Annotated in this window: 48 protein-coding genes and 1 tRNA gene (1 of these 49 running past the window's edge); 33 read left to right on the top strand and 16 right to left on the bottom strand. The window is 43.1% G+C overall.

The features are described 5' to 3' along the window. Both FC26_RS03800 and FC26_RS03795 read right to left on the bottom strand, forming a co-directional pair. Positions 1-397, bottom strand: the 5' end (the start) of a protein-coding gene (locus FC26_RS03800; protein WP_083483741.1) for a glycoside hydrolase family 30 protein. 1,136 nt of this gene lie to the left of the window's left edge; 397 of the gene's 1,533 nt are visible here — the first part of the coding sequence; its start codon is at positions 395-397; the stop codon falls past the left edge of the window. Between the two features lie 293 nt (positions 398-690). Beyond that, a complete protein-coding gene (locus tag FC26_RS03795; RefSeq protein WP_057777948.1) occupies positions 691-1,650 on the bottom strand; it encodes an NAD(P)-dependent oxidoreductase in 960 nt (319 codons plus the stop codon). A gap of 459 nt (positions 1,651-2,109) precedes the next feature. Between FC26_RS03795 and FC26_RS03790 the strand changes: the two genes are divergently transcribed. The 5 genes from FC26_RS03790 to FC26_RS03770 all read left to right on the top strand — a co-directional run bounded on the left by FC26_RS03790 (position 2,110) and on the right by FC26_RS03770 (position 10,150). After that, entirely contained in the window at positions 2,110-3,537 is a 1,428-nt protein-coding gene (locus FC26_RS03790) for an MFS transporter (protein ID WP_057777947.1), read from the top strand. Between the two features lie 169 nt (positions 3,538-3,706). Further along, positions 3,707-6,202, top strand: a complete 2,496-nt coding sequence (locus tag FC26_RS03785; protein ID WP_057777945.1) for a glycoside hydrolase family 31 protein — start codon at positions 3,707-3,709, stop codon at positions 6,200-6,202. 64 nt (positions 6,203-6,266) lie between these two features. After that, complete coding sequence (gene uxaC, locus FC26_RS03780; protein WP_057777944.1) at positions 6,267-7,694, top strand: glucuronate isomerase; 1,428 nt, start codon at positions 6,267-6,269, stop codon at positions 7,692-7,694. Between the two features lie 161 nt (positions 7,695-7,855). Beyond that, on the top strand, positions 7,856-9,100 hold the full coding sequence (locus FC26_RS03775; RefSeq protein ID WP_057777942.1) for a glycoside hydrolase family 28 protein: 1,245 nt from the start codon (positions 7,856-7,858) through the stop codon (positions 9,098-9,100). Between the two features lie 18 nt (positions 9,101-9,118). After that, a complete protein-coding gene (locus tag FC26_RS03770; RefSeq protein WP_057777940.1) occupies positions 9,119-10,150 on the top strand; it encodes a lactonase family protein in 1,032 nt (343 codons plus the stop codon). 75 nt (positions 10,151-10,225) lie between these two features. Here the strand turns inward: FC26_RS03770 and uidA are convergent, their stop codons facing one another. After that, on the bottom strand, positions 10,226-12,037 hold the full coding sequence (uidA, locus tag FC26_RS03765) for a beta-glucuronidase (protein ID WP_057777938.1): 1,812 nt from the start codon (positions 12,035-12,037) through the stop codon (positions 10,226-10,228). A gap of 122 nt (positions 12,038-12,159) precedes the next feature. Between uidA and FC26_RS03760 the strand changes: the two genes are divergently transcribed. Beyond that, on the top strand, positions 12,160-13,293 hold the full coding sequence (locus tag FC26_RS03760) for a helix-turn-helix transcriptional regulator (protein ID WP_057777936.1): 1,134 nt from the start codon (positions 12,160-12,162) through the stop codon (positions 13,291-13,293). A gap of 261 nt (positions 13,294-13,554) precedes the next feature. Next, entirely contained in the window at positions 13,555-14,700 is a 1,146-nt protein-coding gene (locus FC26_RS03755) for a helix-turn-helix domain-containing protein (RefSeq protein WP_083483740.1), read from the top strand. A 107-nt stretch (positions 14,701-14,807) separates the two neighbouring features. Here FC26_RS03755 and FC26_RS03750 read toward each other — a convergent pair whose 3' ends face one another. Continuing rightward, entirely contained in the window at positions 14,808-16,160 is a 1,353-nt protein-coding gene (locus tag FC26_RS03750) for an MATE family efflux transporter (RefSeq protein WP_057777932.1), read from the bottom strand. A gap of 86 nt (positions 16,161-16,246) precedes the next feature. Beyond that, a complete protein-coding gene (gntK, locus tag FC26_RS03745; RefSeq protein ID WP_057777930.1) occupies positions 16,247-17,788 on the bottom strand; it encodes a gluconokinase in 1,542 nt (513 codons plus the stop codon). 243 nt (positions 17,789-18,031) lie between these two features. Between gntK and FC26_RS03740 the strand changes: the two genes are divergently transcribed. From FC26_RS03740 to FC26_RS03730, 3 genes are all read left to right on the top strand, one after another. Next, the gene (locus FC26_RS03740; RefSeq protein WP_057777928.1) at positions 18,032-18,727 is read left to right on the top strand and encodes a GntR family transcriptional regulator; all 696 of its coding nucleotides are present in this window, start codon (positions 18,032-18,034) and stop codon (positions 18,725-18,727) included. Positions 18,728-18,880: 153 nt separating this feature from the next. Beyond that, positions 18,881-20,527, top strand: a complete 1,647-nt coding sequence (locus FC26_RS03735; RefSeq protein WP_057777926.1) for a mannitol dehydrogenase family protein — start codon at positions 18,881-18,883, stop codon at positions 20,525-20,527. 29 nt (positions 20,528-20,556) lie between these two features. Beyond that, entirely contained in the window at positions 20,557-21,549 is a 993-nt protein-coding gene (locus FC26_RS03730; RefSeq protein WP_057777925.1) for a D-isomer specific 2-hydroxyacid dehydrogenase family protein, read from the top strand. Positions 21,550-21,703: 154 nt separating this feature from the next. On the opposite strand, the gene FC26_RS03725 is transcribed toward FC26_RS03730, so the two are convergent. Beyond that, positions 21,704-22,546 (bottom strand): MurR/RpiR family transcriptional regulator, encoded by an 843-nt coding sequence (locus FC26_RS03725; protein WP_057777923.1) that lies wholly within the window; start codon positions 22,544-22,546, stop codon positions 21,704-21,706. A 159-nt stretch (positions 22,547-22,705) separates the two neighbouring features. Between FC26_RS03725 and gnd the strand changes: the two genes are divergently transcribed. Together gnd and FC26_RS03715 are read left to right on the top strand one after the other, a co-directional pair. Next, positions 22,706-23,614 (top strand): phosphogluconate dehydrogenase (NAD(+)-dependent, decarboxylating), encoded by a 909-nt coding sequence (gnd, locus tag FC26_RS03720; RefSeq protein WP_057777921.1) that lies wholly within the window; start codon positions 22,706-22,708, stop codon positions 23,612-23,614. A gap of 64 nt (positions 23,615-23,678) precedes the next feature. Then, entirely contained in the window at positions 23,679-24,026 is a 348-nt protein-coding gene (locus FC26_RS03715) for a cupin domain-containing protein (RefSeq protein WP_057777919.1), read from the top strand. Positions 24,027-24,083: 57 nt separating this feature from the next. Here FC26_RS03715 and FC26_RS03710 read toward each other — a convergent pair whose 3' ends face one another. The 3 genes from FC26_RS03710 to FC26_RS03700 all read right to left on the bottom strand — a co-directional run bounded on the left by FC26_RS03710 (position 24,084) and on the right by FC26_RS03700 (position 26,822). Then, positions 24,084-24,848 (bottom strand): NADPH-dependent oxidoreductase, encoded by a 765-nt coding sequence (locus FC26_RS03710; RefSeq protein ID WP_057777917.1) that lies wholly within the window; start codon positions 24,846-24,848, stop codon positions 24,084-24,086. A gap of 22 nt (positions 24,849-24,870) precedes the next feature. Then, entirely contained in the window at positions 24,871-25,347 is a 477-nt protein-coding gene (gene nrdI / locus FC26_RS03705; protein WP_057777915.1) for a class Ib ribonucleoside-diphosphate reductase assembly flavoprotein NrdI, read from the bottom strand. Positions 25,348-25,442: 95 nt separating this feature from the next. Next, a complete protein-coding gene (locus FC26_RS03700) occupies positions 25,443-26,822 on the bottom strand; it encodes a hemolysin family protein (RefSeq protein WP_057777913.1) in 1,380 nt (459 codons plus the stop codon). 276 nt (positions 26,823-27,098) lie between these two features. Here FC26_RS03700 and FC26_RS03695 point away from each other — a divergent pair, with 276 nt between their 5' ends. From FC26_RS03695 to FC26_RS03615, 17 genes are all read left to right on the top strand, one after another. Continuing rightward, complete coding sequence (locus FC26_RS03695; protein WP_057777911.1) at positions 27,099-27,572, top strand: RrF2 family transcriptional regulator; 474 nt, start codon at positions 27,099-27,101, stop codon at positions 27,570-27,572. Positions 27,573-27,768: 196 nt separating this feature from the next. Next, the gene (locus FC26_RS03690; RefSeq protein ID WP_057777909.1) at positions 27,769-28,854 is read left to right on the top strand and encodes a PTS sugar transporter subunit IIC; all 1,086 of its coding nucleotides are present in this window, start codon (positions 27,769-27,771) and stop codon (positions 28,852-28,854) included. Positions 28,855-28,962: 108 nt separating this feature from the next. Then, positions 28,963-29,832: an ATP-binding cassette domain-containing protein gene (locus FC26_RS03685; RefSeq protein WP_057777907.1), complete on the top strand. Its 870-nt coding sequence runs from the start codon at positions 28,963-28,965 to the stop codon at positions 29,830-29,832. Between the two features lie 11 nt (positions 29,833-29,843). Then, positions 29,844-30,374, top strand: a complete 531-nt coding sequence (locus FC26_RS03680; protein ID WP_157061031.1) for an NAD(P)H-binding protein — start codon at positions 29,844-29,846, stop codon at positions 30,372-30,374. A gap of 58 nt (positions 30,375-30,432) precedes the next feature. Continuing rightward, positions 30,433-31,254: a glutamate 5-kinase gene (gene proB / locus FC26_RS03675; protein ID WP_057777903.1), complete on the top strand. Its 822-nt coding sequence runs from the start codon at positions 30,433-30,435 to the stop codon at positions 31,252-31,254. Next, complete coding sequence (locus FC26_RS03670; protein WP_057777901.1) at positions 31,255-32,499, top strand: glutamate-5-semialdehyde dehydrogenase; 1,245 nt, start codon at positions 31,255-31,257, stop codon at positions 32,497-32,499. Between the two features lie 66 nt (positions 32,500-32,565). Next, positions 32,566-32,638: transfer RNA gene (locus FC26_RS03665), tRNA-Thr, on the top strand. A gap of 442 nt (positions 32,639-33,080) precedes the next feature. Then, entirely contained in the window at positions 33,081-33,986 is a 906-nt protein-coding gene (locus FC26_RS03660) for an ABC transporter ATP-binding protein (RefSeq protein ID WP_057777900.1), read from the top strand. Between the two features lie 16 nt (positions 33,987-34,002). Next, a complete protein-coding gene (locus tag FC26_RS03655) occupies positions 34,003-34,899 on the top strand; it encodes an ABC transporter ATP-binding protein (RefSeq protein ID WP_057777898.1) in 897 nt (298 codons plus the stop codon). Between the two features lie 33 nt (positions 34,900-34,932). Next, entirely contained in the window at positions 34,933-35,652 is a 720-nt protein-coding gene (locus FC26_RS03650; protein WP_235809462.1) for a hypothetical protein, read from the top strand. A gap of 142 nt (positions 35,653-35,794) precedes the next feature. Next, positions 35,795-36,469 (top strand): hypothetical protein, encoded by a 675-nt coding sequence (locus FC26_RS03645; protein ID WP_057777895.1) that lies wholly within the window; start codon positions 35,795-35,797, stop codon positions 36,467-36,469. A gap of 20 nt (positions 36,470-36,489) precedes the next feature. After that, a complete protein-coding gene (locus FC26_RS03640) occupies positions 36,490-37,701 on the top strand; it encodes a sensor histidine kinase (protein WP_057777894.1) in 1,212 nt (403 codons plus the stop codon). Then, on the top strand, positions 37,698-38,318 hold the full coding sequence (locus FC26_RS03635) for a response regulator transcription factor (RefSeq protein WP_057777892.1): 621 nt from the start codon (positions 37,698-37,700) through the stop codon (positions 38,316-38,318). The genes FC26_RS03640 and FC26_RS03635 overlap by 4 nt, the downstream gene beginning before the upstream one ends. Positions 38,319-38,661: 343 nt before the next feature. Further along, the gene (locus FC26_RS03630; protein ID WP_057777890.1) at positions 38,662-39,924 is read left to right on the top strand and encodes an MFS transporter; all 1,263 of its coding nucleotides are present in this window, start codon (positions 38,662-38,664) and stop codon (positions 39,922-39,924) included. A 31-nt stretch (positions 39,925-39,955) separates the two neighbouring features. Next, complete coding sequence (locus tag FC26_RS03625) at positions 39,956-41,224, top strand: MFS transporter (protein WP_057777888.1); 1,269 nt, start codon at positions 39,956-39,958, stop codon at positions 41,222-41,224. A gap of 30 nt (positions 41,225-41,254) precedes the next feature. Further along, positions 41,255-43,885, top strand: coding sequence for an alpha-L-rhamnosidase (locus tag FC26_RS03620; RefSeq protein ID WP_235809461.1), 2,631 nt, complete (start codon positions 41,255-41,257; stop codon positions 43,883-43,885). Positions 43,886-43,950: 65 nt separating this feature from the next. Then, on the top strand, positions 43,951-45,051 hold the full coding sequence (locus FC26_RS03615) for an AraC family transcriptional regulator (protein ID WP_057777884.1): 1,101 nt from the start codon (positions 43,951-43,953) through the stop codon (positions 45,049-45,051). Positions 45,052-45,464: 413 nt separating this feature from the next. Here the strand turns inward: FC26_RS03615 and FC26_RS03610 are convergent, their stop codons facing one another. Beyond that, positions 45,465-46,223, bottom strand: coding sequence for an NADP-dependent (R)-specific alcohol dehydrogenase (locus tag FC26_RS03610; protein WP_057777882.1), 759 nt, complete (start codon positions 46,221-46,223; stop codon positions 45,465-45,467). Between the two features lie 423 nt (positions 46,224-46,646). Here FC26_RS03610 and FC26_RS03605 point away from each other — a divergent pair, with 423 nt between their 5' ends. The 3 genes from FC26_RS03605 (at position 46,647) to adhE (ending at position 50,672) form a co-directional block, all read left to right on the top strand. Next, positions 46,647-47,183, top strand: a complete 537-nt coding sequence (locus tag FC26_RS03605; RefSeq protein ID WP_057777879.1) for a type 2 periplasmic-binding domain-containing protein — start codon at positions 46,647-46,649, stop codon at positions 47,181-47,183. Positions 47,184-47,270: 87 nt separating this feature from the next. Next, positions 47,271-47,777 (top strand): DUF1836 domain-containing protein, encoded by a 507-nt coding sequence (locus tag FC26_RS03600; protein WP_057777877.1) that lies wholly within the window; start codon positions 47,271-47,273, stop codon positions 47,775-47,777. Positions 47,778-48,062: 285 nt separating this feature from the next. Further along, positions 48,063-50,672: a bifunctional acetaldehyde-CoA/alcohol dehydrogenase gene (gene adhE, locus FC26_RS03595; RefSeq protein WP_057777875.1), complete on the top strand. Its 2,610-nt coding sequence runs from the start codon at positions 48,063-48,065 to the stop codon at positions 50,670-50,672. Between the two features lie 235 nt (positions 50,673-50,907). Here the strand turns inward: adhE and FC26_RS03590 are convergent, their stop codons facing one another. The 6 genes from FC26_RS03590 to FC26_RS03565 form a co-directional block, all read right to left on the bottom strand. Continuing rightward, complete coding sequence (locus FC26_RS03590) at positions 50,908-51,141, bottom strand: hypothetical protein (protein ID WP_057777873.1); 234 nt, start codon at positions 51,139-51,141, stop codon at positions 50,908-50,910. 29 nt (positions 51,142-51,170) lie between these two features. Next, complete coding sequence (locus FC26_RS03585; RefSeq protein WP_057777871.1) at positions 51,171-51,812, bottom strand: hypothetical protein; 642 nt, start codon at positions 51,810-51,812, stop codon at positions 51,171-51,173. Beyond that, entirely contained in the window at positions 51,781-52,896 is a 1,116-nt protein-coding gene (locus tag FC26_RS03580; RefSeq protein ID WP_157061029.1) for an ABC transporter permease, read from the bottom strand. Before FC26_RS03580 ends, FC26_RS03585 begins: the two co-directional genes overlap by 32 nt. Next, the gene (locus tag FC26_RS03575; RefSeq protein ID WP_057777869.1) at positions 52,893-53,768 is read right to left on the bottom strand and encodes an ABC transporter ATP-binding protein; all 876 of its coding nucleotides are present in this window, start codon (positions 53,766-53,768) and stop codon (positions 52,893-52,895) included. The genes FC26_RS03580 and FC26_RS03575 overlap by 4 nt, the downstream gene beginning before the upstream one ends. Positions 53,769-53,844: 76 nt before the next feature. Next, positions 53,845-54,963 (bottom strand): sensor histidine kinase, encoded by a 1,119-nt coding sequence (locus FC26_RS03570; protein WP_057777867.1) that lies wholly within the window; start codon positions 54,961-54,963, stop codon positions 53,845-53,847. Next, complete coding sequence (locus FC26_RS03565; protein ID WP_057777865.1) at positions 54,951-55,631, bottom strand: response regulator transcription factor; 681 nt, start codon at positions 55,629-55,631, stop codon at positions 54,951-54,953. Before FC26_RS03565 ends, FC26_RS03570 begins: the two co-directional genes overlap by 13 nt. A gap of 345 nt (positions 55,632-55,976) precedes the next feature. Here FC26_RS03565 and FC26_RS03560 point away from each other — a divergent pair, with 345 nt between their 5' ends. Beyond that, a complete protein-coding gene (locus FC26_RS03560; RefSeq protein ID WP_057777862.1) occupies positions 55,977-57,581 on the top strand; it encodes a xylulokinase in 1,605 nt (534 codons plus the stop codon). The last annotated feature ends 90 nt before the right edge of the window (positions 57,582-57,671 follow it).

Below are 57,671 nucleotides of genomic sequence, written 5' to 3'. Positions count from 1 at the left end.
CACCGGGCGTTCCTTCACCAATCGAAAAGTGTTCTAATTTATTGTCGTGTTCACCATAGGGGACATCATCGTAGGTGTAGTAGTCCTGACTTTGAAAATCACAGGATCCTAACGGCACCCGGATACTTGAAAAACCACCTTGAGATGGATCAAACAGTTCCGTGAGCAGTGCATGACGTTGCGCGGCACTCTGATTTTCCCACAGGAGTTTTGCGGCGGAGTCGGTAATCGCAGCACCGGCGCCAAGCCAATCCTGTTGTTTAACCGTCGGATCGATGATGATTTTTGTGGCCTCACCCGGATCGTCGACGACCGCTGGAATTGTGAGCGGTGTGCGGCGTTGCGTGAGATCCCCAGAAGTGACGGTCCAAAATTCGTGTTGATAAGTCTTAAACAAATGAGTCAGCCCCTTTTTTGATTCTGGATTTCATCAAGGTAATGAGTAATGATCGTTACACAAGGTGATATACCAGTTAATTCATGAATCCGCTTTCAATATAGCATAAAAATCGAATTCGTCAAATAGTGTGCGATCGTTGGACAGTTATAAGCAAAAGTAAATTGGTAAGTAACCCGCATTTTGCCGACGTAATTAAGTTAGTTGTTAATTTAAACTAATTCTATTTAATAAGATCATAAAAATAGTCGTTAAACGTATCTACAAAAATACGGTTAACGACTATTTTTAGATTAATATCCCTTAGTTAGATCAACTTGGTTTGTTTTAAAGGTCCCATCGGTTAAGTACTGCTTCAAGTTAGGTAAAAACAGTGCTGCTTGGGCTTTCTTGAAGTGGGTAATGACGCCGGTATTGTGGGGCGTAATGAGCGTATTTGGTAAGTGCCAAAAAGGACTGTCGGCAGGCAAGGGTTCGGTTTCAAAGACGTCCAATGCTGCGTGTTGAATGAGACCACTGTTAATCCCATCAATGACGCTGGTGGAATCTACAACTGGTCCGCGACCGACATTGACAAATAAGAAGAGGTGCGCAAATTGGTCGAATAACTCATGATTGAAAAAGTGATGGGTGGTGTCAGTCAGCGGCATCACGTTTACGACGACATCGGCTTGCCAGACGCGACTATCCAAGCTTTGAATGCTAATGGTATCGTCAAAGTATTCAGCAGGATGGCCGGTTGTGTTGACCCCAATCGTGTAACCCCCAAAGGACTTTAGTAACCGTGCGATTTGTTGGCCAATGTGACCGGTCCCAAAAATGACGTATTTAAAGTCATCAATCACGTGGGGTGTTTGATCATCGTGATGAGCCCAATGCTGTTTTTGTTGGTTGTGGCTTGCAATGTCCAATCTACGGACAAAATAGAGGATTGAAGCGAGAACGGACTGACTAATTGCTTGGGCATGAATACCGGCCGCATTAGTCAGCTTAATCCCCCGTTGTGCAAAGGTGGCCAGGGGGAGTGAGTCAACCCCGGCAGAGATGGCATGAACCCATTCTAACTGGGACTGAGGCGCGGCAAGCAGTTGCTCACCGATGGCGGCCTTCCAGCCATACATGATGTTGATAGCGCTGGGCGCAACTCGGTGGTTGAGGTCATCAAGCTCGACCAGATTAACCCCCGTTGCTGCAAATTGCGCGCGCTGAGCATCCTTAATAGGTGAAACGATAAGTAAATTTTTCGTAGACAATCACATCACATCCTCGATTAAATTGGCTTTATTTTAAATGAAATGACCGAGAAAAGCCACCTAAAGCGCCCAATTTAACGGTTATTTACGCGAGTGAGCAAAAAAGTGTAAAAAAACTTTTTTTCCAAATAGGACATGCTAGAAACCGCTTGCAGCAACGCTTGAGCCTGTCTCAACAGTTTTTGAACAAAAAATGTTACCGTGTGCATTTTTAGAACGCGTTGACAACGCTTTCAAAACGAATTATTATCCTAGTGTACTGAATATCTGATATACCACTTGACGGGTATTTGAAGTTTGAATTCTAGTGCAAACCAGTAAGACGAGACGGTATGGTTGTTTTTGACAAATGGAGGAGATTCAATGAAATAATCCGATCTGGGGTTCGTTATTTTATGGATTCATAGTTTGTTGCAATTTTTCAGATTATATTTTTATAAATCATAGGAAGTGAAGAATATGGATAAATTACAAAAAACGATAACAGTTAAAGCTGCACCGTTTGGCATTAAAGATAAGATCGGTTACATGTTCGGGGATATTGGGAATAACTTCTCATTTAACGTGGTTAACTCGTTCTTAATGATTTTCTATACGAACGTTCTTGGTTTGACCGGGGCCCAAGTCGGGATCCTGTTCATTATTGCCCGGTTCGTTGATGCGTTCGCTGATATTACTGTTGGTCGTTTAGTTGATAACAGTAAGTTACACAAAATTGGCCGGTTCAAGCCTTGGATGAACCGGATGCGTTACCCACTCTTGATTTCATTGGTTCTGTTATTCGTGCCAATCGTTTCAAGTTGGGCCTTACCATTCCGGTTAGTATGGGTTTTCGCAACCTATCTTGCATGGGGGATTTTCTACTCATCAGTTAACATCCCTTACGGCTCAATGGCCTCAGCTATTAGTTCAGATCCTAACGACAAGACGTCATTATCAACGTTCCGTGCCATGGGTTCTGCTTTAGGGAGTGCGATTACTAGTTACATCATCCCAATGTTCATCTACATCGGCGCTTCACAAAAGATTTCAGGAAGCCGCTTCTTCTGGGTGGTTGTTGCCTGCGCCGTCTTGGGCTGGATTTGCTACCAATTGACCACACACATGACCACAGAACGTGTGCGGACTGAAAAGAGCGAACCTGTTCCTTTGGGTCGCGTGGTTAAAGGCCTGTTCGAAAACCGTGCCCTTTTGATCTTGGTTTTAGTTGATATCGTGATCGTTATTAACCAAAACTTGTCAGGAACATTGATTTCATACTTGTTCAACGATTACTTCATGAACAAGACTGCTATGTCAATCGCCTTGATCTTTAACTTTGCTACCGTTATTTTATTAGCACCATTCAGTAACTTCTTAACTCGTCGTTTTGGTCGTAAGGAAACCTCTATCGTTGCCTTAATCATCGGGGCCTTAATCTACGGAACTTTGATGATTGTGCACACCCATAGTGCTGGTTTCTACCTAGTTATGTTATTCTTTGGTTCACTTGGTGCCGGAATGTTCAACCTGATGGTTTGGGCCTTCATCACCGATGTTATTGATAACCACGAAGTGATCACTGGGGTCCGTGAAGATGGGATCGTTTATGGTGTGAACTCATTCGCTCGTAAGGTTGCCCAAGCAATCGCCGGTGGATTTGGTGGTTTCATGTTAACCTTTATTGGTTACCAATCATCAACTGGTGGTGGTGCCGTTCAAACGACTGCCGTTGTTGACAAGATCTACATGTTAGCTACTGGTGTTCCAACTGTATGTTTGGCTGCCGCTGCCTTGATCTTGCTCTTCTTCTACCCATTGAGCAAAAAGCGTGTGAACGAAAACGCTGCTAAGCTTGAAAAACTGCACAATGCCAATGCTGCTGAAGAAGCTTCAGAAGAAAAATAATAACTAAAAAATGAATGAAAAAACCGATCGGTATTTATTATCTAAGGTTTCTTCACGTCAAAAAGCGTGATTCAACAAATTAGGTAAGGTGCTCGTTTTACTGAAGGTTTTCGGTAAACGGGCACTTCACTTTTACCAGACCACTCACACACAGAAAGTAGGGAAATCCATGAAGTTAAGTACAAAATTGTTAGAGATTGTTGATCATGACGATTTCTTGGAATTAAAAACCAACGGTGCGCAGTTTAGAGTCTATCTGTTGGATGAAAACATCATTAGAATGCGCGGCACGTTTGATGATGAATTTGCCCCAGAAGAGTCTTACGCACTGGCGAAAACGGCTTGGGATGACCAGACTGACGAGTTATTAGGCGATGAAAGAACCCGGGTTCAAGCATTACCAACGCACTTGCAAACCACGGATTTCGGTTACGCGGTTTCGACCGGCAAGTACACGTTGAACATTTACACAGAACCATTCATGTTCGAAATTGTCGATCAAAATGGGAATGTGGTGCATAAAGACTTGGCAAAACGCGCCTTTGCACAAGATGAATTAGGACGTTCCTTCCATTATAGTGCGATGGGTGATCATAATTACTTCTACGGCTTTGGTGAAAAGTCCGGTGAATTAAATAAGTACAAGCGCCGCATGCGGATGCATAATACCGATTCACTCGGTTGGAACGCCGCTAAGTCGGATCCGCTCTACAAAATGATTCCGTTTTATATTGATTTAAATGGTGACAACAATGTTGCTAGTGGCCTATTTTACAATAACTCGTATGATTCCGTCTTTGATATGGATAGCGAGCATAGTAACTATTGGTTGCGCTACAGCTACTTCCAGTGTGACGGTGGCGATTTAGACGTCTTCTTTATCGGTGGTCCCACGATTAAAGATGTTGTGGAACACTACACCGACCTCACTGGTAAGAGTGCAATGACGCCCCTGGCTTCGTTGGGGTACATGGGATCGACGATGTACTATACCGAACTGGACGAACATGCTGACGATGCGATCCTAGATTTCGTGGATACCTGCAAAAAGTATGGCATTCCATGCGATGGCTTCTTCCTTTCCTCTGGTTATACCAGCGGTCAGGACGGCAAGCGTTACGTCTTTAACTGGAATAAGACGCGTTTCCCGGATCCAAAGCAGTTTGTGGCAGAGCTAAAGAAACGTGGTGTCCTACTGTCACCGAACATCAAGCCCGGCCTGTTAACAACTAATCCTCTGACCGATGATTTTGAAGCACACGACGCCTTTGTTAAGACGCCAGATGGTAGTGCCTCACAACTTGATCAGTACTGGGGTGGCCCCGCGCACTTCGTTGACTTTACTAGTGAAGCCGGTCGTCAGGAATGGGCCGATCATATGACGGAATCGTTATTGTCGATTGGAATTACATCATTGTGGAACGATAACAATGAATATGAAATTAACGATAACGAGGCCCAGGTCGACGCCGAAGGACTCAAGAAGAAGATTGGCGCCGTAAAACCAATTATGTCGACCATGATGGCGAAAACGGCCAAGGATGCTTTGCACAACTATGACCCTAATATTCGGCCGTACCTCACTAACCGAGCAGGGTTTGCCGGGATTCAACGATACGCGCAGACCTGGGCTGGAGATAACGGGACGAGTTGGACGAACGTGAAATATAATGTGCCGACGATCCTTGGAATGGGCCTTTCGGGGGTTGCCAACCAAGGATGCGACATCGGTGGATTTGATGGTCCCGCGCCTGAACCAGAACTCTTTGTTCGCTGGGTTCAAAATGGGGTCTTCCAACCGCGGTTCTCGATTCATTCCTCGAATACGGATAACACAGTTACGGAACCATGGATGTATCCTGAATACACAAAATACATTCGTGAAGCGATTAAATTACGGTATACCTTAATTCCATACTTCTACTCACTGTTGTTTGAAGCTTCGACGAAGGGCTCACCGATTATGCGGCCACTCGTTTACGAGTTCCAAGATGATCCCAAGGTTGCGGAAGAAAGTTTTGAGTTCATGCTTGGCCCATCGCTATTGGTAGCCAATGTCTTGGACAAGGGACAGACCGTCAAGGATGTTTACCTGCCAGCTGGTGCATCGTGGTACGAATTAAAGACCTCGAAATACTATGAGGGTGGTCAAACAATTCATATTCCGGTAGACATTTCATCAGTGCCCCTCTTCCTGAGAACGGGGAGCATTGTCCCACGGAGTCCGGAAGTACAAAACTTGCATAACGATCCAATCGATAAGTTGAACCTATTGATTGAGCCAAGCACGGCAACGAGCTTTACGGTCTACGAAGATGATGGTCGGACGAATGATTATCAACAAGGCGAATTTTTAACAACCACCTATGCGGTTACGCCCGCTGAAAGTGGGGTCACTATTGATGTGACGAACAAGGGTGATTACAAGACCCAGGTTGAAAAGATGGTCTTATCAGTGATCTGTCCGAAGGTGGCGCCATTTAGCATTGCGATTGATGGACAAGCCGTACCACAGTTCTTGAATTTCGATAAGTTCACCAATGCGGCGGAAGGCTGGTACTTTAACGGCGAAAACCGACAAGTCGAAATCCGATACGCCAACAAGAAAGTGGCCCAGTACCAAGTTCAAATTAGCTTTAGTGTCAAGGACCTCATTTCAATTTAGGGGTTACATTCAACTAAGATGATTCAAAAATTAAAATTAATTTATGCAAAGGGGAACGATATCAATGAGTTTACTAGATCAAGATTTCTTGTTAACAAATGAAATGGGTAAGAAGCTGTTTCACGACCATGCCGAAAAGATGCCAATCATCGATTATCACTGTCATTTAAATCCAAAGGAAATTTATGAGAACAAAAACTATCCGAACTTAAGCCGGATTTGGATCAACGATGGCACGTTTGGTGACCACTATAAGTGGCGCTTAATGCGGGCCAACGGGGTTGACGAAGAATTCATTACCGGTGACGGCGATGAATATCAAAAATTAGTAGAATGGGCTGGCACCATTGAAAAGGCCATTGGTAACCCACTTTACGAATGGACCCATTTGGAACTCCAACGGTTCTTCGGTATTTCAGAACCATTCACTAAGAAAAACGCCAAGATGGTTTGGGACAAGGCCAACGCCTTACTCGCCACTGACGACTTCAAGCCACGGAACCTCATCAAAAATTCAAACGTGAAGGCTGTCTGCACGACTGACGATCCCGCCTCTGATTTGAAGTATCACGTTTTGTTGAAGAAGGAAGAAGCCGCTAACGGCTTTAAAGTTTTGCCAGCTATGCGGCCAGACAAGGCCTTCAACATTGCTGCTGACACATACGGAGATTACCTGAAGGAATTAGGAGCGGCTGCGGGTGTCGAAATTACTGACTTCCCATCATTGATTGCCGCCTTCGAACAACGCTTCGAATTCTTTAATAGCTTGGGTGGTCGTTTATCAGATCACGGATTAAATACATTCCACTTTGTTAAAGTTTCAGATGCTGAATTAGCAGCAATCTTTGACAAGGGGCGGAACAATGAAGCCTTGGATGCTCATGAAATCGATGCCTACTCGACCGCTCTGATCGAAGCTTTGATGCGGCTAAACCACAAGTTTGACTGGACGATGCAGTTCCACGTCAATGCAGTGCGGAATGCTAACCGGCCAATGTTTAAGAAGCTGGGTGCGGATACTGGTTTCGATTCAATGGGAACGCAACCTGATATTGCCGGCCAACTGGTCGATCTATTGACGGACATGCAAGACGAAGACAATATTCCACGGACGATCTTGTACTCACTTAATCCAAATGACTGGATGCAGCTAGCAACTGGGATGGGCGACTTCTATGCCGGCGGTGTGACCCAGAAGTTGCAACTCGGATGTGCATGGTGGTTTAACGATACCCGTGAAGGAATGCAAGAACAACTACGGGTAATGGCTGAACAAAGCCTATTAGCTAACTTTGTCGGAATGTTAACCGATTCTCGGAGCTTCCTTTCGTATCCACGCCATGAATACTTCCGTCGGGTGCTCTGTGACTACATTGGTGGCCTCGTTGAACGGAGCCAAGTACCAAATGACGAAGACTATCTTGGTCAAATTGTGGAAGACATTTCATACAATAATGCGTACAACTACTTTGGTTTCTTTAAAGAACAATAATTATTAGTAACTGTCCTATCAGCAGTTATGAATCCGGAGAAAAGGGTTGGGAAAAATTCCCAGCCCTTTTCGAGTTAATACCTCGCATCGCATTTCTGATTCGCGTGTAGCTGCGTCAAGGCGACGATTGTGAGGCAGAACTAGGGAAAAGGGGGAAGACAATGCAGATTAACATTCTAACGCACCATCCGTTTGAAGCACTGCATCAAAATGCAACTAAAGTCATTCAGGCCGCGATTGATCGCTGTTTTGCTGCCGGTGGTGGTGAGGTGGTGGTTCCCGGTGCGGGTACCTATATGATTGATGGCATTCAATTAAAAAGCCACGTTACGCTACGGTTGGAAGCGGGGGCCGTTCTCAAAGGGACCGGGGATGAAACGCGCTACATTAAACGCCCGGGGCCTTTCGAGCTTATCAAGAATCAAACACCGATTACCGGATTAATTACGGCGACCGGGGCGACGGATATTGCGATTGTCGGTGCGGGTACAATTGATGGGCATTACGAAGCGTTTATTTACCCACATCAGGGAAACGAACAACATCTGAAGTTTTACCATTATCCGCGGCCCATGACGGTGTATCTGGAAGCCTGTACCCATGTCAAAATAAGTGGTGTCACCATTCAGAATGCACCGTTTTGGACGGTTCATCTGGTGGGCTGTGAGGACACGGAGATTGACGCGATTAAGATTCATAACGAAATGCGGATGCCCAACACCGATGGCATTGATGTGGATCGGAGTAAGCATACTAAGATTCACGATTGTGAGATTGTAACGGGCGACGATGCGATCTGCCCGAAGTGTACGGAAGAAACTGCACAGTATGGGGATTGCACGGACTTAACCGTGACCCGATGCACGCTAATCACCCGTAGTTCCGCCGTTAAGTTTGGGAGTAGTAGCTTTGGTAATTTTGAAAATTGCCAGTTTAGTGATTTAGTCATTCGCGATACGAACCGCGGCATTGCTTTTCAATTACGTGATCCAGGTAGTGCGCGTCATATTTCGTTTCGCAATATTTCAATTAAGACGAAGACGTTTACTAAAGAATGGTGGGGCTCAGGTGAGCCGATCTACGTGACCTTGGCCCCGCGGGATCGAGCAACGGATTTAACCGGTCAGGTAATCGAAGCAATTCAATTTGAAAATGTGACTTGTGAGGCCGGAAATGGCATATTTGTGTATGCCGATGGTGGAACTGTCCGTGATTTGACGTTCAAAAATGTTAAACTAGCATTAACGAGACCATTTAGCACGACCACACAGTTTGATTTACGGCCGAATGAGGTTCCAGAAACCGTGACGGCTGACCATATCGGTCTGAACGTTGATTCAACGAGTCACGTCACCTGTGAGGACGTTACTTTAACCGATTGTGATGGTGCGAAGATCCAATATTAACGAATGGAGGAATGGCAGTTGAAGCAAACAGTATTGTTAGGTGGTTACACACGAAAAGGTGGACAAGGAATTTACAGTGCCCACTTCGATGATGAAACGGGTACTTTGACAACGCCCCAGCCATACTTTACGGCGTTAGGGTCACCAACTTATTTAGCTATCTCGCAGCGTCAAGTGATGTATGCGATTGATGGGGATGGTGATCAAGGTGGGATTGCGGCAATCGATATGAGTGGGGTACACCCCCGATTGATCAATACCGCATTGAAACCCGGCAGTTCGCCAGCCCATGTCAGCTTGGACGAACAACGCCAGCTTGTCTTTGCCAGCAACTATCATGCTGGTCGGTTGAACGTGTACAAGATTGGCGCGGACGGGGCGATTACCGAAACGGACGAGGTTCAACACGATGGTCGCGGTCCACGGCCCGAGCAGGAATCTAGTCATGTGCACTTTGCCAGTTTGACACCGGATAAGCGGTTGGTTGCCATCGACCTTGGCAACGACAGAATTTATACCTACGATGTCACGGATGATGGCAAATTGAATCATGAGCAATGGTTACAATTACCGGCAGGATATGGTCCACGGCATATTCAATTCCATCATCAACGGTCGATTGCCTACGTTTTGGGAGAGCTCTCAAGCCAAATTAGTGTGCTTCGTTACCAAGATGATGGCACGTTCCAACTCTTAAATACCCAGTCTACGATTCCAGCCGACTGGACGGCGCATAATGGTGCGGCTGCCATTCGATTGAGTGCGGATAACCGGTTCTTGTACGTCTCTAACCGGGGCTATAACAGCATTGCTGTGTACGCGGTTAGCGATGATGGTCTGACGCTGACCCTCATTCAACAGATTAGTAGCGAAGGAGATTTTCCCCGCGACTTTAATCTGGATTTGACGGAAAAGTATGTGTTACTGGTGAACCAAAATACAAGTAACGGCACACTTTATCAGCGAAATGCACAAACGGGCATTTTGACGCTGAGTCAAAAAGAGATTGTGACACCCGAAGCGGTCAACGTTAACTTCTTGGCGCAATAACCGTAACGTTAAGCATTAAATAGTAAAAAACTGATTTCAGCTTGAGAGCTAGAAATCAGTTTTTTTATGGCTAAATTATTTTTTGTAACCTTGATTAGGAATGTTGTTCCACCGTTCTGATAGGTAATGAACCACCATTTTAGGTTCGCGTGAACGGGTGAACAACCCCTTCTTGTTTCCTTGCACCCGTTGAATCCCAAATTTAGTTTGGAAATCAGCGAAGTTCCAAACCTGTTCGCCGACGAAGTGGGGGACGCGATCAAAGGCGGTACTGTACTGCTTATAGTAGTCAACCTGGTACTCTTCGGAGAATGGTTCGTTGTAGGGACTGTGTACCCCCGCAATGGTATCCGCCCCGTATTCAGTGTAGATAATGGGCTTGTCGGGATACTTAGCCTGCCACTGTTCGAGTTCGTCTTGGACGGTCTTCGTGACGTCGCTCAAGTCGCCGTTGTTGAGGTACCAGCCATAGTAACGGTTCAACGAAATCACATCTACCAAATCGGTGCACCGGTCGGTTTCAGGAAGTGTCATCATAATGGCAACGTACGTACATGGGCGTTTCTGAGGATCAAGCTGACGAGCTAAGTCGAAGAGGGGCGCAAAATAGTCATGTGCACCGGGAGCATAGTGCGCTGATTCGTTCGAAATGGACCACATTACCACGCACGCGTGATTTTTGTCACGGTCAATCATTTCTTGAATCACCTGACGATGGGCGGCAGTTGTTTTGAGTGTCGACCATGTTTGATCCTTGTTGAGACCGTCCATCTTATTTTCAATGTCGAAATTAAAGTTGAGCATCAGCCCCACTGCTGGGGTTTCATCGATGACGACGATGCCTTCGCGGTCACAAAGACGCATCATTTCGTCGGAGTAGGGATAGTGGGAGGTTCTAAAGGAATTAGCGCCCATGGACTTCATCAACTTAATATCGAGGACGTTGTAGGCTTCGTTAAGCCCCTTCCCATTCACATAGGTATCTTCATGCTTACCAAAGCCCTTGAAGTAAAATGGCGCACCATTAATTTTGAACTGACCATTGGTGACTTCGATTTGACGGACGCCAAAGGGCTCTTCGTAGGTGTCGACGACCTGACCATCTCGCAGTCCCGTAATCTGAGCCGTGTAAAGATAGGCGTTGAGAGGCTGCCAGAGATGAACGTTGTCAATGGTGAGTGAGGCGTCTGTTCCGGTTCCCTGAGCAACGGGGTGGTGTTGCTCGTCTAAGATGGTAACCTGAACCGTATCAAATGTGCCCCCCACTTCGGTTGTGAGGTGAATGGTGGCCTGTTGATGAGCAAGGTCAATGTCGGGAACCACCGTTACGTCTTTGATGTAGTCGTGGGGGGTTGAATATAATTTCACGGGGCGATGAATGCCGGCATAGTTATAAAAATCGAAGTTTTCGTCTACCGAATACTGTGGATTGCCTGCGTCATCGGTAGTTTCAGTGAAGTTACCGACCGGCAGGGTTGTGTAGTCTAATAGGTTGCTGAGTCGTACAGATAACCGGTTGGTTCCGTCAACGAGGGCATCATTGACCTCCGCTTCAAACGGGGTAAACCCACCCTTATGGTGTGCGACTTCGGTACCATTGACGTAAACCCAAGCTTCGTGGGTGACCGAACCAAACCGTAGGACCAACCGTTGTGTTTTAAGCAAGTCGGCGACTTCAAAGTTGGTTTCGTACCAGAAGTAACCATTATGTTCACGTAGTTGGGGATTATCGGTTTGATCATTAAAAGAAGCTGGGACCGCCATGACTTCGGTCGTTTGCAATGGCGTGGCAGCCGTGATGCTACCGACGGGCTCCTCAACCTTAAATTTCCAGACACCGTCAAGATTCAGGACGACCCGACTATGAGTTGTAATTGGATATAGCAAAATAAATTCCTCCATTCAAGTCTTGATGTAAACGCTTACCACTAGTATATTGGAATTATAGTACTTGTATTATTAAAATTTTGACTATATTAGGATAATTTTGACTACTTAGGAGACTACTAATGGATTCGGTACTTGCACACCAACTGACTGAAATAACCAAGATTCCGACCCGCTATGTTCAGCAGCCTGAAACTACGGTGGATCGTCAGGCCGCGCAGTTTTTAACCCAGCATGATCGGCAAACAGCGTACTATTTGAACGAACGGGTGCAAAAATACGTGGTTGTTGGGGACTGGCATGAAGCCCATCTAGTGGGAATTTTGGTGGCGGGACCGTTTTTAGCCAATGATGATCTAGCCCTTTATGATGATCGTGATTGGTCGGATAGCCGCCGGCGTGCGCTGGATGACTTGGCTATTTTAAACGAATCAGAAATTCAGGGATTAGCGGCGGTGATGATGCGCTTGGTGGGCACCACGGCAGAAACTGGCACCTTCGTTCGCGCGACGGTCAGTCCGGCCTATGTTGTGACCGGGCCACGGGAATCGCAAGAAGATGAAGAGGCGGTCGTGAATGAGCGGTACCGGCAGCAACGGGCCCTAGTAGAAGCGATTGAGCATGGGGATCGAAAACAGGCGGATCAATTAACGGATGGACGACCAGAAACTTTTTTTACGCCATTTACGAATCGGGTACCTAATAGTCCGTTGCGTTCGGCTAAAAATATTGGGTTTGCCTACAACACAATGTGTCGTATTGGTGCCGAGCAGGGGGGCCTACGACCGATTTATCTGCATACCGTCTCGGAGAAGTACGCGATTAAAATTGAACGGGCGCGGAGCTTATCCCAGATTTGGCAGTTGATTCGATTGATGGCGCAGGAATATTGTGATCTGGTACAGCGGTATCGGGACCAATCGTACGGTCGGCTGGTTAACGAAGCACTTAATTACGTTCGAATTCGGTCGTCACAAGCATTAACGCTTCCCCAGATTGCACGAGCTCTGCAGACGGAGCCCTCCGTGTTAGCACGAAAAGTAAAACAGGAGACGGGACACACGCTTTTCGAGTACGTGAAGGCCCAACGGATCGCACGAGCTAAACCACTATTGCGACGGGGAACGTTGACGATTGGGGAAATTGCGGTTCGGGTCGGCTTTAATGATCAGGGCTATTTTAGTCGGTGTTTTAAGCAACTCGTTCATATGACGCCCACGGCCTATGCCCAAAATGATCATGATATCACGCAATGAAAAAAGATGGTGACCACCCTTATAAAGGGCGGCACCATCTTTTCACTTGACGGGTATTACTTTTTAAATACGAGCGGCTCGGTGATTAATTTGGGTTTGGAAGGCCGCCAAATATTGCACCGAACACCGTAAAACAACGATATGAAATCGAAATTTTACCGGAGTAACTGAACCGGTTATTGTTATTGTATTGAATCTGATTAGGATGAATTGGTAAAATATTGTTAATATTCGAATTATTTTGTTTAATTAAGGAGAAAAATGATGAAGCAACGGATTGCAACACAGCTCACGGAACTGACTAAGGTGACGACGACCTACTACCAAAGCTTCAGCGAGCCACTGGTCAAAATGATGGTGGCGCGATTACGGCAGCAACCAACTAACGTGGGGTACTACTTCAATGGCAAGATTGATAAGTACTTAGGCGTTGGCGATTGGCAGGCCGATCAGTTGCGCGGTGTGCTGGTGATGGGGCCATTTCTGGCGAATACGGATTGGACGACATTTGATTCGTTGGACTGGGAACAACGCTCACGACAGTTATCACGGCGGGTGCCCATTCTCAGTGAAGCGGAGATTCAAAATGCGGCCGCGATTATGTTGGAGTTGCTTCAGCAAACCACAGATCTGGTCCGGGTCATTACGGAAACTGACGTTCAGCCGTACGTTGTTGAAACCCAGCGGGAACCGACGATGGATGATGAAACGATCGTCAATGCCCGATTTAAAGATCATCACGCGATGATGGCCGCAATTGCGCGTGGGGATGATCAAACCGTGGATGCGTTGATGGATGAGACCCAACCAGCAGCCTTCTTTATGCCGTTTACCGGCCGGGTGCCGAATCGGCCACTGCGAGCCGCAAAAAATATTGGATTCGTGCATAGTACGATGGGACGCATTGGGGCGGAACGGGGCGGTGTCCGACCGATTTATTTGCACCTAGTTTCAGAAAAGTACGCGATCAAAATTGAGCAGGCCCATAGTCTGGGTGAAATTTGGCAGCTGATTAAAACGATGGATCACGAATACTGCCAGCTAGTTCAAGCGTATGGGGATCACAACTACGGTCGCGAAGTAAACGATGCGATTAATTATGTGCGGCTGCGGTTTGCACAACCGTTGACACTGGCGACCGTGGCCGCGGCCATTAATGTCGATCCCTATCGACTATCACGCCAGTTTAAACGTGAAACCGGCCAGTCATTATTTGCGTTTATTAAGGAACAGCGGATCAACTATGCGCAGGATTTACTGCGCCGTGGTCACTTAACTGTGAGCGAAGTGGCCATCGAGGTCGGGTTTAATGATCAGGGGTACTTTGGAAAGTGCTTCAAGGCGGTCACGGGTAAGACGCCCACGGCCTATAGTCAGGGAGTCGGAAATAAGCCGGTTGGAGACTGAGCAGTGTTAACCTCGAATTTAGTGGGTTAAAATGTGCAGTGGTGGGTATTAAAGAAGAAGCTAGACAAGATTAATGGCTTGTCTAGCTTCTTTTCTAATATACACGTTTATTTATTAACTTTTAATTGTTCATCGCGTTTAAATAGCCGCCACATGATCAAGACACAGTATAGGAGTGATAAGCCCCACGCGATTTGATTGGAGTAGCAGATGGCGATATAGCCCATGGATGTGATTGAGAGCACACCCCCGAAAGATCGTCCGATGAGTTCGCCAAAGCCAGAGAAGATGGCGTAAATGCTGTGTCCAAGGCCTTGAAGCGTGTTTCTGAAAATCATCAAAAGCCCGTGAATGATGAAGAAAAAGCTGATGATCGTTAGGTATTGATCGGCTCGATCGTAGACGGTTCCCGTTGTCGTCCCCAGCACGGCCGCAATCAGGGTTTTCTTGAAGACCATGACTACGATGAAGGCAAGAAAGGAGTAGGTTAATTGGATTAAGGAGCCTTGAATAATGCCCTTCTTGATTCGATCAATTTTCCGGGCGCCGTAGTTTTGGGCCATGTAGGTGGCGATCGCCATACCGACGCTTTCCATTGGTAGTGTAAAGAGTTGTCGGATCTTTTCACCCGCGGACTGCCCCGCCACGGCGGCGGTCCCTAACAGATTAATGGCGTCTTGCATGATGACCGCCCCAATTGCAGAAATGGAGTATTCGAAGCCCATTGGGAAACCGATAATGCACATCCGGTTGAAATGGTGCAAACTGAACTTGGTATCGGCCAGTGAGATTCGGATAAAGCGGCCACTGTAGACCATCCACCAGATATTCAAAAGGCCACTCACAAATTCGCTAATCACGGTCGCAAAGGCCACCCCAGCAATGCCCGTGTGGAATTCTTCGATGAAGACCAGAGCGAGGATGATATTTAAGACCAATGATCCAATCAAAAAATAGAAGGGACGGGTGGAATCCCCGAAGGCCCGCAGCGCATTTGCCGAGTAGTTGTATAAAATGTTGGCGGGGATGCCAGCAAACGAGACAACGGTGAAAATGGTTGCGAGCTTCATGATCTCGTGGGGAGTGTTGAGGACGGCCAGAATGTTACCGGCGAAGATCATCATTACCGGTGTTAAAATGGCCGCGATGATGATACACAGCCAGATGGCGTTCCCCAGATACTGGCGACTATTACGGTCCTCATTGGCACCGACGCTTTGGGCCAGCGGAATGCTGAAGCCAACGCAGCTGCCTTGAATAAATCCCAGAACAAGAAAGCTCAACGGGTAATAGGCCCCCACGGCTGCCAGGGCGTCGATTCCCAATAAACGGCCAACGATCATGGTATCGATAAAGTTGTAGAGCTGTTGAAAAATTGATCCGCCAACGAGTGGCAACGAAAAGCGGATAATTTTTGCCAGCGGTGATCCAGTGGTCAAATCCAAATTATTCTCGTTCATGATGTTAACTCCCAAGTCTTTGATTAACGTACAGACGAATAGAAGTTCTAAACGAAAATCATTTAGAACTTCTACTGTAACGCTATTTATTTGTCATCTGTTGGATGGGGATGTTTCCGTTGGTAATCGGCAATGATGTCGTATTCTCCCTCAAGTTTACGACCAACACGGAGGTAAACAGGAAGTAAGTCACGATAATTTTCGAAGTTTGATGGGTCTGGTTGGTAAGTGTTTTGCTTACCAATAAATTGTTTAACAATTGACAGATCATCAGCTTCACCGATACTAATTAATCCAACGACCATGGCACCGAGACAGCCACTTTCGAAGGCTTCGGGGATGGTAACGGGATGTTCGAAGACGTCAGCAAGCATTTGACGCCAGAGTGCTGAACGTGCAAAGCCACCAGTTGCAGTAATGACGGTTGGTTCCCCAACGGCTTCTTGCAAGGCTAACAACACGGTGTACAGGTTATAAACCACACCTTCCAGTGCGGCCCGGACCATGTGTGCCCGGGTGTGTGAACGTGTTAGGCCAAAGAAGGAAGCCCGCGCATTACCGTTCCAGATTGGAGCTCGTTCGCCACCAAGGAATGGGTGGAAGAGGAGACCATCTGAACCAGCAGGAATTGTCTTTGCAATTTCAGTTAAGAAGTCGTAAGGATCCATGCCTAACATTTTGGCAGTTTCTTTTTCAGGGGCGAAGAGGTTGTCTCGAACCCACCGGAAGACGATCCCACCGTTGTTCACGGGACCACCCACGATCCATTTGCCGTTCATTACTGGGTAGCAATATGTCCGACCTTTAGGATCAAGTTGTGGTTTGTCGATGAAGGTCCGCACGGCACCAGAAGTTCCGATGGTAACGGCCACTTCACCTTTATCAATTGCTCCCAAACCGATTTCAGCTAGGGCACCATCAGTGGCCCCCATTACAAATGGTGTGTTTGGTGAAATACCAATCTTGTTGGCAATGTCTTTGTCCATCCCCGTGAGTTGATGGGTAGGTTCAACAAGTTCTGGGAGTTGTTTGCGTGTCACGCCAACCCATGACAAGATGTCGTCGTCCCAATCCATGTTGAAGATGTTCATCAAACCAGTGGCGGAAGCCATTGAAGTTTCTTCCTTTAATTCGTGGAAGAAACGCCACATGATATATTCCTTTAAACCAACCCAGTAAGCGGCCTTCTCGAAAATTTCGGGATGGTCTTTTTTGAGCCACATAATTTTGTATACGGGACCCATTGGGTGAATTGGTAGACCAGTCTTGTTGTAGATCTTCATTCCGAGACCGTTGTTAGACGCCTCAGTTGCTTGTTTTTCTGATCGGTTATCAGCCCATGTGATAACTTTCGTTAATGGCTTATGATTTTCATCTAAGGCGATCAAACTGTGTTGTTGTGTTGAGAATGAAACGGCACGAACGGGGCCGTTTACTTTTTTGACAACATCACTTAATGCAGTGACCGTGGCGTTGAAGATTTCATCTGGATCTTCTTCAGCGGTGTCAGGTGTGTCTTGGTAAAGGGGATAAAGTTGATTTGAGTATCCTTTAATATCACCGTGTAAGGTATAAATAACTGCCTTAGTACTTGTTGTACCAACGTCAATTCCGATAATGTAGTCCATTGAAAATTCCCTCCTAATTTGGATGCTTGGTTGTATTCGAGGCTTAAAGATGGAGGCTGATTCATCTGTTAACGCTTACATAATACAAAATACACACGTAAAAGTCAATAACAGATATATCAGTTTTGAAAATAAAATTTTTTTATCGGCAACTGGCACTGATTTTGTGGTATCGTTTTCTTAAATCGAAACGAGTATAATGGTCTGAAAAACAAAATTCATAAATTAAGAAGTGAGCAAACAATGGAAGAGTTATCAACGAATATGCGCATGGATGCGTACAACCAATTAAAATATCAAATCTTGCACGGCGTATACTATCCGGGACAAAAGATTTCTGAAAAGATCGTTTCTCAGGACTTAGGAATCGGACGGACTCCGGTACGGGAAGCCATTATCAGATTGGAACGGTATTCATTAGTAGAAGTCGTTCCGCAAAGTGGGACGTATGTGACCAAAATTGATCTGAAATCGGCAGAGACGGCGCAATTTTTGCGGCGTAAGATTGATCCAGATGTGTTACTCCAATTTTCGATTAACGCCAGTGATGACATGTTTAAAAAAGTAGAAAAGAACTTGGCTCGGCAAAAGCAGGCCGCCAAGGAAGGCAACAATAACTTATTCTTTGACTTAGATGAAGAGTTTCATAAATTATTTTACATTGGTGCCGGTCGTGAGATGATTTGGGACTGGTTACAGATGATTAATATGCACCTGAACCGGTACCGTTGGTTACGGTTGGAAGTGGCTAAGTTGAACTGGGACACGCTGCTTGACCAACACAATGGGATTTATCAGGCTGTGAAAGAACGCAATGTCGAAGGGGTACGCTTTACCGCCGAGTCTCACTTACGGTTGATGTTAACGGAATTACCAAGTCTTTTGGAAAAATTTCCAGATTATTTTGACCAAAATACGGAATTAGACGATCAAAAATAGGTCGTGAAGAGCCGCTAAACGTTGTTAAATCGGGATTCTTAAAATAATCATTGACAGTTTTGAAATGTGCGTTATAATGAAAGCGTATTCAGGCATACTAGTATATCAGTTGATTTTATGTTACTAATTATTTAGCTGGAGGGAGCTATAAAAATGGTAAAAATTACAGACAATTACTTAGAAAATAAGCAAGCATTCGCAGACAGCAAAATTACGGTGCCCACTTATGATGCCGCTAAAGTGGCTGAAAAGACCGTAAAGGAACCACGTTGGATTCACTTTGGTGGTGGTAACTTGTTCCGGGCTTTCCACGCAGCAATTGCCAACAAGTTGATTGAAGACGGCGAAATGGATTCAGGAATCATCGTTAGTGATACGTACGATGACGCTGTCGTTAACGACATTTATAAGAAATATAACAACAAGATCGTACGGGTTGTGACTAAGGCGGATGGTTCACAGGATCGTGATCTCTTTGCTTCAGTTGCTAAGGCAGTTTTTGCTGGCCCAGCAACGGTTGATGCTAGTGGCTTTGAAGAATTGAAGGGCTACTTCACTCAGGCCAGCCTTCAAGTTGTGTCATTTTCAATTACTGAAAAAGGCTATCACTTAAAGAATGGTGCCGGTGAATTCTTCCCAGCAGTTGCCAACGATATTAAAAATGGTCCAGCTAAGCCAGAAAACAATATGTCATTACTAGTTAGCTTGTTATTAGCTCGTTTCCAAAATGGTGCTGTTCCATTGACACTGATGAGTACCGATAACTTCTCACAAAACGGTGATCGTTTGAAGGACAGTGTCTTGACGATTGCTAACGCATGGAAGGACAACGGCTTTGTTGACCAAGCCTTCCTTGACTATTTGAACGACAGCAAGAAGATTGCCTTCCCACTTTCAATGATTGACCGGATTACACCAAACCCATCAGAAATCATTGAAAAGTCATTGTTAGATGATGGCTTTGAAGATGCTACGATCTTACATTCAAAGAAACACACTAACATTGCGGCCTTCACCAACACTGAAGAAGCGCACTACTTGGTTGTTGAAGATGCCTTTCCTAATGGTCGTCCAGCCTTTGAAAAGGCCGGCGTGATCATGACGGATCGTGACACCGTGAATGCAGCTGATGAAATGAAGGTTACAACTTGCTTGAACCCATTGCATACCGCCTTGGCTGTTTACGGTAGTATCTTAGGCTACAAGTCAATTTCTTCAGAAATGGAAAATGCCGACTTGGTTGGTTTGATCAAGCAAATTGGTTACATCGAAGGCTTACCAGTTGTGCAAGATCCTAAGGTAATCAACCCACAATCATTCATCAACGAATTGGTTCAAAAACGGTTGCCAAACCCATACATTCCAGATACACCACAACGGATTGCAACGGATACATCGCAAAAATTGGGTGTTCGCTACGGGGTTACCATCCAACACTATGTGGATGATGCCAACCGCGATCCAAAGACCTTAAACTTCATTCCATTAGTAATTGCGACCTGGTTACGTTACTTGATGGGCATTAACGACAAGGGCGAAACGTTCGAACCAAGTCCAGACCCAATGTTTGATGAATTACACGCCCAAGTTGCTGACCTGAAATTAGGGAGTGCGGACGTTGATGTTCACGATGCTGTGAAGGGCATCTTGAGCAACAAGGCAATCTTCAACATGGACCTTTACGCAGTTGGTTTAGGCGACAAGGTTGAAGCATACTTCAAACAAGAACTTGCCGGTGCCGGCGCCATCGAACAAGTATTGCACGACACGTTGGCTGCTAAAGGCCAAAACGTAGACTAAGATTAATTGAGAATTGGGGAATAAAAAAGATGACAGAATATAAAATTGCAGTTGTAAACTCAAGTAGTTTCGGACAAGTATTTAAAGAACACTGGACTGAATTAGAGGCCATTGGAACCGTTGATCGGTTCATGGTGGACCCTAACATTCCCGGCAAAGAATTGGCTGAAAAGCTCAACGGTTATAACGTAATCGTTTCAAGTGTGACACCATTCTTCAAGCAAGACTTCTTTGACAACAAAGACGAATTGCTATTGATCTCACGTCACGGAATCGGCTACAACAACATTGACCTTGCAGCTGCAAAGCAACACGGTACTAAAGTAACGATCGTTCCACCATTGGTTGAACGGAACGCGGTTGCCGAAAATGCCCTTGCTAACCTGTTGTCACTTGTTCGCCAAGCAACACCTTCATCAGAACGGATCAAGGCTGACCGTTACGAAGACCGGGCCCAATTCATGGGACATGAATTCACTGGTAAGACATACGGTGTGATCGGCTGTGGGAACATCGGTAGCCGGGTGGCTGAATTATTCCAGTACTTCGGTGCCAAAGTATTAGTCACTGATCCACATCCTCACGCTCGTGAAGGCTGGTTCGAAGACAATCCTAAGGTGGAACGTGTTGAACTCGATGAATTATTAGCACAGTGTGATTATATTTCATTGAACGCATCATTAAACGATGAAGACTACCACATGATCAATGCGGAAGCCTTGAAGAAGGCCAAAGATGGCGTCTACTTTGTCAACCATGCACGTGGTGCTTTGATTGATGAAAAGGCAATGCTGGCCGCCGTTGAAAGTGGTAAGGTTTCAGGTTACGCTGCTGATACGATGGAAGTGGAACCCGTTCGCGCAGACCACCCATTCTTGCAAAATGACCGCTTCTTGATTACACCACATACCTCAGCATACACATACGAATGCTTACACGGGATGGGTGAGAAGTGTGTGGCTGACGTTCGCAACCTCGTTAATGGCGAACCACTCGGCCGCGAATTAACCCAAACGATCTAGGAGCACAGTTTGGTTGCTAGGCGTTTAGTCATGATGATCAAATAAGAATCGCGCGCCCAAACCACGCGTAGCAAAAAGGCCCCCATAATTGGTTGAACCAACTATGAGGGCTTTGCTATGCAAAAAAGGTTGTGAAAAGTAAAACAGGATCGGTCTATTCCCGTGTTTGTTTAATAACGGCGTTAATTTTCGTTAATTTTGGACTTGGGTTGACGGTTTCATCCCGCATGATCGACATGTAGAGGCAGTCGATGATACTCATTTGTGAAATCAGGGATGCCACGGCCTGTGACCGGTATTTGGAATCATCTGAAACGGAATAGAAGGTAACGTCACCGATCTTAGCCAATTCAGATGATGAAAAACTGGTAATGGCAATGATGGGAACGTTGTTTTCGCGTAGAACCTTAGTCATCTTCAAGGTATCCAAGTTACGACCACTATGGGAAATGACGATGGCACAGTCGTTACTTGTCATTTTGGCGGCTTGCATGAGTGACATATGGTAATCAGAGTTGTAGATCGCTGTGATTTGCGTTCTAAGGAACTTTTGGTAGGCATCGAAGGCCACCACTTCGGAAGCCCCTAAACCAAAGAAACTGAGTTGTTGCGCATTGGTAATCAGCGAAACGGCATCGTTCAGTTTATCTTCAGTGAGCAGATCCAGTGTTTTACTCAGGGAAGACTTGTTAGAACTGAAAACTTTTTGGGCCACCATGATGTTAGGATCGGTCACATCGATGTCAGCCGCAATCTTTTCGGGATGTTTGAGCTGGTTACTAATGGCAAGCTGCAGTTCAGGGTAACTAGAATAACCAAGCCGCTTCGCAAAACGGGAAATAGTTGACACCGAAGTATCAATTTTTTCCGCCAGCGATTGGATTGACTGGTGATCGCAGTCCGCAAGATTGTTCAAAAAGTAATCAGCGATTTTGTGGCTACTATTACCGAAGGTATCGTATTTTGAGTAGATTCTTTCTATTAATTGAAGGGTCATTGTGAGACCTCCTACTTTATTTTAATTAATAGTATAACAAAAATAATTAATTTTCACAATTTTCATACAATGTTATTGATTTTTGATAGGTTTTTGCATATAATAAAACCATCAAGTAGAAATTAAGAAAACAAATTTAATCGAAAGAGGGATTTTTTCATGCGTGTTGGAATGATCGGCCTTGGTAAAATGGGCCTTAACTTAACTAAGAATATGTTGCGGAACGGAATTGAAGTAGTTGGATTTGACTTGGCAAAGGACAACGTTGTTGCGGCTCAAGAAGCTGGCGCAACCCCTGCTGATAGTCTTGAAGATTTGGTTAGCAAGTTAGGAACCCCACGGATTGCCTGGGTCATGTTACCAGCTGGTAAGCCAACTGATTCAACAATCGAAACATTAGCTAAGATTTTGGACAAGGACGATATCGTCGTTGATGGTGGGAACTCATTTTATAAGGATTCCCTTCGTCACAATGAAGTTACGAGCGCGACGGGCGTTAAGTTCTTTGACTGTGGGACTTCAGGTGGCCAAAATGGTGCCTTGAACGGTGGTAACTTCATGATCGGTGGCGACGACGCAGAAGCCTTCGATAAGTATTTGAAAGATATCTTTGAAAAAATTGCTGAACCAGATGGGTTCCTTTACACTGGTGCTGCCGGTTCTGGTCACTACTTAAAGATGGTGCACAACGGGATTGAATACGGAATGATGGAAGCCATCGGTGAAGGATTCGATGTGTTGGAAAATTCAGACTACAACTACGACAACGAAGCCGTTGCTAAGCTATGGAACCACGGCTCAGTTGTTCGGAGCTGGTTGATGGAATTGGCAGAAGACGCCTTTGCTAAGGATCCTAAGTTGGATGAATTGCTGGGCCGGATGCATTCATCTGGTGAAGGCCAATGGACATTACAAGAATCACTTGATATGGCGGTACCAACACCAGTTATTGCCTTATCATTGATGATGCGGTACGAATCAATGCGTGATGCTGACAACAACTTCACTGGAAAAGTGGTTGCTGCTTTGCGGAACGGCTTTGGTGGTCACGCCGTAGATACAAAATAATTAGCTTAAAAAAGTTCGGGACCGTAAGGGGCCGAACTTTTTTGCCAAATGGAGGAAGTTTAAAATGTTCTTTAATCAAGCAGATTTAAAAACACAGGTGATTGATGATAACTCGTATCGGCAAATTTTAGCGCATAGCGGGAGTTTGATGAACGTCAAGGTGTTCTTCAAGCAAGCCACACCAGCCGCGCCAATTCCGGTTCATCAGCACGTTCACGAGCAAACAACTTACGTCCTCAAGGGGGCCTTTAAGTTTGAAATTCGTGAAGCAACGGGTACCCAGGTTCAAGAAGTTCACGAAGGCGACAGCATTTACTTTCCGGCCAATGTTCTTCATGGCTGCATTCCGTTGGCAGACGACAGTCAGCTACTGGACAGCTTTACACCCCAACGCGAAGATTTTTTGCAGTAGCAAACTGATATAAAAAAACGCACATTCCTAATTTTGAGGAATGTGCGTTTTTGCGAATTAACGATCATGTTCTAAGAAGCCCTGCTCTTTGAGAATCGCGAGGAGCTCCCGCCGGTGACGTGGCGAACTCACTACTTCACGGGCGAGGGATTGACGGAAAGTTTCGCGGCGCGGATTGAGATGACGCTGCTCGTAGTAGCTTTGTAGCTCGGTGTCGTAAGCATCTAGTTGTGCTTCAAAGTCAACCGGCAGTTGATACGTATTGGTAAAGTTGACCACGCTTTGTGGGAGGCGCGGCTTTTGTTCTGGTAGGTCATTGGGATAGCCCACGGCAACCGCAAAGAGTGGGAACGTGAGGTGTGGGAGGTGGAGAAGCTGGATAACCTGGCGGGCGTCATTGAGGATGCTGCCAAGCACCACGGTTCCCAGTCCCAAGCTTTCAGCGGCTGTAATTAGTGATTGCGCCCCGATAGTGGCATCGTACACGCACCCGAGCAACCGGTCTGTTTCATGTAGCAACGTGGTATCAACCTGTTGTTGGCTAGCAATCAGCTGGTTACGATACTGGTCCGCGACAAAGACGAAGAGGTGCCCGTTTCGATTCACCTGATGTTGGCTTTGCCCACAGATCTCAGCCAATTGGTCCTTGATGGCCTGATCGGTGATACTCAGAATACTGAATTCCTGCAGAAACATGGATGAGGCGCCCTGGTGGGCGACCTCGAGGAGGGTTGCAAGCGTCTGGTCATCAAGTGGCTGTGGCTTGAAATCACGCACAGAACGGTGGTTGAGGAGACTTTGAATAGTTTCGTTAACGGTCATTGTTCAAACCTCCCTTGGCAAACTAGGCTTCTTTAGACGCAGATTCATTGACTTGCTTAGTCAAGAGGTCATAGATTTGTTCAATATCGCGTGAGGTCCCACGCAGTTCGTAGTCGGCTAAAAATGGGGCGCGGAATTGGTGGGCGTAACGTTTGGCGGTGAGACAGTACTGCTCGTTAAAGTTGCGGTTGCCACTGCCAATGACGCCGATGCATTGACGTGCATTGTTATGATAGGCAATGTATTCGCCCAGGACGTTGGTCATCAGTTCCTTCACGCCGGAATCAATGCCGTTTCCCCCATCGAGGTAGGTCGGTACGAAAGCAAAGAAGGGGTCGCGTTCGTCGTCGAAATCGCTTTGTTCGCTGATTTCTTTGGCGTTGATGAGTGGCAGTGAGTCGTCGATAGCATGTTGCTGACTAGCGTATGCTGTCAACCGATTGATAAAGGAACGGGTGTTACCTTCAATTGAAATGTAAAGTGCGTTGATATTAGTCATGGATGGAGTCTCCTTTGGGGAAAGTAAAATTCGTAAATTAAAAAGTAGCTTAATTTTAACACGTAAGCTACTTTCGGGTACGACAATTATTAAGATTAATCGGATTCGTTTTCGGCGTTCATTTTTTGTTCCAGCGCCGCCTTGGTCCGACCGCGGTGTTCGGTAACTTTAAACCAGTTGATGTAGGAATTCTCGTAGTCAAGGACTTCAAGGTCAAAATCGCCAACCTCAACGACATCTCCCACGTGGATCGTGTCAGCTTGATCGATGACGTAGCCGGTGATTGTCACGGACTCGGTTTGGTCGAATTCCTTAATATCAGTTTGGAAATAGCGCTCGAAGTCATATGACGTGGTCTTACCACTAACCTTGTAGGACCCATCATCTTGTTTGAAGATGATTTCGTCGGACACATCATCAATTTCATCACGAACGGTACCAAAGAGTTCTTCGTAAATATCTTTGTCCGTGACAATTCCACTCGTACCACCATATTCATCAACCACAACCACGATTGGGGTGCGCTTGCGAATCATTTGTTGGAGGACTTCCGTAATCGGTGTCGACTCTGGGGTGGTCGAGATGTGACGCAGCACCTTGCTAAGAGAAACATTCTTGTCAATTCGTGATTGACGAACTAAATCATAGTTGAAGACGTAGCCTAGAATCTTATCCTTATCGTTATCGGCAACGACGGGGAGACGGCTATATTTTTCCTGCAGGTACATGTTAATGGCGGTGGAGATGGTGTCCTTGATGTCAATCACGACCAGTTGTGTCCGGTCAACCATGACATCTTTAGCCACCTTATCGTTGAGCTCAAATGCACGTTCCATGTACAGGAGGTCATTTTTTTCGAGCTCACCACCCTTAACGGCGTTCCGGGAAATGCTGAGAATCTCACCTTGCGAGAGAACTTCATCGGTCTCGTCAGCCGGTTTAAGTCCCAACATCCGCACCACGCCATTGGCCGAAATGTTCAGCAACCAAACGAAGGGGTAAAAACAAATGTGGAACCAGTGCAATGGCGTCGTTACAAACATCATGACCCGCAGTGGCATATCGATAGAAATGTTTTTTGGTACAATTTCCGTGAAGACCACTTCGAGGTAGGTTAGTACCAGCACCCCGATAATGGCCCCAATTCCATGCAATGCTCCCGCACTAATCGGGAGATGGGTGAGATCGAACACATCGAACAACAATGATTCGATGGTAGACTCCCCAATCCAACCTAAGATAATCCCACAGACGGAAACCCCAACCTGAGTTGTTGAGAGGTACTCATTGAGGTTGGTGACCATCTTGATAGCGCGATTGAGCTTCATCGATGGTTTATCTCGAGCTTCTTGCTGCTCTTCCAACGCGGTTAACCGGGTCTGAACGAGAGCAAACTCTGCCGCCACAAAAAAGGCGGCAAAGAAGAATGTGATTAGAATAATCACAAGATTAATTAATATCTGACCGCTGTCCAAAAACTATTCCTCATTTCCTGGGTCAAGTAACCAAATTATAGTAGAATTAATAGAAACATCAGTTGAAATAATGGTACATGGATTTAGTGTTAATTGCAAGTAATATCAACGATTTGACGGACTTTGTTTACCAATTAGACGACCCGGGTTTGAAGGGTGTAAAGCCGTATGATAAAACCCTTAAAAAAGAACTTAAAAATGTATAATGGGTGAACTAATTTGGCTTATCAGTGCTCACATGATAGTCTATAATAGAAAGTGTTTGGAGGAATGAACATGCGACTAGATTTTTCTGTAGCAGTACACAGCTTATTATACCTAGATCAAAACAACGACCGACGAATTTCTAGTCGTGAGCTATCTGAGAAGCTGAAAGTAAATTCGGTGATGATTCGTAATATTTTGTCACTCTTGCATAAGAATGGCTATGTCAAAGGCAACGTCGGAAAAAATGGGGGATACCAGATGATTCTCTCATTGGCGCAATGTAATGTGGGTGAATTGTATGATCTGACAATCCCGCCTACCATCAGTTACGCCCGCTTTATTACGGGCAAAACCAGTTTACTGGAAGAAGAAAACGAAACTCATGAAACGGAAATTGAAAGTAATATCGCTGAAACGCTGACCGACTTATTTACGTTAGCTGATCAGGATTACCGGGCATTTTACCACCAGTTTACGCTGGCTGATCTCAAGCAAGATATTGAGCATCATGGGTATTTTCAGCGAAAAATTGACGAGCAATAGTAATCATTTAAATGATGACAACCAACGAGATGGTAGCGATGAATTCGCTACCATCTTTTTTAGACACTTCTTGTGCAATTATCAACAAACTAATCCACCCCTTGACAATGTTTTTGAATAGTGAGTAAAATATCACCATATTCTCATCAGATTTTAATTTTACATAGTTTTGGGAACATACAAGGGGGATACATATATGCAAAATGTTGAAGCAAAAGATGGCAAGATGACCATTGGTAGTTACGTTTATAATGTGTCGGCGGCGGTTTCAAATGCGGTGCTGGTCATGCTGGGGGTTGGGTTGTTATTCCAATCGGTGGCCAATATCACGCACTGGACGGCACTGTATCAAGTTGGGGCACTGGCTCAGGTGTTACTACCGGCAGCGTTTGGAGCCGGGGTGGCGTCACAACTGCGAGTGAATACGCTGGTCCTTTTCAGTTCCATGATTGCGGCAACGGTCGGTGCCAACGGGGTTTATTTCACCCAGTCGGCGGTTAAAGCGGCTACTGCAACGGGATGGCAAATGCATGAAGCAGCTGCCAGCACCATCTTTACCACAGGCCAACCCATTAGTGCGGTGCTAGCGGCCATTTTAGCTACCCTCGTTGGTAAGTATTTGACGGGTAAGACGCCACTCGATATGATTTTGGTACCGTTGGCAGCGACGTTCTTTGGTTCTTTGTTTGGTCTGGGGGCTGGGACAGTCGTAACGCCAGCCCTGAACGCTTTGAGCAAGTGGGTCGCTGGTGCGATGACGGTGAACCCACTACTAGGTTCAATGTGCTTGTCACTGGCCTTTGCTATCTTCTTGATGACACCCGCTTCGTCAGCAGCACTAGCAATTGCGATTGCGTTGAACCCGATTTCATCTGGCGCCACGTTGATTGGTACAACTGCTCAATTCGTGGGCTTCCTCGCGATGTCATTTCAAGAAAATAATTTGGGCGCCAACATTGCGCAAGGCTTGATTACGCCCAAGGTTCAATTTCCGAACTTGCTCAAACGGCCGGCGCTATGTATTCCACCGTTTATTGCGGCGATGGTCAGCGCGGCTGTCGGAACATTGGCCTTTAAGTTCAGTGTTCCCTATACCCTTGGCGGTCTGGGACTCAACTCATTGATTGCACCAATTAATTTGGCATCTAGCAACATGCATGCGTTCTGGGTTTACATGTTCTGCGGAATTTTGATGCCTGCCGTCATTTCAGCTGTTGGGTATCGGATCATGCGGGCGTTCCATTTGGTCTCCGCCAACGATCTACACATGGAAATCGTTTAATTTTTGATCTTAAGTTATTGAGAGTTGGAATGAAACTTCGAAAGAGAGTTTTGTTCCAACTCTTTTTGGGCTATGATAGGAGAAGAATTGAAATAACGGAGGCAACTCATGGTAACGATCAACTTCAAACGGGTCAGTCGAATTGTCAAAAAACAGGTCATGCTTGATGATCTGGACTTGACCATCGAACCGGCGATGATTAGTGCAATTTGTACCGACCAGCCAGCGAGCGTGACGGCGCTATTTGAGCTAATTACTGGTGAAAAGGCAGACGATGGGCAGGTCATGTTAGATCAGTTGGATGCTTACGCACAACGAAAACATCTCGGCGATTTAGTGGGCTGTTTATTTGCAGATGACGAAGGAAGTACACGGGGTACCGTGACGACTTTTTTGGAGCACTGTTTGAAGAAGGCCACTGGAGACCATCTGTCCCTGGAGCAGAGCTTGGGGATTGCCAAGCAGCTTAAGCTCACCCCCGACAGTCGCGTGGCGGACTTAGAACCAGGGGCTAAACGACAGCTTCAAATTTTGAGCTTGGTTGTTAACGAGCCCCCGATTTTGTTGCTTGAGCAGCCCACTTCAATGATGAATGCGCAACAAGCAACCGCGATTTGGCAACTGCTGGCGGACTATGGTCGTAAAATGGCCGCTACCATTGTATTTTCTAGTCCCCAAGTGGCGGAAATGCAGGTCCATGCCAATCAGATCATTTATCTGTCTAACGGTCATGTGAGTCAAATTCGTCCCATCGTGACCCACGATAGTAGCGATTGTGTGGTCAAGGTAACGGGACGCGGATTACCGGTGGAAATGATCGATGTCTTGGGCGGCCATTTTATTAAAGAAACGCCCATGAATCAGGAGTTTGTGTATTCGGGCAATATACAGGCGTTGTTGCCATTGCTGGAACAAAGCGGCATTACGGACGTGAGAATTTTGGATGCGACGATTGATGATGAACTACGGGTTTGGTGAAAGGAATCAAGATGGCGACACTAACAGTTATTGATGAACAACGAAGTCGATTAGGGACACTGGTGGCGGCCAAGTTGCCCAGCACGGAGGTTGTGTTAACCGACCGCTTTGATACAACACTGCAAACTGCGCGTGTCATTGTGTGGGTGGCACCGGTGGAACGCGCGGATGACCGGGTTTTTGAGTTGATTGACCAAATTGACGCGAGAGCCGCCGCGCCAGAAAAAATTGTGATGGTGACCTTGGCGGGCATTAATGGTGAGGTGCCGGATGAGCAACTGACTCTTTGGTATGGGGATGCCGCCCAAGAACTGATGCTCGCCCATCAGTACGCGACCAAGATGATCGATGAACTGGAAATTGACTATACCCTCATTCGGCGGGTGCCGCTAGTAGATGAAGAAACGCCGGTCCAAGTGACTAACGAAGGCCAACCGGTAATGGGAACTCGGATTGGGATGCAAGCACTCAGTGAGATTGTTGTGCAGGCGTGTGATCCGACGGTATTTCGGAATCAATCAATCGGTGTGAGCGATCAATAATGTTGAATAAATAACAATTAATGATAGAATAAACGAAATATTAAATGAGGTGGGAGAAATGAGTCAACGACCATATTTTCTCGACCCAAAGCGGGTAGTCGTTAAAATTGGGACGAGTAGTTTAATTTATCCAGATGGTCAATTAAATTTGAAGACAATGGACGAACTCGCTTTCGTCTTGAGTGCGGCTTGTAAGAAGGGCCGAGAGGTGATCCTAGTGTCGTCGGGGGCCATCGGCGTGGGGCTTAATCAAATGCACCTGAAGAAACGGCCGGCAGATATTGCGGCCCAACAGGCGATCGCGGCGATTGGGCAAAATGAGCTGATGGCGATTTTTAATCAGCGCTTTGCCAGCTATGGTCAGCAGATTGGCCAGGTGTTGCTGACCCACGACGTGATGGACTTCCCGGTCAGTCGACAAAACGTGTTGAATACGTTTGATCAGTTAATGGCCATGCACGCGATTCCGATTGTGAACGAAAACGATACGGTGGCCGTGGATGAGTTGGATCATAAGACGACCTTTGGCGACAATGACCAGTTATCCGCCATCGTGGCAACCTCGTTAGATGCGGACTTATTAATCGTTCTTTCAGATATTGACGGACTTTATGATGCGGATCCACATAAGAATCCGGATGCCCAAGCGTTATCGTATGTGAGCGCGGTGACACCGGAAATTTTGGAAGCGGCTGGTGGAAGTAGCACCCGTTTTGGCACTGGTGGCATGGTCACCAAGTTGAAAGCGGCCGCCCGCGTGCTGGGCGCCGGTCACCAGATGGTCTTAGCGAATGGTGAAGATCCAAAGATTATTTTTGATATTTTAGCTGGTGAAACGGTGGGGACGTTATTTGCGCCGGCAACACGAGTGGAGGACTAGATGATGGATAGTTTAGAAAAAATGGGCCAGCAGGCTCAAGCGGCCGAACGTGAATTATCACAATTGGCGACACCGGTAAAGAATCAAGTTTTGGGACAAATGGCGCAGGCACTTCGCCAAAATCAGGCCGAAATTATGTTGGCCAACCAGCATGATTTAAATCAGGCAACGGATTTACCCATGAATTTTGTGGATCGCTTGACGCTCACAGCGCAACGAATTGAGCAGATGGCGTTGGGACTGGAAAAGGTTGCGTCATTGCCCGATCCGATTGGCAATATTGAAAAGGGTTGGCAAACGGAACAGGGTCTTAAAATCGAGCAACAGCGGGTGCCATTAGGAGTTATCGGCATTATTTACGAAGCCCGGCCGAACGTGACGGCGGATGCCTTTGCGCTGACCTTTAAATCAGGCAACGCGGTTATTTTGCGGGGCGGGAAGGAAGCTTTACAGACAAATATTAGTATCGTGGAATTCTTGCAGGCCGTTTTAAAGCAAAATGGGTTGAATCCCCATGCAATTCAAATTGTACAGGATACCTCACACGAAACGGCCAGCGAGATGATGCAGTTGACGGACTATATCGACGTCTTGATTCCGAGGGGCAGTGCCCGACTGATCAAAGCGGTTGTCGATCAAGCGAAGGTTCCGGTTATTGAAACGGGTGCCGGCAATTGTCATATCTACGTTGATGAGTTTGCGCAGCTTGATATGGCTAGCCAAATTATTGTGAATGCCAAGACGCAACGGCCATCAGTTTGTAACGCGGCCGAAAAAATTGTGATTCATTCGGCAGTTGCTCAGGAGTATTTGCCAAAGATTGCCGAAGCGCTGAAACCGTTCAATGTGGAATTGCGTGGGGATGAACGCGCCCAGGCGATTTTACCGGACATTACACCGGCAACTGAAGCGGATTGGGGCACGGAATACAACGACTACATCATGGCAATTAAGGTCGTTGATTCGCTCGATGAAGCAATTGAACATATCAACCATTACAACACGAAACATTCCGAAGCGATTGTGACGGACAACTATGAACACAGTGAGCAGTTCTTGAATCAAATTGATGCTGCCTGTGTGTATGTGAACGCCTCGACGCGCTTTACGGACGGTTTTGAGTTTGGGTTTGGGGCCGAAATTGGGATTAGCACGCAAAAGTTACATGCTCGCGGCCCAATGGGGCTTAATCAGCTCACTTCAACGAAGTACGTGATCCGTGGAAATGGTCAAATTCGTCATTAAATTTAAAAACTAGACTTGTGCTTTTAGAATTTTATGGTAATATATTAAGAGTACTTGTTTGGTACTGCTGATTTAGCTCAGCTGGCAGAGCACTTCACTAGTAATGAAGGGGTCACAGGTTCGAATCCTGTAATCAGCATCTTAATATTCGGTAGAATACATTGAGGTCCCGCATCCGCGGGGCCTTTTTTGTTTGGTACCACTAAAAACGGCATTTCCACATGCAAGTGGGATTAAACAAGTTATTTCAGAATCGGGTGTTGTTAGATAAAAGGCAAAACTAAACACACAGCGAACACATGGATGTGCGACTGTGTGTTTCAAAAAATTGACAAAAAGGACTCATATTGCTGAAAGGACGGGCTTTATAGCCTGCTTTTTTTGTGTGTTGAAAAATGAATTAGAGGCAGGTATTACAAAAACTGCCCCATGGGGCAATGAAAGTCCGCCCTATCAGACGATGGCATAACCTCAATTTCTCGATATAGTGTATACATCAAGTAAAGCGCAGGACAATTACCGTAATTGTTAAAGCGTAATTTGCTTCAAATTGATGAAACAGAAATGAGAGGTTTTAGTAGATGACAGAGCCAGCTTTAAAAGTTGAACATTTGACCAAAGACTTTGGTCACGGACGTGGTATTTTTGATGTTAACTTCGAGATTAAACCAGGTGAAGTATTTGGTTTTTTAGGACCAAACGGTGCCGGTAAGACAACAACAATCCGTCACATTATGGGATTTACTAAACCGGGGCAAGGATCAGCAAGTGTACTTGGAATGGATTGTACAACTCAATACAGCGAAATTATGAAACATGTGGGATATTTACCCGGTGAAATTGCGTTACCAGAAGGTGTTAGTGGTTGGGAGTTCATCCGCTCAATGCAAAAAATGCGGGGCGTTAAAGATGATCGCTATTTAAACAGTTTGCTTGAAATGTTTGACCTAGACCCACAGGGGAACACTAAACGAATGAGTCTTGGTACAAAACGTAAACTGGCAGTTGTAACTGCTTTTCTTGCAGACCCAGAGATTTTAATTCTTGATGAACCAACCAGTGGTCTTGATCCCGCGATGCAAGATAAATTCATTCAATTCATGGTAAGTGAAAAACGTCGTAATAAAACCATTCTCTTATCGAGTCATATTTTTCCCGAAGTCGAAGCTACCTGTGATCGAATTGCAATCATTAAAGATGGCAAGATTGTTTCACAAGTAGATGCCAATAAACTACAACACAAAGAGCAAAAAACATTTGAGTTATTTTTCGCAAATCGAAAGGATTTGGAGTCAGCCTCTTTAGGAATTGGAGGAAGAATGGGTGATCATAGTTTAACAGTACAAGTTGATTCACAAGATTTAAGTACTTTCTTCAATTTTCAACTACGTGATCGAAATGTAATTCGATTAGTCGAACATAAATTTAACTTGGAAAAGTATTTCTTAGATTTTTATCGCACTGATAAAGTTTTCAAAACACTTTAAAGAATGGAGAATGGTAATGAACCAGATGGTAAATACAGTTCATCTTACGAAGGACTACAAAAAGAACCGTGGAATTTTTGACATGAACTTACAAATCAAGCAGGGTGAAGTTGTGGGGATCGTGGGGAAAAATGGTGCTGGTAAGACGACTACCATGCGTACGCTGATGGGGTTTATTCATCCCACAGATGGCTATAGTGAAATTCGAGGATTGAATTCTTGGTCTCAGGCTTCTAAAACTAAAAGGATGATTGGGTATGTCCCCGGTGAAATTGCGTTTCCAGATACTAAATCTGGGGAGACCTTCCTGAATAACCAATTAAAGTTATTGAGGGCTTCTAAAGATACTTATGTGAATGATCTTATTCAACGATTTAAAATTGATTTAACTGCTGATATTAAGCGAATGAGTAAAGGGATGAAACAAAAAACGGCGTTAGTGTGTGCGTTTATGACAAAAGCACCTTTACTTCTTTTAGATGAACCGACTACGGGACTTGATCCAGTGATGCGTGATGCATTTATTGATTTGGTTTTGAAGGTTAAAGCGAATGGAACAACCGTATTTTTAAGTAGCCATATGTTTAACGAGCTTGAACGGACGTGTGATCGAATTCTGTTTTTGAAGGATGGCAAAGTAATTGATGTGGTTGATCAAAATAAATTTGAAACAATTCATAGTTTTCAAAAAGTTAAAATTCAGACTAGTACCAGTGAGGGATTTCAAAAGATATTAACATCGTTTTCTGAAACGTCACATGTAAACTCCGAAAATCATGAAATTACTGTACTTATCAGTAATACCAAAGTTGCTACACTGCTAGTATTGCTTCAAGATATTGAAATTGATGATATTAGTTTTGACACGCAAACGCTTGATAACTACTTCGAAAAAGAACTTCAAGTAAAATAATCTAATTTAAAAAAAGAAAGTGAGATCAATAGTATGAGTTTTCCATTATTAAAACAAACGTTTAAATCAAATTTTGCCGTATGGGGTCTAGTAACGCTGGTTATGAATATTATCTTGGCTCAACTTATTATGATGAAACAGACAAGAACCATGATGGCACCAATGTATTATGGAATGTTAGTGTCAACGATGGTTGCACTATTTGTGGTAATTTGTGGCAATAAACTACTTGCGGGACAAGTTGATCAAGGGTCAATGGCATATATATTAACTGCTCCGATTCGTCGAACAACAGTGGCATTTACACAAATGATTTATATGGTTCTTAGCTTGGTTGGAACGTATGGATTGATGGCAATTGTTTCGGTTAGTGCTAACAACATTGCGGATGCCGGTTTTAAAGCACAAACTTTAGTCAACTTGAACATTGGTGCATTTATGGTTGCCTTTGCGTTCGCTGGAATTATGTTTGCCGCTTCTGGTATTTTCAATCTTTCTAAGTACTCACTCGGAACTGGCGGCTTGCTCATCATTTTATTCATTTTGTTAGCTATTGTTGGTTCATTTGCAACGTACGGTGTAGACGCATTAAAGGACGTTCAACACTTAACAATTGTGTCATTATTTGATTATCAAAATATTTTAATTGAAGGTTCAAAATGGATTTCTAAGCTGGCAGTATTGGGTGGCATTGGCGTTGTTACTTTTGGTATCGGGACGACGGTTTTTGCTAAAAAAGATTTACCACTCTAACATTTACGTATATGTAATTTAATTGATACTCCGTAATTTTAAAGGAGTATCTTTTACTATTTACTGTAAGTAAGGGATTATTTAGTGAATAAACTTATGCTATTCTTAGTAAAGATTAAAGTAATTTGGGTGGTGCCAAGTGATGCCAAAAGTTATGAGTTATTTAATTCACCTATATAACAGTGCTAGTCGTGAAAGTCGAATCATGATTCGAAGTAGTTTAACATTACCAGTTTCAACGATCATTGCACTGACTAATGCTGGCTTAGCCATTCACTATCGTTCAATATGGATGTTAGTGCTTAGCGGATACTACTTAATTTTACTTCTAGCTCGGGGATATGTGATTCAACATCAACGTCGACGATATAAGCAATCGGCGCAAGCATCATTACTAAGTTTTCAGCAGGAACGTCGATTTATTTTTATTGGTGCTTGGTTACTTGTTGCACTGGGAATTGCGTTTGCTGGCATAAGTGCAGTGATGTATAAGTCGGGATACCCTCGTCACTATGGTACTGTTGCTTCGTATGTGGTTGCTCTCATGGGATTTGTTAAGCTAATTGGTGCTATTGTTTGCTTAATTCAGTCTTGGCGATTGCATAGTGGTGGACTAGGATTATTAAAATCTTACAGTCTAGCGGATGGAATGGTGGGCATTGTGACGACACAATATGCTTTATTAGCGCTTGAACATTTTAAAAATGTTGCGGTTGTGACTGGTGGCTTTGGCTTAGTGTTGGCAAACTTATTTATCATTATTGGCTTACTCAATATTATTCGGTTATATCGTAAAGACCATCAATGCCAGTTTTGAACCAAAAAACGAGGATTATTATGGAAAAAATGAAAGAAAAATTTAATTCAATACGGATTCCACTCATGCTTTTTGAGTTGTTATTTGGATTTGTGTCGTTTTATGTTCTTAGTTCATCAGCAAACCTACTAAAAAATACGGGTATGTTAGAAGATAGTACGTTAATTTCGAAATCGCTTCAAATGATTGTAATTATTATTGCATTGGTATTGGAAATGGTAGTGTTGTGGTTCGGAACGGCATTTATTAGAAGAAATCCATTGTATTTATTTATTGTCCAAATGTTAGTTGTTATTCTGGCAACCGGATTGCTGACCAGTGAAATGCCTATTTTAATCATTGGCACAATTCCAGTAATTGGAATTGAGATCATCAATCTGTATGCTGAACCTAAAATACCAATGATCCTATTAAGCATAGTTTCAATTCTACTCTGGATTGCATATGGGTTTTACAATGGCATTTTACAAGCGGTAATTGTATTGCAGTCAGTTGTTTTTATATCGTTTATCGTTGGATTTTATTGGCGTTATTATAATAAGCAATTAGCTGAACGACAAAAAGCCGAAGATTTAGTAGACGAACTTCAATTAGCTTACTCGCAGGTTGAAGAATCAACTTTAAGAACTGAACGACAGCGTGTGGCGAGAGAATTACATGATACTCTAACACAAGGATTAGCCGGTACGGTAATGCAATTAGAAGCCACTCAAAGTTTTTTAGAAAATGGTGATCAACAAAGAGCGCTTGAAATCATCAAAGACACGACAAATATCGCACGTGAAACATTACGTGACTCACGACTTACATTAACTGACTTACGCGCAACCACCGAAAAAAGTCTTAATGCTCGGCTGGAATTATTAACAGATGCATTTCGTAAGAATTATCGCCTACAAGCGAATCTCAAACTTAAAGAAGTTCCCGAATTTTCAGATGCACAGTTAACTGAAATTAGTCGAATTGTTTCCGAAGCGATGATGAATGTTGTTAAGCATACTGATACTCGGCAAGTGATTGTTACTGGCAATACGGTAGATGATATGTTCAAATTACGAGTTATTGATTATGGCGGCGGTATAAATGTTAAGTCGAAAAAAGGCCATTACGGTATGCAAGGAATGCATGAACGTGCGGCAAAATTGGATGGTGCACTAACTGTGGTCAATACGCCGGGTGAAGGAACGACAGTTACTTTAATCATGCCTACAGAAAAGAAGGATGAACTATGAAAATAAAAATTCTGATTGTGGACGACCATCAAATCTTACGCAACGGTCTTTCACTAATTATGCAGACAACTCAAGATATGGAAGTTGTGGGAACGGCCGCGGATGGTCAGGAAGGACTAGATCAGGTTAAGGCTTTGAATCCGGATGTTGTATTGACTGATATTCGAATGCCCGGTATGGATGGCATTACAATGCTTAAAGAAATTCGGAAAAGAAATCCTAACTTACCAGTGGTAGTATTGACTACGTTTGATGATCAAAAACCAATTCAAGAAGCAATGCAGATGGGTGCCAAAGGCTTTTTGTTAAAAGATGCAGAAAAAGAAACCATTGTTAAGACAATTAGAACAGCGTTTGAGGGAAGAGTTTATATTGACCCGGCTTTAATGGACAAAGCATTTGCCCCGACCATGGAAACAGCCAAGTTAACCGATCAAGAACATGAAATTTTAATGATGGTTGCAGATGGTGATCGCAATGTAGATATTGCGGACAAAATGCATTTGAGTGTTCGGACCATTAAATCACATTTAACGGATATTTACGGAAAATTAGACGTGTACACTCGTGCAGAAGCCGTAGCGGAAGGATTACGACAAGGAATTATAACGCTATAAATATTAAATTTTATAAGTTTAAAAATTTAATTCAGATGATTTTTAATCCCGTTAAGTCTGTACATTGAGGTCCCGTATCCGCGGGGCCTTTTTTGTTTGGCAACACTAAAAACGGTATTTCAATGCGAGATTGTCGATAGGCTTCTTTAACTAATATTGGGACATCACTAGATAAAAAAGAGTAGTAAATAAGTAGCATAATCTACAGCTTATTACTTTTCTGTAGGTCATATAAAGCCAGTAAATCGCAACATTGTTGAAATGGGGCTTTTTCGTTAATATTTATTTGCAAGCGTTTGCAAATACAGAATTAACAGCATATTAAGAAAGGAGGCAAGACGAAGTGGATAAGAAGGTAAAGTCTGAATGGCTATTGTCCGCTAATGCGAGTATTGCATCATATTTAGATGCCAGTCTGTTGGTATGCACAGGAATTGTACTGGCGACGTGGCAGGTTCGGTTTGGATTTAATACTTGGTGGGTTGGAGCAATTAGCACACTAGTTACCATTTCTGTGGCATTAGGATCATTGTTAGGTGGCTATTTATCTGACCGTTTTGGTCGTATATGGGTTTTTAACATTGATATATTTTTTACATTTTTGGGAACAATTATAGTTGCATTAGCACCTAATTTAAATGTCTTATTGATTGGAATAATCATTGCCGGTATGGCATCCGGCGCTGATTTACCCACTTCCTTGGCAGTTATCTCTGAACGAACAGATCCGAAAAGATATGGCAAAGTGATCGCTTCTACTGAAATTTTTTGGATTGCTGGAATCGTACTATCTCAAGGGCTAGGGTTTATGACGGCTGGGTTAGGGTATTTAGGTACTCAATTGCTTTTTATTTGGCTGGGAAGTGTTGCGTTAATTACCTGGGCAGTGAGAGTATTTTCGCCAAAATTTCATATGATGGAAAAAGAAATGGCTATTGAAGTTTCAACGAGCGTTGTAACCGAAGAAGAAATTACGAAAGTACCACTACGTAAGATTTTATCAATGCCTCGATATTCAGTACCAATGTTGGGCCTGATTGGTTTCTACCTCTTTTGGAATATTCCTGCGAATACGTGGGGGTCTTTCTTAAATTATTTCTTAGTAACTATCGATGGTCGAAGTCAGCAATTTGCGACATTAACAGGATTTTTTGCAAATATTCTTGGCGCAATTGTTTTATATGGAATTAACATGAAGTTTGCTGATACTAAATATCGTTATGTAATGATGCGTGTTGGGTTAGTACTGTGTACGCTGTCATTTATTATTTCTGCAATATCAGGCGGAGTATGGCTAATTTTTACTATTGCGTATTTTGTATACTGTATGGCCAATATGTTGCATGGTGAATCAATTTACAAGATTTGGAGTCAACAGTTATATCCAGTTAATGTTCGTGCGAGTGTTACTGGAATTACGTATGCGATTGTGCGAGCAGTTACAGCTGTATTTGCCTTTGTAACACCAGTTATCATGTCTAAATCACCAAGTATGTTAATTTGGATATTAGTTGTATCTCTTGTAGTTTGTTGGCTATGTGGAGAAAGCGTTATTCATATCATAAAAAAATATAAAATTGATGATCCTGTATACAATACAAAATAAGAAAATTAATCAGATTTAATAGATAAGGAGTATGGAAACTATGGCAAAAGATTTAAGTTATTATAAACCGCTTGCGAATGCAGCCGGTATTGGATCTATGTTAGGTTCTGGAATTATTGTTGGGCTTGCTGCTACGATTTCAGTTTGGCAGACGGGGTTGCACTTAACAAATGGACAAGTTGGTATACTTTCGGGAGCACTAACCTTTGCGATTGCGTTTGGATCATTATTTGGAGCTCGACTTGCTGAATCAATTGGGTTAACTAAAGTTTTTAACAGTATTAATTTGATGTACGCAATTGGTGCAGGTATTGCAATGTTTGCCCCTAATTATACGGTTTTGTTAGTTGGTATTATCATTGCCGGTGTCGCATCTGGAACGGATTTACCAATTTCTTTAACTGTAATTTCACGTGATACACCAGATAGTGATATGACAGCAAAACTGGTATCATCTACTCAAATTTATTGGCAAGCTGGAATTTTTATTTCATACATTTGTTCATTCTTAGTATCTAAAATGGCAGGAGCGACTGGTGCCAGAATAGTATTTGCTATTTTGACGGTATTTGCAATTATCACATGGTTATGGCGTTCATTTTCTGGTCGCTTTAGAGGGCTGCATGAAGAGGCAGCGGAGAGAATAGCCAGTGAAAAGGATAATAATGAAAGTACGGTGAAAGTATCTGTTACCTCAGTTTTATTTGGAAAAAGTAAGGGTAAGTTTTTAAGCTTCTTTTTTGCAATTTTAATATTTTATATTGGATGGAATTTGTTAGCTAATACATGGGGACAATTTCAGACATTCATGATGGTTAAAGCTGATGCATCACAAAGTTTGGCGACTGGTGCAGGTATTGTGTTGAATATCATTGCATTTGTTGTTTCAATGATCTTTTCGTCAATTGCAGGTGGAAAACATAGAAATACAGGCTTCGTGATTGGATCGATTATCATGTTCTTAGCTATGATCGGATTGACGCTGGGTGGCGGTAATTTAGTTGCAATCATTTTAGCAATTGGATTTTATAATTTGGGTAGTCCAATGGCAGGTGAGGCCCTGTATAAGGTCTGGACCCAAGAATCATTTCCGATTGAAGTTCGTTCGTCAATTCAAGGCATTATTAATGGTACTTCACGTGTTTGTTGTGCATTATTTGCTTTCATAACACCTGCCCTAGTTATGCCTAATACAATTAAATTAACAATGTGGTGCTTCGCGGGAGTCGTTGCGATTAGCTTTATTGCAGGTTTAATTATGGTGAATTTGCAGAAAAAGTATGGACGTGCTGAAGATTAAAATAATAATGAGAGAGGAGCACCATTTATTGTGACAGAAGAATTGTCAGTGCCTTACAGTCTAGAAGTTGAACATTACCATGGGGATGTTTTAGCAATTAGTACACGGACTCCTCGTATTTCCTGGAAATACAAAGATAAAGTTACTGATAGTGCAGAAGTAGAATTAGAAATTACGAGAAGTTTACCTGGTAAAATTGAACACAAAGAAATGATTCGAACTCAGACAATAAATAATGTGCTATTTACTTGGCCACTGCAACCACTTGAGTCTGAAGAACAAGTCACAATTAGAATTCGATTAATTGATAATGGAATTTTTGGTGAATGGTCAAAAACATTACATTTTGAAGTGGGAATTTTAGAATATTGGGACCTATTAGGTAAATTTATTGGACCTTCTTGGTTTGAAGGAAAAACGGATCACCGACATGCACCGCTAATTAGAACGGAATTTAAGCTAAAGGCAAAACCAGTTTATGCAAAACTTTATTTATCAGCATTAGGGTTAGTAGAAGGCGTTGTGAATGGCAGAAAAATTGGGAAAGACGTTTTAACGCCCGGTTGGACGTGCTACAACGAACGTCTGGAAGTTTGGCCGTTTAATTTAACCGATGAACTACATGAAGGTAAAAATACCTTGGGATTTTTCTTGGGCGACGGATGGTATCGTGGCCGTTTTGGTTTTAAGGGTGGCAAGGTTAATATTTATGGTAACAAATTAGGGCTGTACGCACAGTTAAAAATAGTATATGCAGATGGCACAACGGACGAAATTCTATCTAATGCAGACGATGGATGCTGGAAAGCCACCAAGGGCCCTATTGTGAGTTCTGATTTGTGTGAGGGAGAGAACTATGATGCTCGACTTGAGGAACCCGGATGGCAACAATCTGAATTTGACGATTCAAATTGGCAAGCAGTATCTGAGGTGAATTTTGATACTCGAAAGCTTGAGTATCCATCATCCCCTGCTGTACGAGTGGCGCAGGTTTTAAGACCAGTCTCTATAAAGAAAATTGGAGATCACAATGGATTAACGGATTGGCAAATTGATTTGGGACAAAATTGTTCCCAAAGACTTCAGGTGCATATTAAACATTCCTTAGCAGGGGATACAATTAAATTTCAACATGCTGAGGTACTAGAGTCCGACGGTAGACTTTCAACTCGACCATTACGGCGAGGACAACAAATTGACCAGTATATTTCGAACGGTAAGGAAACATATTTTGAAGTTAAATTTGCGATGCATGGGTTTCGGTATGCGGAAATTCATGGATGGCGTGGTGACCTTACAAAAGAGGATATCGTGAGCCATGTTTATTTTTCAAATATGCAAAGAACTGGTAAGCTAACAACATCGAATCAGTTAGTTAATCGGTTGCACGATAATGCGCTATGGTCATTAAGATCCAATTTTGTATCATTACCAACTGATTGTCCACAGCGTGATGAACGACTAGGGTGGACGGGAGATATATCTCTGTTTAGTAATACAGCGGCATACCTGTACGATGTTTCAGGATTCTTAAGCAACTGGCTTGTTGATTTAAGATATGAACAAAAACGTCTGGGCACGGTTCCCTTTTATGTTCCGTTTATTCCGTTGGCAGAGTGGACAGAACCAAAGGCAATTGCAATTTGGGGAGATGCTGCAGTCAGAGTTCCGTGGTCAATTTATATGGAAACTGGGGATAAGAAGCTTTTATCTCAACAATACTATGCAGCTCGTGACTGGATTGAAGAGGTTGAAAAATATCTTTCTGAAGACGGTGTTTGGGATCGAAAACCCGATTATTCCCTAGGACAGTTGGCAGATTGGTTGGATCCAACGGCACCTGCTGATAACCCAGTAAAAGCAATGACGGCCAAAGAGTTGGTTGCAACGGCGTTTTATGCAAAAAGTTTAGAATTATTTAGCCGTATGAGTTATGAGTTAGGGTTTGATACTGATAAAATCAATCAGTTGTACGAACATGTACGACATGGATTTTTAAATAGGTTTTTCAAAAACAACGGGTTAATGACATCTGATACACAATGTGCATATTCTTTAGCGATTGCTTTTGATCTTTTAGATGACCGACTAGATTTAAAAGAAGCTGCCGGAGATAGACTGGCTTCATTGGTACGATCATCAAATGGAAAAATTAGTACGGGATTTGCTGGTACGCCATATGTGTTGCCGGCCTTGACGGCTACTGGACATGTTGAAGAGGCATATAGCTTATTTTTGTCAGATAAATGTCCGAGTTGGATGTATCAGGTAAAAATGGGAGGAACGACTACCTGGGAACGCTGGGATTCAATGTTACCAGATAAGTCGGTTAATCCCGGAGTGATGACTTCATTCAACCATTACGCGCTAGGATCGGTAGCGGAGTGGATGCACAATACTATTGGGGGACTGAAACCCTTGACGCCTGGATGGCACCGTTTTAGGATTGCACCTCGTCCAGGTGGAGAATTAACACATGCTCAAGCGGAGTACGAATCACCATATGGTAAGATTGTTGTGCAATGGCAAGTAACTAATAATGAGCTGGTAGTGAAAGGCCAGATACCATTTGGAACTATTGCTGAATTGGATCTTGAAGGACAGTCAATTCAAAAATTGAGAGCTGGTGAATTCGAAAAGGTAGTGCCTCTTACTAATTAAATTAAAAATAGCTATCAATGAAATAATATATTGGATGTCACTACAATAATTGGAGGTGAAATGGGGTGGATTTGAAGCAAAAATTACTGTTGTTTGAAGTGGCAGAGCTGGAATGGCGTAAACTTTATTTGGCAAATCCGTATGATAATTTTAAACCAGTCAGTAGTTGGAAAGAATTTGTCAAACAATATGAGAACACTATGCCAGCTGGCATGGCTCTAGTGAAAGAACCACCATCGGATATTAGAGATCGCTTTTTTGAAAATGAATTTTTTTCGTCAGAAAAAGGTTTAATTCCAGAGCCGACCAATTTGGATGAGCAATTAATATATCCGCCCCATATGAACGCAGAAATTGTAGTTTTTAAGCACTTACGTTATTTACCAATCATGATGCACACCTTACAGTTTGTAAAAATATCCTATGTTCTTGAGGGAAATTGTCAATTTTTTATAAATAATAAGACATATTACTTAAAGCAAGGAGATTTAGTGATTGTACCACCAGATACGAAGCAGGCTTTTTTTGCGAATGGGGATAATGATATTGTTGTAAATGTAATTATGAGACGGTCGACGTTTCAGGATTCCTTTGCTCCGTTACTGATGGAACAGAATGATATTTCTGAATTTTTTTTACAAATGTTGTATCGAAGAAGATTTTCACAAGTTGTTTTGTTCAACTGTAGTGAAGATAACAACATCCTTGATATTATACTAAAACTATATGGAGAATCGCAGGAGTCAATTCATGGATCAAGAATCATCATGAATAGTTATGTCTTACTACTATTTGGAAGATTAATTCGAACATACATGGATCGAGCGAAGACTTTAATCGGAGAAAAGAGTGTTGATTCTGTGTCTAATATAATTCAATATATTAGGACTAATCGATCAACGGTAACACTACAATCGACTGCCGATTATTTTAAGTTAAGTGAGGGATATTTAAGTCGATATGTTAAGCGAGAGACAGGGTATTCATTTTCAGCCTTACTAAGGGATTTAAAGATGAGAGAAGCTGCGAACCTTTTAAGAACATCACGATTGAGTGTTGAAGAAATTATTGATCGTGTTGGTTATTCCGATATAAGTAATTTTTATCGAAATTTCAAAAAGATATATCAAATGACACCAGCCGAATATCGAAATAGTTCTAATTAGCATGGCTGTTTTGATGCGATAAGTCAGTATTATCAGTGGGTGAATGAATTTTATTGAGTTCATTTTTGTGGTGTGGTTACTGTGTTGGTGGGAAGTAATCACGGATATACTATTTTTAAGTTACACAAATCTCTGCTTCATTTTTATTTGGTAAATAGTGGCTGTTTACGATATGGATATTGAGATGTAGTGAAACAAAAAATAAACAAGTAATTTATCAATCAACATCACAAGCTTGAAGTATTTCTTGTGAAGACAGTACTGAATGGATCGTATTTTCGTGTAATTCAATACTATAAAATGATGATTATCTTTTTTAGAATACAAAGGTCCCGCATCCGCGGGGCTTTTTTGTTCGGCACCACAAAAAAACGGCATCCCCGCACGAGAATGCCGTTTAAACAGTGATTTAATTATTGAGCGGTGTAGCCACCATCGACCACGAATTCAGAACCGGTCGCGAATTTCGATTCGTCGGATGCGAGGTAGATGCAGATGTAGGCGATATCGTTTGGTTCCCCGATATGGCCCATTGGCGTCTTGCTGCGATCGGACATGGCTTCTTCGGCACCGGGGATGTTATCAACCAATGGCGTCTTGATGTAGCCTGGATGAACAGTGTTAACCCGTACGCCGTAGTCTTTCAAGGCGCAATCGACAGCGGCCGATTTTGACATGATTCGGACGGCCCCCTTGGTAGCGTTATAGGCACCAAGGTTCGGATCGCCGATGAAGCCTTCAATAGAAGACATGTTGATGATGGAAGCCCCAAGGTTCTTGTTCTTCATTCTTTGGATGGCTAAGCGGGTACCAAAGAAGACCCCGTCGAGGTTGATGGACATGATTTTACGCCATGTTTCAGTTGAAGTTTCTTCAATTGAACCGGTCAGCCCGACGCCCGCGTTGTTAACAAGGGTGCTAACAGGACCGAATGCTTTTTCCGTCTCATCAAAGAGCGTTGTCCAACCATCTTCATCGGCAGCATCATGCTGGATGAAGCGAATCACATCTGGACCACCAATTTTTTTAGCGGCTGCTTCACCAACATCAGCGTGGCGCCCGGTAATGACAACTTTGGCACCTTCTTCAACAAACTTGTCGGCGATGGCAAATCCAATTCCTAAAGTACCACCAGTAACAATTGCAACTTTTCCGTCTAAACGATGACTCATGTAATCAACCTCCTAGAATTTGAGTATGTGTGAATCATAACACAAATAAAAACGCTTTCAAAGCAAAAGACGGTCAAAAAAGATGATTATTTGATGAAATTTTTTTCATTGGAATAAAACAGGCGGTTATTTGACAATCGCTGTAAAGACTGGTTTAATAAACAGTAATTAAATTGTGCGAGGGATTATCAATGAAACTAGTAAAAACCCAATTTAATTTTAGCTTCTTTAGATAGCGTCCATGTCATAGATGTGGACGCCCGTTTAGCTTGCGTCCATATCTAAGGAGCAATTCCGGTAGGTATGGAAATCTACTGGAGTATTAAAATCGTTATTTAACTCCGTTAGATTTAAGCAGGCGACACGCTTAAATCTGGCGGATTTTTTGATGGCAATTTTAATACGAGAAATGAGGAATGCAGCATGCGTAAAATTCATACATTAGGGCCCAAAGCAACGGATAGTTACGAGGCGTCACAGCATATTCCGGGAACCGAAGAAAACGAGATCGTTTTACATGATAGTTTTGATGATATTATTGAGGATTTAGCACAGTATGCGGGTGATTATCTCCTCTTACCAGCCGCATATCAAAGCAAACAGAGCGATTTTGGTTGGCGGGAATTGAGCTATGAGTATTGGGATCGGCTAAAACTGGAGACGGTCTATCATCATCCGTTGAAGACGCTGTGTCTGATTGCCAACTTTGATTTTCAGCAAAACAAGGCTGTCATTCATCCGGCCACCACGAACCTATTAAATGCTTACTTGAAGAAGCAACAATTGAGTTTATCAATCCACTACGCTGGGAGTAAGGCAAAAGCATACGACAAGTTTGTCGCGGGCGGGTACCGATTCACGATTGTCAGTGAAGATTCCTTGGAACCCGGGCACCCTTATCAGATGATTCAAAAGTATCACCCAGATATGGTGTGGTGTTTATATCACATCATTAAGTAGGATGATCTCATTATTTTAACTGGGTGTATTAGTTGAAAAGACTAGCTGATTTGGGTTAAGATATAGCTACTGAATGAGGTGAATAAAATGGGTGCAATGGATGACTATCAGCAGTGGGAAGAATCACTGCTAACAACCGAATTACCACGCTGGGACCAGTTGCCAAAGTTTGATTTGTATATGGATCAGGTTGTGGCGTTTATTAACACCACGCTCGGAAAGTTAGAATTTGAGCCGGTAACGGCCTCGATGATTAATAACTACGTCAAGCACAAGGTTGTTTTGGCGCCGGTGAAGAAAAAATATCAGTCGATGCAGATTGCTGATATTCTAGTGATTAGTTTATTGAAGCAAAACTATTCGTTGGATGTGATTCATTCGGGAATTAACCAAGTCACTAAGCGTAACTACCCTAAGCAGGCGTACGATCATTTTATTGAAATGCTTGAGGCGGGGATTCGTGAGCAGCAGCGTCCCGAAATGGTCGGCGCAGACCAATTGAATGAAAAACTTCTGGAAGTCGCAGTTGAAAGTATCATTACTGGGCTGAAGGCGAAGAAACTATTAAAATTAATGGAACGCGAAAAAGCATAGCAAAGAGACATTCGGACGAAAAAAAGTCGAATGTCTCTTATTTTTTTTGAATAAAAATGTAAGCGATTACAATTAGTTATTAATTTCACAAGGCTTTTTAGAATCCTTTATGGGGCTTAATATCTAGATTGTGAAGAAAAAACGGTGATTTTACACGGGTGAACCGTTGATATGATCTACTTTGAAAAAAGTTGCACAAATCACTTTACAAAAATGAAAAAGGGTTTATACTCGTAGATGTTAAATAGTTCACAAGATAGTTATTGGACATGGAGGGAATAGAGAATGGTTGTTAAAGCAGAAACAAAACAAGAAAACAACGTTGAAGACATGATCAATAAGCTCGTCAGCGCCGGGCACGTGGCCTTAGATGCCTTAGATGGTTTTGACCAAGAAAAAATCGATCACATTGTCCACCAAATGGCAATGGAAGCACTCGACCACCATATGGAATTGGCTAAGTTAGCCGTTGAAGAAACTGGCCGTGGTGTTGTCGAAGATAAAGCTGTTAAAAATATTTACGCCTCAGAATATATCTGGCACTCAATTAAAAATGACAAAACTGTTGGAATTATCAAAGATGACAAGGAACGCCAACTTGTCACCGTTGCTGAACCTTTAGGGGTTATCGCCGGGATTACACCTGTTACCAACCCAACATCAACAACGATTTTCAAATCATTGTTAGCTGTTAAGACACGGAACCCAATTATCTTTGCTTTCCATCCCCAAGCTCAAAAATGTAGTGTTGCTGCCGCAAAGATCGTTTTAAAAGCCGCCGTTGAAGCTGGTGCGCCTGAAAACATCATTCAATGGATCGAGACACCAAGTCTTGAAGCAACGACTGGTTTGATCAACAACGATGGTGTTGCCAGTGTTCTTGCTACTGGTGGTCCTGGTATGGTGAAGGCTGCTTACTCAACTGGAAAACCAGCCTTGGGTGTTGGACCTGGTAACGGCCCGGTTTACATTGAAAAGACGGCAAACATCAAGCGTGCCGTTAACGATATCTTACTTTCAAAGACGTTTGATAATGGGATGATCTGTGCATCAGAAAACAGTGCCGTTATCGATGATGAAATCTTTGATGCCGTTACAGCCGAATTTAAAGCACATAACGCCTTCTTCGTTGCTAAGAAAGATCAAAAAGCATTACGTGATGCCATGTTTGATCCTAAGCGTGGCGGTGTGAAGGGGCCTATTCCAGGCATGTCAGCATATGACATTGCTAAAATGGCCGGCATTACCGTTCCAAAGGAAACTAAGATCTTAGTGACTGAAATCTCCGAAGTTGGTCCTCAAGAATTACTTTCAGCTGAAAAGCTTTGCCCAGTATTGTCAATCTACCATGCTAAGGGTCAAGACAATGCATTTGAACTCTGCGATGCCTTGCTTCACTTTGGTGGCTTGGGTCATACCGCAGCAATCCAATCAGAAGACGATGACGTGATCATGAAGTTCGGTATCCAGATGAAGGCTAGCCGGGTAATCGTTAACACACCATCAGCACTTGGTGGGATTGGTAACATGTACAACGAAATGATTCCTTCATTAACACTGGGGACTGGATCATGGGGTAAAAATTCAATTTCTCACAACGTCTCATCATTTGATCTGATCAACGTTAAGACAATCGCAAAGCGGAGAAATAATATGCAATGGGTTAAATTACCAAAAGTTTACTTTGAAAAGACATCTGTTCGTTACCTTGAGGACATGGAAGACATCAACAAGGTTATGCTGATTACTGGACCAAGCATGGTGAAGTATGGTTATGCTGACATCGTTGTGAACGAACTAAAGCGTCGTCCTAACGGTGACAAGATTCAATACGAAATCTTCTCAGATATCGAACCAGATCCATCGACTAACACAGTAACACGTGGATTGAACCAAATCCGTGAATTCCAACCAGACACAATCATCGCCCTCGGTGGTGGGTCACCATTGGATGCTGCCAAGGCAATGTGGTTATTCTACGAGCACCCAGAATCAAGCTTCTTCGGTGCTAAGCAGAAGTTCTTGGATATTCGGAAACGGACTTACAAGCTCGAATGTGCTAACAAGGCTAAGTTTGTTGCAATCCCAACAACATCAGGGACTGGTTCAGAAGTGACACCATTCGCTGTGATTACTGATAGCGACACCCATGTTAAGTACCCATTAGCTGACTACGCATTGACACCGGACGTTGCCATCGTGGATTCACAATTTATCCAAACGGTACCAAAGAAGACGATTGCTGAATCTGGCTTGGACGTTTTGGCCCATGCAACTGAATCATTTGTTTCGGCCTTGGCATCTGACTACACCCGTCCATTATCAATGCAAGCTGCTAAGTTGGTCTTTGACAACTTGGAGGCTTCATACAATGGGGATGCCCATGCCCGTGAAGAAATGCACAATGCGTCAACCCTTGCCGGAATGGCATTTGGGAATGCATTCTTAGGAATTAACCACTCCGTTGCCCACAAACTTGGTGGCGAATTTGGATTGGCTCATGGCCTATGTATTGCGATCACGTACCCACACATCATCCGTTACAATGCCAGCGAACCACAGAAGTTCCAAGCATGGCCTAAGTACGAATACTTCCGTGCTAACAAGGACTACGCTGACTTGGCACGCTACGTTGGTGTTAACGGGAGCACGGACGAAGAATTGATCGAAGGATTGATTCAGAAATTCATCAAGTTGGCTCATGCAGTTGGAATTAAGCTTAGCTTGAAGGCTAACGGTGTGAAGAAGGCTGACTTCGACAAAGCAATTGACAACGGCATGGCCGAATTGGCATACGAAGACCAATGTACAACTGCTAACCCAAAGGAACCATTAATCGCTGATTTGAAGCAAATCATGATTGATGATTTTGATGGGAAGGGCGTCGAAAAATAGAGTACGGAGCCAAGCGTTTGGATACCGTACAGTAAGACAAAAAAATTGTTAATCACCGAAATTTGATGGTTAACAATTTTTTGTCTTACTGTTAGGTGTCTGCTTAGTGGAGTATGTTTTGACTAGGTTGTCGAAAAGAATATCAATTAATTTAAAAATAAGAAATAGTATTATCGGCTTCGCAGATGAAGTTAGATAGTACTATTTTTTTACGGGTGGTCAGTTGTTCGCTAACCTAATGCTTTTTCTCCTCATCCAATGGTTCGGTAACTTCCAATACCGCCAAACCAGTCATCAGAACAATTACGGATATGACGATGGCTGGAATACCTGTGAATAAGCCAAAGAATGAAAAGGTCAGTCCATGACCAAAGAGGGCGGTAATGAGTGGGCGAGCAATTAAGCCAATGCCAAGAACACTGATAACAATTCCCAAAATTCTGAGACTTTCACTGTTAATTTTTTTCATGATGTTAACTCCCCAATAGTATGATGGTTTTATTCTAGCGGAGCTTGGTGATGAATGAAACGAGTTTGAGAAAAAACCAGAAGTAAATCAGCAAACAACAGTAAAATAGCGATGATAAGTTGAATCCAACTATCAGATAGTGGTCTGCCATGGATAAGAGAAAGCAGGTTTAGCGGCCCCATGCCCGAATATCCTAAACAAAATGCAAAATATGTGATTGGTAGAATATAGGTGATCACAATGCTTTTAGAAAGATGGTAACAGAGCAGGATTAAACCTGTTAATAAAAAAATTTTAGCAAGGAAATCACCCAATAAAGGCCATACCTGGAATGATGCTTGATGTGATTCGTAGAGAACGATGATTATTAGATCCAAAATACTTAATATTGATACGAACCAAACCACCCGAATTGAATGGAGCAGAGAAAGTCGATAATGTTTACTATTGATAATAGACTGAATTGATGCGGCTTGATCCGGTAAAAAAATAGTTGGAATGCAAATAATAGCAATTAGGGGAATAAATAGTTCGCCTGGTAGCGAAGCTTGTGAAATGGTGAGTGGCTTGAGACTGAATAGAATTGGTGTCAAACATGCAAGAAGAATGGTAAGAATGGTCATTGGCAAGACAGTTGCCTTAAGATCTTTGATGATGACGTGATACAGCAAACGAAATACCTTCTTTCTTAAAATGGATGATTATAATTGTTAATCCAATTAAAAGTAATGCAATTCCAGAATAGATGGCACGATTCAAAAGTAGGGTGTCGAGATGGTCGTAGAAGTAGGCTACATTGTGTAGCGAGTTGTGGCGTGGTATTAGCAACCAACCATAATTACCATCAACACGATGTGCTCCGACCATTATAGTTATAAGCCACCAAATGAATTGAAGAGCGAGACCGAAAAAATTATGGAAAAGTTGATAAGTTAGAAAACCAACAGCACTACTAATCATCAATGTTGGCAATATCCAAATGATAGTTACTTTTAAAAAGGCCAGCAGGTCAAGTGCATTATGAGGATATAATACGAAAACGCGAAACAGGAAATAGATACCCATTATTAAAATGGGTAAGAGTAGAACAATTAGGCTAGCACAATACTGTGTAACGAGTCGCCTACTTTGAGATGTGTATTTTGCATGAATTGATGCTAGTGTCCGATTACGGTGATCAGTATCGCAAAATGCAATCACAAGAACAGTCGGCAAGATTCCCATAATTAAGCCGGCGATGTCAGCAAAAATACGAGCAAAATCACCAGAAATACGATCATGTTTTAAGATTAGTTGGTAATCTTGGTGGGCTTCTTGAGGGGTCATCTTTCGGTGAGCTAGTGTAGCAACGTTGTTTAGGCTGTAACTGGAGTGACCACCCAAAAGTCGGTCGACATGTAATAGAGATTTATTTAACGCTTGATGGTTAGATGTTTTTTGAATGGTAGTGATGTCGCTACGTATTTGAGCTTGTTTACTAGGTGTAAGTGAAACTATTTTCGCAAAACCAAGTGGATAAGTGGTGTAGTGATTGGTAGTATATTCCGTATTTAACTGCTCAAGGATACCATCTTTTAATGAGTGTAAGTCAGTTGCATAAATGGTGTCATATTGTTCGGAAGATGGCATATGTGACAGACTACGATTTATCAAAGGATTAACGTTGAGAAAGACAAAGAGACATGTTAACACGACATATATTAAGAAAGCGAAACTACAAAAGAAACGTTTCGATTCAAGCCACAATAGTCTCATGAAAATACCCCCTCATGTTGAAGCTGTAAGTAGATATAGGCTTCTTCAAGAGTAGCATGTACGGGCTTGTCGGTTGCTGTTTCGGCAATAAATCGAAAGTGTGTTTGACCGTCATAGGTTACCTGTTCACTTACTTGATGAGTTTGCTTAAAGTCGGTGGCCTTGGCCACAGACGTTGTTGCTTCATAAACGTGATCATTAGCTTGGACTATTAAGTCGTTAGTTGTGCCAGTGAATAGTAATTGACCATGATTAAGAATGCCGATATGGTTAGTCGTGGTCTCAATATCGGATACAATGTGTGTTGAAAGTAAGACTGTTCGATCAGTGGCAAAGTCAGCTAAGAGATTACGGAAACGGATGCGTTCCTCAGGGTCTAGCCCGGCAGTCGGTTCGTCCACGATCAGTACCCGAGGATTATTGATTAATGCTTGTGCAATACCAAGACGTTGAAGCATGCCACCAGATAAGTTTTTAACCTTAGTATTGGTTTTATCAATTAAATTGACACGAGCTAGTAGGTCATCAATACGATGATGTTGTTCACGTACTGGAACGTTTGCCAGAGTTGCTAAATATGCTAAAGCATCAGAAACACTCATATTTGGATAGAAAGTAAAATTTTGTGGTAGATAACCAACTAAATTACGAATTTCTTGCGGTCGTGTTAACGGGATTCCGTAGATTGTGGCAGTACCACGCGTTGGATATTCTAACGTTGTTAAAATTTTCATAAGTGTTGATTTACCAGCACCATTTTTTCCAAGCAGACCGAACATACCAGTGCCAATTTCAAGTGTCAGATTATCGAGTGCTGGGGATGTCATTTGTCGATACGTTTTGGTGATGTGATTGATTTGAATAGTGTTCATCAAAAACGCCTCCTTATTTTGATTACAAGGAGACGATATCAGATAATTATCAACTTTCTATCAACCAACGGAGCGGTTATTGATTAAAGTTAAAAGATGAGGTTACTAGGACGCCCTTTGACGTATTTTTGATGGAAAATTCACCGCCATGAGTATTACAAATAACTTTACAGATATACATTCCTACACCAAGATGTGAGGATGACTTCGTTTTTGAAAAGAAGGGAGTTCGTGCATTTTTTAGTTCAGTGGGAGATAAGTGTGGGCCATCGTTGAATACTTGTATCTTGATATCTTGATCGGTGATTTTTAGGGTGATACTAACCGTTGTTTGTGCAAAACGTTTGGCGTTATTTAATTGGTTGTCCAGAACTTCAAGAACAGCAGCAGTAGAAATTTTAATTGAATGAGAATACTTGCTATGATTTTGGATAGCAAAATTGGTACGTAAAACACTGAGAATAGTGCTGCTCTCGTTTTTGATTAGATGAACTAAATGGTCTATGGTGCAGTCATCATATGCAACGGTTGCATTCTGTAATGATGTGATTTTATTCATAAGTGTGACAAAGTCTTTCACTCGAGTTAGTTGATTTTGTAGATCCTGCAACAATATCTGTGTGTCGGCTGAATTTTCTGAATTAAGTGTCAACATTTCAATGTCACCCTGCAATACGGTGAGCGGTGTTCGAAGATCATGTGCGAAGGCAGCATTGACTTCTTTTTGATCTTCGAGTAGTTGCCAATTTTGCTGTAAAGACGTTTTGAGCGCTGCTTGCATGAGACTAAAGGATCGTGTTAGTTCCCCGAGTTCATCTTGATTTTGATTTTGCAATTTAAAATCAAGATTTTGAGCCTTGATTTGTGTGATGCCATAGTTTAGCTGTTCAATCGGTTGAGCAAGCTTATTTTTATAAAATGAACTAACCGTTTGACGCATCACTAAAATGAGAATCAGCATGCTGACAAGAATATCAATTCCAAAGTAAAAAGCGATACTTAAAGTATGTGCAGAAAATCCAAGAACTGTCCAGTGCGCGTAAATGACCTTGTCTGCCCAGAGAGAAGCAAATGCGTTCCATGCGATAAGAAAAAGAAGAATGAGGATTCCTGCAATCAATGTTCCAAGTAGCGTGACACGTAATAACGATTGGCGAATTGTTAAGTTAGCTAGCCTCTTTTTTAACTTGTCCATCGATATCCTACCCCCCAGACGGTTTCAATTGGTGGCGTAACATGGTATTGCTCAAATTGTCCTCGGATGCGTCGCACATGCTCTGCAATGACATGACTATTTCCAAGTGCATCATATCCCCAAACACGTTCATAAAGTTGTTCACGACTAAAAACTTGGTTGGGATTTTGACTTAGAATTTCAATCAACTGATATTGCTTTTGAGCAAGGTTCAGTAAATGGGAGTCAACGCAGACAGTTTTTGATGTGTAGTTAATAATGGTGCAACCAAAAACTGCAATCTGATCTTGATGCTTGGGCGTCGTTTCGCGTCTTAGGTGAGCACTGACCCGAGCACTTAGTTCTCCGAGCGAGAAAGGCTTAACAACATAGTCATCACCACCGGAGCTTAGACCATGAATTTTATCTTGGTCACTAACCCGAGCCGTCAGAAAAATGATAGGAACGGTAGAGAGTTGGCGAATTTGATTGATCAAAGTAAATCCATCAATGTCGGGAAGATTGACATCTAGTAAGATTAAATCAGGAGATTTTGTGAGTTGACTTAATGCATTTTGAGCATCAATGGCGGTATCAACAAGGTATCGAGGTGTGTAATTGGTAAAGAAACGTGTGAGCATACTTAAAATATCGGGATCATCATCAACAATCAAAATCCGGTTACTCATAGGTAGCAGCTCCTTTATTTAATAAATATTATTGTTACATTAATTTTATCATATTTAATTAAGTGACCGATGATATAACTATGGCTGAAATGAAAGAAAAAATAGTTGCAAATAAACTTAATTGAAACCGTTAAAAAATTGATAATGCTACTTTCAGAGAGTGGATATTTCATCTTTATTCGCTTATTTTGTATATTTATCAGCACTAGTTGGACACTCACCATGAATTGATGGCATAAATCTAGATATGTGTTGATTTATACGGATAAATATCATACAATGTAAGCGTACAACTTTAGTGTTATTATATATTTTCTTACTTATATAAGGTGGAGGTTTAATCCCATGAATGCTGATCAGATTAAGAACGAAATTGTAAGCGGAAACACTGCCCTCGGTATCGAACTCGGTTCAACACGAATCAAAGCAGTGTTAGTTTCTACAGATTTCCAAACAGTTGCTTCTGGTGACTACGTTTGGGAAAACGAATTAGACAAAGGAATCTGGACATACCCATTAACCAAGGTATGGGAAGGAATCCAAACCAGCTATGCTAACTTAGCAACTGAAGTCAAAGACAAGTACGGTGTTGAAATTACAAAGATTGGTTCAATCGGAATCAGTGCCATGATGCATGGCTACATGGCCTTCGATAAGAACGACGAAATCTTGGTACCATTCCGGACATGGCGGAACAACATCACTGGCGACGCTGCAGCTGAATTAACTGAATTATTCAACTTCAACATCCCAGAACGGTGGAGCATTGCGCACTTGTACCAAGCAATCCTTAATAAGGAAGAACACGTTAAAAACATCGACTTCATGACCACCCTTGATGGTTATGTACACTACAAATTATCTGGCGAAAAGGTTGTCGGAATTGGCGATGCTTCAGGGATCTTCCCAATCGACGAAGCTGCTAAGTCATACGATGCCGGCATGCTTGAAAAGTTCCGTGCCTTGCAAGCAGTTAAGCAATACACTTGGGACATCAAGGAAATCTTGCCAGAAGTTAAGGTTGCTGGTGAAAATGCCGGGACTTTGACTGACGAAGGTGCACGTTTGCTTGACCCTAGTGGCCAATTACAAGGCGGCGCATTGATGGCACCTTCTGAAGGGGATGCTGGTACTGGGATGGTTTCAACCAACGCCGTTCGTAAGCGGACTGGTAACATTTCAGCCGGAACATCTGCATTCTCAATGGTTGTCTTGGACAGCCCATTGAAGAAGGTGCACCGTGATATTGATATGGTGACAACGCCAGATGGTGCCCCAGTTGCCATGGTTCACACCAACAACTGTTCATCAGACATCAACGCATGGGCAAGCATCTTCAACGAATTTGCTAAGGCCATTGGTCACCCTGTTAAAGGAAACGACCTTTACGGCGCCTTGTTTGATACCTCATTGAAGGGGGATCAAGATGCCGGTGGGTTGGTTAACTTTGCTTACCTTTCAGGTGAAAACATCACCAAGATGGCTGAAGGGCGTCCAATGTTTGTCCGCAAACCAGATGCTAACTTCACATTAGCTAACTTCTTCAAGACGCAATTGTATTCAGCATTTGCCCCATTGAAGATTGGTATGGATATCTTGCTTCGCGAAGAACACATCAAGACAGATGTTTTGATTGCTCAAGGTGGCTTGTTCAAGACACCAGTTGTTGCGCAACAAGTCTTAGCTGACGCATTGAACACACCAATTACTGTTATGGGTAACGCCGGTGAAGGTGGTCCATGGGGGATGGCTGTGTTGGCCTTGTATGCTAAGGATACTAAGGGTAAATCATTGTCTGACTACCTTGACCAAGACGTCTTCACTGACCCAGATAGCATGACACTCGAACCAGAACCAGTTAGTGTTCGTGGTTACGAGAAATTTATCGATAATTATAAAGCCGCTTTACCTGTTGAAGGGAAAGCAGTAGAATCAATGAAGATGAACTAGTTTATTTGGTTTAAGAAAGGAAGAGTTTGAGAGAATGCTTGAAGATTTAAAGCAAAAAGTTTATGAAGCTAACATGATGCTGCCAAAGCT

Source organism: Paucilactobacillus vaccinostercus DSM 20634 (genome assembly GCF_001436295.1).
GTDB classification, from domain to species: Bacteria; Bacillota; Bacilli; order Lactobacillales; family Lactobacillaceae; genus Paucilactobacillus; species Paucilactobacillus vaccinostercus.
The sequence above is the reverse complement of the archived record's forward strand: the minus strand, read 5'-3'. Positions and strand labels throughout refer to the sequence as shown.

Bases quoted from the DNA above. Each gene is read 5' to 3' on its own strand.
- FC26_RS03570 (WP_057777867.1), bottom strand. From the start codon at position 54,963: ATGGACAAGTTAAAAAAGAGGCTAGCTAACTTAACAATTCGCCAATCG.
- FC26_RS03680 (WP_157061031.1), top strand. From the start codon at position 29,844: ATGGCGACACTAACAGTTATTGATGAACAACGAAGTCGATTAGGGACA.
- FC26_RS03775 (WP_057777942.1), top strand. From the start codon at position 7,856: ATGCAGATTAACATTCTAACGCACCATCCGTTTGAAGCACTGCATCAA.
- FC26_RS03660 (WP_057777900.1), top strand. From the start codon at position 33,081: ATGACAGAGCCAGCTTTAAAAGTTGAACATTTGACCAAAGACTTTGGT.
- FC26_RS03715 (WP_057777919.1), top strand. From the start codon at position 23,679: ATGTTCTTTAATCAAGCAGATTTAAAAACACAGGTGATTGATGATAAC.
- FC26_RS03600 (WP_057777877.1), top strand. From the start codon at position 47,271: ATGGGTGCAATGGATGACTATCAGCAGTGGGAAGAATCACTGCTAACA.
- uxaC (WP_057777944.1), top strand. From the start codon at position 6,267: ATGAGTTTACTAGATCAAGATTTCTTGTTAACAAATGAAATGGGTAAG.
- FC26_RS03785 (WP_057777945.1), top strand. From the start codon at position 3,707: ATGAAGTTAAGTACAAAATTGTTAGAGATTGTTGATCATGACGATTTC.
- FC26_RS03580 (WP_157061029.1), bottom strand. From the start codon at position 52,896: ATGAGACTATTGTGGCTTGAATCGAAACGTTTCTTTTGTAGTTTCGCT.
- adhE (WP_057777875.1), top strand. From the start codon at position 48,063: ATGGTTGTTAAAGCAGAAACAAAACAAGAAAACAACGTTGAAGACATG.
- FC26_RS03640 (WP_057777894.1), top strand. From the start codon at position 36,490: ATGGAAAAAATGAAAGAAAAATTTAATTCAATACGGATTCCACTCATG.
- gnd (WP_057777921.1), top strand. From the start codon at position 22,706: ATGCGTGTTGGAATGATCGGCCTTGGTAAAATGGGCCTTAACTTAACT.
- FC26_RS03725 (WP_057777923.1), bottom strand. From the start codon at position 22,546: ATGACCCTTCAATTAATAGAAAGAATCTACTCAAAATACGATACCTTC.
- FC26_RS03755 (WP_083483740.1), top strand. From the start codon at position 13,555: ATGATGAAGCAACGGATTGCAACACAGCTCACGGAACTGACTAAGGTG.
- FC26_RS03590 (WP_057777873.1), bottom strand. From the start codon at position 51,141: ATGAAAAAAATTAACAGTGAAAGTCTCAGAATTTTGGGAATTGTTATC.
- FC26_RS03710 (WP_057777917.1), bottom strand. From the start codon at position 24,848: ATGACCGTTAACGAAACTATTCAAAGTCTCCTCAACCACCGTTCTGTG.
- FC26_RS03690 (WP_057777909.1), top strand. From the start codon at position 27,769: ATGCAAAATGTTGAAGCAAAAGATGGCAAGATGACCATTGGTAGTTAC.
- FC26_RS03740 (WP_057777928.1), top strand. From the start codon at position 18,032: ATGGAAGAGTTATCAACGAATATGCGCATGGATGCGTACAACCAATTA.
- FC26_RS03610 (WP_057777882.1), bottom strand. From the start codon at position 46,223: ATGAGTCATCGTTTAGACGGAAAAGTTGCAATTGTTACTGGTGGTACT.
- FC26_RS03760 (WP_057777936.1), top strand. From the start codon at position 12,160: ATGGATTCGGTACTTGCACACCAACTGACTGAAATAACCAAGATTCCG.
- FC26_RS03645 (WP_057777895.1), top strand. From the start codon at position 35,795: ATGCCAAAAGTTATGAGTTATTTAATTCACCTATATAACAGTGCTAGT.
- FC26_RS03650 (WP_235809462.1), top strand. From the start codon at position 34,933: ATGAGTTTTCCATTATTAAAACAAACGTTTAAATCAAATTTTGCCGTA.
- FC26_RS03790 (WP_057777947.1), top strand. From the start codon at position 2,110: ATGGATAAATTACAAAAAACGATAACAGTTAAAGCTGCACCGTTTGGC.
- FC26_RS03565 (WP_057777865.1), bottom strand. From the start codon at position 55,631: ATGAGTAACCGGATTTTGATTGTTGATGATGATCCCGATATTTTAAGT.
- nrdI (WP_057777915.1), bottom strand. From the start codon at position 25,347: ATGACTAATATCAACGCACTTTACATTTCAATTGAAGGTAACACCCGT.
- FC26_RS03560 (WP_057777862.1), top strand. From the start codon at position 55,977: ATGAATGCTGATCAGATTAAGAACGAAATTGTAAGCGGAAACACTGCC.
- FC26_RS03635 (WP_057777892.1), top strand. From the start codon at position 37,698: ATGAAAATAAAAATTCTGATTGTGGACGACCATCAAATCTTACGCAAC.
- proB (WP_057777903.1), top strand. From the start codon at position 30,433: ATGAGTCAACGACCATATTTTCTCGACCCAAAGCGGGTAGTCGTTAAA.
- FC26_RS03695 (WP_057777911.1), top strand. From the start codon at position 27,099: ATGCGACTAGATTTTTCTGTAGCAGTACACAGCTTATTATACCTAGAT.
- gntK (WP_057777930.1), bottom strand. From the start codon at position 17,788: ATGGACTACATTATCGGAATTGACGTTGGTACAACAAGTACTAAGGCA.
- FC26_RS03750 (WP_057777932.1), bottom strand. From the start codon at position 16,160: ATGAACGAGAATAATTTGGATTTGACCACTGGATCACCGCTGGCAAAA.
- FC26_RS03575 (WP_057777869.1), bottom strand. From the start codon at position 53,768: ATGAACACTATTCAAATCAATCACATCACCAAAACGTATCGACAAATG.
- FC26_RS03625 (WP_057777888.1), top strand. From the start codon at position 39,956: ATGGAAACTATGGCAAAAGATTTAAGTTATTATAAACCGCTTGCGAAT.
- FC26_RS03730 (WP_057777925.1), top strand. From the start codon at position 20,557: ATGACAGAATATAAAATTGCAGTTGTAAACTCAAGTAGTTTCGGACAA.
- FC26_RS03605 (WP_057777879.1), top strand. From the start codon at position 46,647: ATGCGTAAAATTCATACATTAGGGCCCAAAGCAACGGATAGTTACGAG.
- FC26_RS03735 (WP_057777926.1), top strand. From the start codon at position 18,881: ATGGTAAAAATTACAGACAATTACTTAGAAAATAAGCAAGCATTCGCA.
- FC26_RS03685 (WP_057777907.1), top strand. From the start codon at position 28,963: ATGGTAACGATCAACTTCAAACGGGTCAGTCGAATTGTCAAAAAACAG.
- FC26_RS03670 (WP_057777901.1), top strand. From the start codon at position 31,255: ATGATGGATAGTTTAGAAAAAATGGGCCAGCAGGCTCAAGCGGCCGAA.
- FC26_RS03655 (WP_057777898.1), top strand. From the start codon at position 34,003: ATGAACCAGATGGTAAATACAGTTCATCTTACGAAGGACTACAAAAAG.